Consider the following 57,269-nt stretch of genomic DNA (forward strand, 5'->3'; position numbering starts at 1 on the left):
AATACAGTGTCTACCATAGTCCGCATTTTAGAAAGCAAAGGCTTCGTGGATCATAAAAAGGCGGGCAAGGGTTATATTTATTATCCGATCGTTGAAAAGGAGACCTACACCAGCCAGAGCATGAACAAATTGATAGATAGGTACTTCAACGGCTCCTTCAAAAGCATGGTGTCGTTCTTTATGAAGAAGAACAATATGACGACAGACGAATTGGAAAGCATCCTTAAGGAGATCAATAAAGAAGAGAAATAATGCTACAGTATATTCTGCATACCATCGCTTTTCAGCTCATTTTTCTCCTGGTGTACGAGCTGTTCCTAAAGAAAGAGACCTTCTTTAGCTATAACCGCGCCTACTTACTGCTCACCCCGGTCGTGTCTTTTTTGTTGCCGTTGATCAAGATCCCTGTGTTGCAGGAAGCTGTTCCTGCGGAAGCTTTTGTGATGTTGCCTGAAGTTCTTCTTACGGGAGGGAAAACTGCTGCACAAAATGAGATCCCCGCTACAGCTGCGCCTGAAACTATTGAGGTAAGCTGGTGGTTGCTGGTATATGGTGCAGGTCTGCTATTTAGTCTTGGTATCTTCTTTCAGAAATATAAGGTCCTGAAGGAGCTTTTCGCTAACCAAACGGTACTGCTGAGGAAGGAAAATATAAAGATCGTGGAGGTGCCGAAATCGAAGATCGCCTTTACCTTTTATGAAACTATCTTCCTGGGAAGTGATTTATCAGAAAAAGAGCGGAAGCAGATACTCTCTCATGAAATGGTGCATGTGCGACAGCGGCACACGTTAGACCTGTTGCTATTTGAATTCCTGAGAATTGTTTTCTGGTTCAATCCGTTGATCTATATCTACCAGTCGAGAATTTCAACACTTCACGAATACCTTGCCGATGCCGGAGTGGTGAAAAACGTGAAGAAGCAGGAATATTTTCAGCAGCTTCTCAACTCGGCTTTCAATACAGAAGACATTTCATTCATCAATCAATTTTTCAATCATTCAATCATCAAAAAACGAATAGTTATGTTGCAAAAAACAAGATCAAGATCAATTTCAAAATTCAAGTTTTTGATCATCCTGCCATTAATGATGGCGATGCTTACCTATGTTTCTTGTTCTGAAGATCAGGTAAGAAGTGAGGAAGAAAAGGAGCTCACGGCCCAGGAGAAAATAGAGAGAATTGAGGCCATTTTTGGAGATGGAACAAACCTCACATCAGAAGAAAGGAAAGAAATTCAAGAAATTCTAAAGACCGTTAGTTCACAAGACCTGGAAAAGTATTCCAAGAGAGGTCAAAAAATGCAGGTTCAAAATTCACCTTCAGGAACAGGCGATGTCCCTTTCGCTGTTATAGAGGAAGTGCCAATTTTTCCAGGTTGTGAAGCTTTGGATACAAATGAAGCCAGGAAAAAGTGCATGTCTGACAAAATAAATGCCTTTGTGAATCAAAACTTTGACGTGTCTTTGGGGAAAGCCAATGACCTTAATGGCATTAACAGAGTTTATGTTCAGTTTAAAATAACGAAAAATGGCACTGTTGAAATTCTGGGTGCCAGGGCACCTCATCCTGCACTGAAGGAAGAAGCAGTACGCGTGATAAATTTACTTCCGGAAATGCAACCGGGCAAACAGGGCGGGGAGAACGTGAATGTTTTATATACCTTACCCATAACTCTTAAAATAGGTGAATAAAACTTTATTATACTTCATCTTTATCATAGTTGCCAAAGCCGGAGCGCAAACCTCGGCTTTGGCTGAGGCCGACAGCCTCTATGCGGTGGGAAATTATTCCGAAGCTATCGAGAAACTGGAACAAATAGAGCCGCAATCTCCCAAGGTGCTTGGCAGGCTGGCGAAGGCTCAAAAGGCTTATGGAGATCCTGCTGCTGCAATGGAAGCTTATCAAACAGTTTTACAAGAGGATCCGGACCAGGTACTTTCTGCTGTAGAATACGCAAAATTGCTTTCTGCTGCGGGAAAGCTAAAAGCAGCCGATAGCATCTTCAAGAACCTGATAAAGAAATACCCTAATAATCCTGATTTTTATTATCAGCTGGGGCTGGTAAGGGAAAAGCAGAAAGATTCCAGCGCCATGAGCCTCTTCAATGTTACATTATATATTCAAAAAACTCACCAGCCGGCATTAATAAAGGTCTCGAAAAAAGCCCTTGTTGAGGGGCATCTTGCAAAGGCAGAGCGGCTGGCAAAACAGGGATTGGAGGTGAATCCAAACCAGGTTACTTTGCTTTCAATCCTTGCCCAGGCTTATTATTATGGGAAAGATTATGAAAACGCTGTTGTTGAGTTCGAAAAATTAGTAGCTCTAGGTCAGGGCAGTGAATTCATCCATAGCAAATTGGGAACAGCGTATTTTCAGCTTAGTAAGCTTGAGAAAGCCATTGAAAATTTTAATAAGGCACTTGATTATAATGAGAAGAACTATGCCAGCCATTATAGCCTGGGGAAACTTTATGCACTTAATGGAGAATATGAAAATTCCGAAGGGCATTTGCTGCAGTCCATACTTCTAAAGGCGGTGACTCTTGATGAAGAGTATACCAGCCTGGGCCTCACCTATAAGAGCATGAAAAAGCCTAAGCAGGCATTGACCTATTTTAACAAGGCCATTGAAGAGAATCCCATAAATGAACGGGCTATGCTGGAGCGTGCCTTAGCTGCCGATTCTTACTACAAAGACCTGCGGACCAGGTTGAATTACTACCAGGAATATCTCGACAAATTCAGCGAACTGGGAAGTCCTAATTTCATGTTGCTGGCAATGCGCAGAGTGAAAGATATTCGGGAAGAAATGCATATGAAAGGCATGCTGCGGGAGGCACAGTAGAAATTTTTCGGCAAAATCTTCTTTTTCACTATTTTTGAAGCTCACTGTGAGTTTACTGAATGAAGAAAACTTTACTCATCCTTTTTTTGACGGCCCTAACTTCCTGTGAGTACTTTGAAAAGCAAAAAGTCTCTTCAGAAGAGATCCTATCCGAAGAAACTCGCGAGCTCAACTGGCAGGAAGTGGATCAGTACCCGGCCTTTGAGGAATGTCGGGAGTTAATGGAGTCTGACGCGGCCAAAACCTGCTTCGGAAATAAGGTGGCAAATTATTTCTATGCGCGACTGGAAGCTAAACACCCGGTAGTGACCGAATCTATTGACGACACTCTTTACCTGTATCTGCGGATATCTGAAAAAGGCATTCCGGCCATAGATTCTATGGAAGTGGATTCTCTCGTGGTGGCACAATTGCCCGAGATCAAAAACTGGCTTAAGCAAAGCGTAGATTCGCTGCCAAAGATCTACCCGGCCAGCAAACGCGGCATTCCCGTGGTGACCAAGTTCAAAATGCCCATCGTCATACAGGCGGAATGATCAAAGGCTGAATTTGTAGCCCACCGTAAAATCCAGCGGAAAGTTCCCGTTCCCGTCAAGAACAAGCGAAACAATGTCATTATAGCTCAGGGTGATGTAACTTACATCGGTCACCCTAATGTCTGTGCCCACCCCAAAACTAAAAGGCGCGGTAAATGAAAACCCGCGATCGTCTTCAACAGCGATCACCTCTCCCGCCTCATCGATGATGTTCACCCTGTCTTCGGAATAGAGCAGGGTAGCGAGTTCGGTGTCAATGTGCAGGTCAAATCCCGAAAAGTACAATACCTTGAACCGGTAGTTCACCGAAAGCTGTGTAGAGCTGTACCGGTATTGATCCCTTTTGAATGAATGCCTGAGTTGGAGAAATGCCACGTGTCTCGGGGCCAGATTGGGGTCAAAGAACTCGAATTCCACTCCCAGCACTGGAGCCATGACATTATCGGGGTTGGTGGTGTACTTGTTGTTTGACAGTCCTGTGAATAATCCCAGCCGGTGCTGAATGTTTGGAGTGGAAGTATTGTAAGTATAATCTTCCTGGACCAGCGCGTTATACTGGTTTGTGAAATGCTTCAAGCTGTAGAGAAGGAACTTCACTTCATCTGTTTTAATGTCGGCATCGGCGGTAAGTTTTTCAAGTGTGTTCCTGTATTCACCATTGGCATTGGTGAGTTCGCGCAGGGTCTTGTTCTTCTGAACAAAATACCTGTAGGTGGTGCCTTCGAGGTTCCAGTATAAACTCAGCGGCCCTTTCACTTCCCGCTGTAACTGCAGGGTGTCTCCTTCTATGATGAATATGTTCTGGGCCGCCAAACTGCCTGTGATCAGAAACATAATAATAGCCAGTATTCTTCTTGATCTTCGCATTTTTTTAAGTGTAGGAAATTAAAGATAGCAAAAAATATCCGGTGTTTTTCCTACTTTCTGAATCTCCTGCCTTTCCAGTTGTAGCCACAAAAAAGAGAAATAGCTGTTACATAACTGCTGAAAAAAGGATAGATAAGGCTGCTGAAGAAATAAGTCTTCATAGCTTTTTCCCTGTCAAAGAACCGGGCGCCCTGATAGATCAGAATGAAGTCGGCATTAAATTTTAAAAGGAAAGGCAAACCAAACGCCTGTAGAGGTAGCAGTCCGGTCACAAAGCCCAAAAATGCCATTATTAGGCCCAGGTTCATCAGGAGAACGGTGAGCCCGACAATTTTCGCAAAGAAACTTTTGTAAGCTGAGGTTTTTGCCGCCCAGCGAACGCGTTGGGAAATAAGGCTTTCCAGGTCTGGCTGCAAGGTTGTTTGAACAATGGCAGCCCGGCTTTTTAAAAATGCGGTTTTGAGCCCGGCTTTTTGAAACTTTTCAAGCAGGAAGATGTCATCGCCGCTGGCAATGCCTTCATTTCCGCTATAGCCGTTAACTTTTAAAAATGCTTCTTTGCTGAAACAAAGGTTGGCGCCGTTGCACATTATGGGCAGGTCCACTCCAAAGCTGCCCATGGTTGCTGCCTGTAAACTGAAGATGTCCAGCTCCTGAAAGCCGTTCCAAAATCCCTTTTTTGGGATCACAGTCACCGGCCCTGCGACGAATTCTGCTTCATCGTTTTGAATTACTGCATCAAGTTCCTGCAGCCAGGTTTCAGGCAAACGGCAATCGGCATCGGTGGTGGCGATAAAGTCATTTTTCGCTGCTTCTATCCCGGTGGTGAGGGCATCTTTTTTTGGGCTTCCAGATTTTCTTTGATTCTGAAGGAAGCTGACATTCAGCTGTGGATTTTCAGAAATAAAACTCGTGCATATGGCTTCGGAAGCATCTTCAGAAGCATCATTGATCAGAATAATTTCGAAAAATTCTTTCGGGTAATTGAGCTGCTTCAGGCTGTACAGCAGCTCCGGAAGGGATTCGGCTTCATTTCGAAAGGGAATAAGTATCGAAAAAGTTGTTTTTGGGACGCTATTTTTTCCGCAGAAATCCGGCAACTTCCGAAGGCCATAAAGCAGAAAAAGCAGTAGAAAAACGTAGAGAAAGCTTATGACCGCCAGAAAGATGATCATGGCCTGGCAGGGGTGGTTTTCTTGTATTTAAGCACAAAATAGCTGCCCAGCACTCCGGGTACGGCGAAATTGAGGATCCAAACCGTGAGCACTATGGTCAAAACCACGATCTGCGGTACCTGCAGTAGCCCGAAAACCCACACCGCGAAACCGCCTTTTATTAGGGCATCAAAGATGATCATGGTGGGAATGATGGAAGCCAGGATATAGGTGCTGAAAACTGCCGAAATGAGCAGCGGATACGACACGTCTACCTTGAAGACCAGCAGCAAAAAGTAGAACTGGTGAGTGAAGATGAGGAAACGTGCGGTGGCGTAGATCATGGTCTTCCACCTGATTTCTTCGGGCACATTGTAAAATGAATCTTCAAGTCTTTGGATGGAATATCCTTTAAGCCTTAATCTGAACTTTTTCATGATCCAGTAGATCACGAATGGCGAAACCAGTAACCCTGCGACCAGCAAAGCATTGAAGAAGGGCAGGGGCAGGTCCAGGGTGGTGATGAGAAAAAGCAGACCGGCGATCCCGAAAAAATAGGTAGCGAACAGCTGGGCCATATTGCCCATAAAGTTTAGGAAAATGACCTTTCTCCAGGCGTTGCGGGCATAGTAAAGGCATTTTGCGCCATATTCTCCAATTCTACTGGGGGTAAAAATAGCGGCGGTGAAAGAAGCCAGACTTTCTTTGATTGCCTTTTTAAAAGAGTTTTTCCTCACATGGGCGCTAAGGTTCTGCCATTTGAGGATCTCGAAATACCAGTTGAAAAACGTGAGAAACAGCAACACAAGGATATTTGTGAAAGAGAATACCCGATACTTCAGCAGAATATTAAGGAACTGCTCCAGGTTCATTTGCTCGTCTGAGGTGAGCTTGTACCAGATAAAATAAACTGCGGCCGAAACCACGAGGATCTTAAGAGCGAATGATAAGAATTGATTAGCTTTGTGCGAGGTGATCCTCATATGTTCAGTGAGAGGTGGTTACAGCTTTTTCCTGATCAAAAATCAGATATATAAAGGTTTACCCTGCAATAATACGAAGCTTTTGAATACCGAAAAAATCATTTTAGGCATTGACCCGGGTACTACCATTATGGGGTTTGGCCTGATTAAAGTCGTCAACAGGAAAATGTCCTTTTTGCAGCTCAATGAGCTGCAGCTTCAAAAATATGATGACCCGTATGTCAAACTGAAGCTTATTTTTGAGCGCACCATAGAATTGATCGATACCTGGCATCCTGATGAGATAGCCATTGAAGCCCCTTTTTTCGGAAAGAACGTGCAGTCGATGCTCAAACTCGGCCGGGCACAGGGAGTGGCCATGGCAGCCGGTTTGAGCCGGGAAGTGCCGGTTACCGAATATTCTCCAAAAAAGATCAAAATGGCCATTACCGGAAACGGGAACGCCAGTAAGGAACAAGTGGCAAAAATGCTTCAAAGCCTCCTGGCTCTTAAAAAGCTGCCCAAGAATCTCGATGCCACAGACGGACTCGCGGCTGCGGTTTGTCATCATTACAATTCCGGGAAAGTGGTGGCCGGGAAAAGTTATTCCGGGTGGGAGGCTTTTGTGAAGCAAAATCCTTCGAAAATAAAATGATTTGAAAATGTGCTAATTTGAAGATTTGAAAAATGATCTTCAAATTTTCAAATCAACTAATCTTCAAATTGAATAAATGGCAGGAATTTATATACATATCCCCTTTTGCAAACAAACCTGTCACTACTGTGACTTTCATTTCTCGACGTCTGTGAAGAAGAAGCCGGCAATGGTCGAGGCACTGTGTCGGGAACTGGAATTGCGAAAAGAGGAGATTCCCGGAGAGGTGGAAACCATCTATTTTGGTGGTGGAACTCCGTCACTGCTGGAAAAAGAGGAACTTGAGAAGATCTTTAAGGTGATCTACGAGAATTATTCGGTTGGGGCAGACCCTGAGATCACCCTTGAAGCCAATCCCGATGATCTTTCTGAGGAAAAGATAAAAATGCTGGCCGATTCTCCCGTAAACCGTTTGAGCATTGGGGTGCAGTCTTTTTTTGAAGAAGATCTGAAGCTGATGAACCGGGCGCACAACGAGAAGGAGGCGCTAAGATCCATACAGGCTGCAAAAAAATATTTCGACAATATTTCTATTGATCTTATCTACGGGATCCCGGGGATGAGCAATGACCGCTGGAGGGAAAATCTTCAGATCGCCTTAGATCTCGACGTGCCGCATATTTCCAGCTACGCCCTCACGGTAGAACCCCGAACGGCTCTAAAAAGCATGATCGAAAAGGGGAAGATCGCTCCCGTAGAAGAAGGGCCGGCCAGGGAGCAGTACGAGATCATGATTGAGGTTCTGGAAAAAGTCGGATTTGAGAACTATGAATTTTCCAATTTTGGAAAGCTTGGGTATTTCTCGCGCAATAACACTGCATATTGGTTTGGGAAAACTTACCTGGGGATTGGGCCTTCTGCGCACTCTTTTGATGGTTTAAGAAGGAAGTGGAATGTGAGCAATAACTCGCTTTACATTAAAGCCCTTGAAAAAGGCGAAATTCCTGTAGAAATAGAAGAACTCTCTGCAAAAGACCGATATAACGAACTGGTGATGACCCGGCTGCGGACCAAATGGGGAGTTTCTGTTGATGAAGTGGAAAGAAGTTTTGGAAGAGATTATAAAGAGTACCTGCTTCGGGAAGCTGCAAGATTGATCAAGGATGGAATGCTGGAGTGGAAAGAGGGCAGACTTCACGTCTCAAAAAAAGGGAAATTTTTGAGTGACGGTATCGCCGCGGAATTGTTCAGGGTGGAGGAAGAGTAACGATTGGAAGTTTTACCCTGTCAGGGTTCCAATCCCCTGACAGGGTTGTAGATTTACTAGGTATATTGATTAAAAGAATATCTGAATTTCTTTTTGAGATCTAAAGACTTACTTTTACATCTACCATTGATCAATAATTAATGAAGGCAAATATTCACCACAAATCCGGAAGTTTCACCATCGATCTCTCCAAACCCATCGACATTTCCCTCAGCCTTAGAGGCGACGAAAAAAATCCCATCGCCTGGTATTTGGGTACACCCCGGATCGAGCCGGTGAGGTACGGCGATTTTATAGGAAAGGTAAGCCTGGGAGCTTCAACCAATTTCAATGATATCTCCTTTAATCCGCACGGGCATGCTACTCACACCGAATGTGTGGGTCATATTACCCCCGAATTCCACAGCATCAATGATAACCTCAAGAAATTTTTCTTTTTAGCCAAGCTCATTTCCGTCGAACCCGAAGTCAGAGGAGAGGATAAGGTCATCACCAGAGCACAGCTCGAGAAACTTATTGATAAGGGCGAGGCAGAGGCACTGGTGATACGGACTTTGCCTAACACCATCGCAAAACGCAGTAAGCACTACTCACATACTAACTGGCCTTATCTGGAAGAAGCGGCGGCCAGGTACATCAGGGAATGCGGCGTGGAGCATTTGCTGGTAGACCTGCCTTCTGTAGACAGGGAAAAGGATGAAGGGAAACTGCTGGCACATAAGGCGTTCTGGAATTATCCTAAAAACACCCGGTTTGAGGCCACTATTACAGAGCTGGTGTATGTTCCGGTTAAGGTAGAAGACGGCGGGTATTTCTTGAATTTACAGCCGGCTTCTTTTGAGAACGACGCCGCTCCCTGTAAACCGGTGCTTTACAAGATCGAAAAATGATGAAAACTACTTTAAAACTGGAAGAACTGGGCATGCTGCTCCTGGGACTATTTCTTTTCACCTCGCTTGAATATAGCTGGTGGCTGTTCGCGGCGCTCTTCTTTGTACCTGATGTGGGCATGCTTGGCTATCTTTTTGGGAACAAGGCAGGAGCCATAGGTTACAATGTATTTCATCATAAAGGGATAGCGATCCTTTTATACCTTTCCGGATTATACCTGCAATCTACTGGACTACAGCTTGCCGGACTTGTGCTTTTCTCCCACGCCTCCTTTGATCGGCTGCTGGGGTACGGCCTCAAGTATGAAAATGGTTTCAGGTTTACACACCTGGGCGAAATAGGAGCTGCAGGGAATAAGAACAGGCAGGCCGGTTAAGCTCCAAAACTTCTTTCTATCTTTGGAGAAATCCTTCCGCAGTAACTCTTAGGAAAAAATGGTACAGCAATGAACGTGGAAAGTTTCAGGGAATATTGCCTTCAGAAAAAAGGTGTGACCGAAGAATTTCCTTTTGATGAACATACTCTTGTCTTCAAGGTCTGCGGAAAAATGTTTGCCCTTTGCGGACTGGAGCGCATGCCTTTCCAGGTAAACCTGAAATGCGATCCGGAAAAGGCCATTAGACTGCGTGAGGAGTTTGACGGTAAGATCACCGGAGCGTATCATATGAGCAAAACGCACTGGAATACCGTTTTCGCCGAATCCCTTCCGCCGAAACTGGTCAGGGAAATGATAGACCACTCCTATGACCTTGTGGTGAAAGGATTAACTAAAAAACAACAACAGGAACTTCAATGAATACCCCCCATACTTTTTACAATTCACAGATCGAAAACTACAAGTCTCACCTAAGCAAAGCCTCACAAAAATTGGCTTTTTCGAGCCTCCTGCGGCTGGCAGTTTTTTTGGCTACCGCTTACCTGGTTTACTATTTCTTTGGAAACGCGACTGTCATCATTGGAGTGCTGGTAGTGGGAATCGCCTTGTTCCTTTTCCTGGTTTCCCGCCATTCAGACCTCAAGTATGAAAGGGACAAATTTCGAGAACTTATCAGGATCAATGAGACCGAACTGCAGGTGCTGGACAGTAAATTTCAGGAGCTGCCAGATGGTTCAGAATTTGAAGATCCGCAGCATCCTTTCAGCCAGGATATCGACCTCTTTGGGAGGGCCTCCTTTTTTCAGTATCTCAACCGTACCGCACTGGTAGAGGGGAAGCAGGAACTGGCCAGCCTCTTGCTTTCAAATGATATTCAGGGTATTGAACAAAAACAGGAGGCGGTAAAGGAACTTTCAGAAAAGGCCGACTGGCGGCAGAATTTTTCCGCCCTCGCCACCCTGGTCAAGACCGAAACCCGAACCCAGACCATTTTGAAGTGGCTAAAGACCTACAAGAGCTTTGTTCCGAAAATGATGCGATGGCTGCCATCTGTCTTTTCAGGACTGTCTGTAATAGTATTAGCAGCTTTTTTCTTTGATTTCATCGGTGGGATCGAGCTCCTGCTATGGTTCTTTACAGGGCTGTTCATTACCGGCATTTATCTGAAAAGGATCAACCTGCTCTCTGGCAGCGTTAGCAAGGTGCAGGATACCTTTCACCAGTATTACCAATTGCTCGCTTTAATTGAAAACACCGAATTCTCTTCTGAATTGCTTAAGGCCAGGAAAGAGTTGATCGCTTCTGAAAAAGAAAAGGCCTCAAAGATCCTGAAGAAGTTCTCAAAGGCTATAGATGCACTTGACCAGCGTAACAACATGATCTTTGGGATCTTTGGGAATGGATTTTTACTATGGGACCTAAGACAATCTTATAAACTTGAAAAGTGGATATTGAAGAACCAATCCAAGGTGAAACAGTGGTTTACGGTCATAGAATTTATGGATGCCTATAACTCGCTCGGGAATTTCTCCTTTAACCATCCGGGATATGTATTTCCCGAAATAAAGGATTTTGATGGCCATCTAACGAAATCTGAGCAACTGGCGCACCCATTGCTGGATCCTGAAAAGAGAGTTGCGAATGATTTCAGTATTGAGAAGGAACAGTTTTTCATCATTACCGGCGCAAATATGGCCGGGAAAAGTACCTTTTTGAGAACCGTGAGCCTGCAGATCCTCATGGCAAATGTGGGATTGCCTGTTTGTGCAAAGACTTGTATTTACTCTCCTATAAAACTCATCACCAGCATGCGTACTACCGATTCGCTGACCGATGATGAATCCTATTTCTTTTCTGAACTGAAGCGCTTGAAATATATCGTGGACGAGATCAAAAATGACAAATATTTCATCATTCTCGACGAGATCCTGAAGGGCACCAACAGTACTGACAAGGCCATCGGCTCTCGAAAATTCATCGAAAAACTGGTGCGTTCAAAATCAACGGGAATAATCGCCACTCATGATCTGAGCCTTTGCGAGGTGTCCAATGAACTACCGCAGGTCAAAAATTACTATTTTGACGCCGAGATCATCAACAATGAACTTAATTTTGATTACCGCTTTAAAAAAGGCGTTTGTCAGAATATGAACGCCTCCTTCCTGCTGAAGAAAATGGAGATTGTGGACTAGTGGACTAGTGGACAGTGGTCAGAGGATGGAGGTCAGAAAATTTTGGAATTTGGAATTTGAAAAAATTGGAATTTTAAGCAGGCATGGATAGTTTAACTCAAATAGTACTTGGTGCAGCTGTAGGAGAAGCCGTTCTTGGCAGGAAGGTCGGGAACAAGGCCATGCTGTATGGTGCTATTGCCGGTACTATTCCAGACCTTGATGCTTTTGCCGGCAACTTTACCGACACCATTACCGCGATCGAGATACACCGGGGTTTCAGCCATTCGATAATATTTTCAGTTTTAGCTGCGCCTGTGTTCGGGTACCTCATTTCGAAGATCGAAAGAAAGTCCGGTGTAGGTTGGAAAGATTGGTCCTGGCTTATGTTCTGGGGTTTGTTCACCCATCCTGTTCTTGATTCCTTTACCACCTGGGGCACGCAGTTGTTCTGGCCGCTGGACATCAGGCTGGCCTTCAAGAATATTTTTGTGATCGATCCGCTGTACACGATTCCCTTTCTGGTCTTCCTCATCCTGGCCATGCGCAGGAAAAGGACAGATCCAAAACGTAAAAAATATAATAAGCTTGGTTTGCTGATAAGCAGCGGATATTTGGTGCTGACACTTATCTTTAAAGGCATCGCCTACAATAATTTTAAGCACAGCCTGGAGCGGCAGGGGATCTTTTACGAACGTATGGATACCCGACCCACTCCGTTCAATACGATCCTGTGGACAGCGAATGTAGAGGCCGAAGATGCTTACCTCATTGGATACTACTCGTTTTTTGACAATGATGGCCTCATTCGGTTCAAAGCCGTGCCCAAAAACCATCATTACCTCGGCATGCATAAAAATGACAAAAACGTGCAGCGGCTTATCAAGATATCAAAGGGCTGGTACACCATTTCTGAAACAGACGGTGACCTGTACTTCAATGATCTTCGCTTCGGAAAACTGAATCCTTCAGATCCCGATTCAGATTTCGTGTTCAGTTATAAACTCGTTCCGGAAAACGGTACGTTCACGGCCGAAGAGGTCGAGAAAGTACCCGATGAAGGCCGCGAGATCGTGATCGATCTTTGGGAAAGGATCAAAGGAAATTAACTTTAAAAGATAACTTATGAAACTACGTCTCCCAATCATCCTCATCGCGCTCCTGTTAGGTTTACAGTCAATGGCGCAGAAGGCTTCGGCACAGCTGGACTCGGTCATTCAAAAGGTGCAGGAGCACAAGGGATATCACCGGGAAGAGTTTCCGCTGGGAAATTATTCCGAAGAATACTATAAAGAAGAAGCAGATTTTGCCAGGGAGCAGTTAAAAGAGCTTGAAAAAGTAAATTCTGACGCCCTTTCTGAAACCGAGCAGATCTCAAAAGAACTGCTGAAATATAAGCTGCGGGAAACCATCGATTTTTATGAATACGGCGCTTACCTGAATCCGTTGCTTTCTGATGCCGGTTTTCATGTTAGCCTGCCTTACCACGTGCGCGACCTGAGCACCTATGAGCAGGTGAGAAAATACCTTAACAAGCTCAATGCCGTGCCCCAATATGTAGATCAACACCTGAAATTGCTGCGGAAGGGGATCGAAAAAGGCAATGTGCAGCCGCGGGTGATCTTTGAAGGTTATGACGCTACATATAATGATCAGTTGGTCGCTGACCCGCTGAAAAGTTATTATTACACCCCATTTCTGGATCTTCCGAAAACGCTGACCCAGGCACAGAAAGATTCGGTTTTGAAGGCAGCCGAAAAGGCCATTTCAGAGAATGTCATTCCGCAGTTCAAAAGGATCAAGGAGTTTTTCGAATCTGAATACCTTCCGGCAGCGCGCCAATCACTGGGAGTTTCAGAAATTCCGGGAGGTAAGGAATACTATCAGAACAGACTGAACTATTACACCACCCTTGAACTTTCCGCAGAAGAGATCCATCAAAAAGGCCTTAAAGAAGTAGCCAGGATAAAGGCAGAAATGCAGAAGATCATTGAAGAAGTGGGTTTTGAAGGCAGTTTTGCCGACTTCATCCATTTCCTGCGGACCGATGAACAATTTTATGCCGAAACAGGCGAGGAACTTCTCAAAGAAGCCCGGGATATTTCCAAAAGAATTGACGCGCAGCTTCCGAAGTACTTTAAAAAATTGCCCAGGCAGCCTTATGGGGTGGCGCCGGTGCCCGATGCCATTGCACCAAAATATACAACTGGCCGATATGTGGGCTCTGCTGAAGATACCGAGCCAGGATATTACTGGGTGAACACTTACAACCTTTCCAACCGGCCGCTGTACGTTCTACCGGCTTTGACTGCCCATGAAGCCGTACCGGGCCATCACCTGCAGATCGCCCTTAACCGGGAATTGGGCGATAGCATTCCTGAATTCAGAAGAAGCTTTTATTTATCGGCTTTTGGAGAAGGCTGGGGGCTTTACTCTGAAACCTTAGCCCAGGAAATGGGTATTTACACCACTCCTTATGAACGCTTCGGGAAACTTACTTATGAACAATGGCGTGCCGGAAGGCTGGTGGTGGACACTGGAATTCACGCGCTGGGCTGGACCCGCGAGCAGGCAGTGATTTTCTTAAAAGAAAATACCGCGCTTTCATTGCACAACATCAACACCGAAGTTGACCGCTACATCTCCTGGCCGGGGCAGGCGGTCTCTTATAAGATAGGGGAGATGAAGATCAGGGAACTTCGCGAAAAAGCGGAAAAGGCACTAGGACCAAATTTCAATATCAGGGATTTTCATGAGGTGATCCTCGAACAGGGAACAGTGACCCTGCCCATAATGGAAAAAAGGGTTGAGGCTTATATTGAGAGGAATTTGAAATAGGGAAACAATTCAGCACGGATTATAAATCCGCGCTATCTGTTTGGAAGTTCAAAGCTGGCGCGGATCTGCAATCCGTGCCGTGGATTTCAAAAATGGCCAGATTAACTATTTTACATTTGATTAGAGAATTGTTTTGGAACTCAGCACGGATTATAAATCCGCGCTATCGGTTTGGAAGTTCAAAGCTGGCGCGGATCTGCGATCCGTGAAGAGAAAAACTATATTTCCTCATGTCAACAAAATATAAAGCGACACAACCAAATACAGGATATTATGTGACACTGACTACCGTAGGTTGGGTGGATGTATTCACACGGCCTCAACAGAAGGACATGTTGATCAAAAATCTTCAATTTTGTCAAAAAGAAAAAGGCTTGGAAATTTATGCTTATTGTATCATGTCTAATCATTTGGAAGTTCAAAGCTGGCGCGGATCTGCGATCCGTGACGACCTCAAACAACACCACAAATCTGGCGCAGATCTGCGATTCATGACGTGGATTTCACAAATGATCAGATCAACTATTTTACATTTGATTAGAGAATTATTTTGAAACTCAGCACGGATTACAAATCCGTGCTATCTTTTTGGAAGTTCTAAGCTGGCGCGGATCTGCGATCCGTGGCTACCAAATAAAAACCTAAATTTGCCCCAAACAAAAATCTCTCATGAGCCTCGAGCAAGAACTATTTCAACGCAGCGGATCCCAGTGTGAACTTTGCGCATCAAAAGAAGACCTTCATATATTTGAAGTGCCTGATTCTCCTGCAGATGCAGATAAACATATTTTGATCTGCGGTACCTGCAAGGAACAGATAGAAGATCCTGAAAAAGTGGAGCCTAATCACTGGAGATGCCTCAACGACAGCATGTGGAGTACGGTTCCTGCGGTACAGGTGATGGCCTGGCGTATGCTGAACAGGCTCAAAGCCGAAGGCTGGCCGCAGGACCTGCTGGAAATGATGTACATGGAAGAACAGCAGCTGGAGTGGGCCAAAGCCGGTCAAAACGCTGGAGAAAGTACAGGCGGAGTGGTGCACAAAGACAGCAATGGCGCAACCATTGAAGCCGGTGATACCGTGGTGTTGATCAAGGACCTCCCTGTAAAAGGTTCAAGTCTGGTAGCTAAAAGAGGCACTGCCATAAGAAGAGTGTCCCTGGTTCACGATAATCCCGAACAAATTGAAGGAAAGGTAGAAGGGCAGCAGATCGTGATCCTTACAAAATTTGTGAAGAAGGTGTAAGCTAAAAAAAACCTAACAGGTCTCCGAGACCGGTTAGGTTTGATATATTCAAAAGAGATTTCTCTTATTTCTCTGCCTGCTTCAGCTTTGTGAAGTGCTTGTAGAAAAGTGGAATGGTCTCAATGCCTTTCAGGTAATTCCAGATCCCGAAATGTTCGTTAGGAGAATGAATGGCATCTGTATCCAGTCCGAAGCCCATTAAAATAGTCTTGCTCTTAAGCTCCTCTTCAAATAAAGCTACAATGGGAATGCTTCCCCCGCTGTGCTGTGGAATCGGATCTTTTCCGAAGGCTTCGGCATAAGCGTCATTGGCGGCCTGGTATTCCAAAGTATCGATAGGCGTTACGTAAGCTTGTCCGCCATGATGGGTGTTCACATTCACCTTGACGCTTTTGGGAGCGATCTTTTCAAAATGGTCCTTGAACAGGGCGCTGATCTCTTTCCAATCCTGGTCAGAAACCAGGCGCATGGAAATTTTAGCATAGGCCTTAGAAGGAAGAACCGTTTTAGCGCCTTCTCCTGTGTATCCTCCCCAAATTCCGTTCACATCTAAAGTAGGCCTGATGGAAGCGCGTTCCAAAGTGGAATAGCCTTCTTCGCCATGTACCTCATCAATATTTAGTTTTTCTCGGTATTCTTTAAGATCAAAAGGAGCCTCGGCCATTTTCGCTCTTTCTTCCTGAGAATATTCCTTTACCCTATCGTAGAATCCGGGAATAGTGATGTGATTGTTCTCATCCTGTAAGGATGCAATCATCTTGCAAAGAATGTTGATGGGGTTGGCCACAGCACCGCCGTAAAGTCCGCTGTGCAGGTCGCGGTTAGGACCGGTCACCTCCACTTCCATATAGCTCAATCCTCTTAAACCTGTAGTTATAGAAGGAGTGTCCTTAGCTATCATTCCGGTGTCGCTGATAAGGATCACATCGTTCTTTAGTTTTTCCTTGTTGTGCTCAATAAACCAGCCCAGGTGTTCGCTTCCCACTTCTTCTTCGCCTTCTATCATGAACTTGATGTTGCAGGGCAGCTTATCATTTTTGGTCATGTACTCCAGGGCTTTCACGTGCATGTACATCTGTCCTTTGTCATCACAGGCACCCCTGGCAAAAATGGCGCCTTCAGGGTGGATCCTGGTTTCCTTGATCACCGGCTCAAAAGGCGGGTTCTCCCACAGGTCAAGCGGATCTGGCGGCTGCACGTCGTAGTGCCCGTACACCAGTACTGTGGGAAGATCTGGATCAATGATCTTTTCTCCGTAGACCACGGGATGTCCGGGGGTCTCGTTGATCTCGGCCACGTCACAACCCGCTTCAAGCAGGCTCTTCTTTACCGCCTCAGCCGTCTTGAGCATGTCGTCCTTGTAGTTGGAATTCGCGCTGATAGAAGGTATTTTCAGCAGTTCAATAAGCTCGTCAATAAAACGTTGCTTATTCTCTTCTACGTATGTTTTGGTGTCTTTCATATTGGTCGTTTTGTAGTTGAGTAAAGGTAAGAAAATTAGAGGTGAGATATTAGATGTGAGTAGTTAGATATGAGAATTGAGATGTACGTCCCTGATATAGGTTGACCACTAAAATCAACTTATATGAAACCCAATGTTCGATTATTGCGAAAATCCCGTCAGTATTCTGAGGAATTTAAAAAACAAGTTGTTGCTGACTTTGAAAGTGGAGAACTTAGTGTCCGGCAGCTTTCTAAGCTACATGGAATTGCTAACCCAGTCATTTACCGATGGATCTATAAATTTTCTAACTTTAACGAGAAAGGTTTTAGAGTCGTAGAAATGGAAGATAGTAGCGGTAAAAAAATGAAAGAAATGGAAGCCCGGATCAAAGAACTTGAAGCGGCCTTGGGCCGTAAACAGATCCAGGTAGAGTATTTTGAGAAAATGATCGAACTGGCTAAGACTGAGCTTGATATCGATATTAAAAAAAACTACAGCACCCCACAATCAACTGGTTCAGAGAAAATAAAAAAGAAATAAGTTTTTCTATGAACCAGCTCTACGAAAGTATCGGGATCAGCAAACAAGCTGTACATCAATATGCGCAAAGACAAACTGTTTTTGACAATAGGCTAATGCAGTTAATGGAAGAAGCTGATGATCTTCGCAAAGAGCATCCTGGTTGTGGGGTGGAGAAAATGTATAGTATTCTAAAACCAGATTTTATTGGAAGAGATCGTTTTGTAGATACTTTTATGCAACTGGGCTATCGGCTAAAAAGAAAAAAGAATTACAAGCGAACTACTATAGCGGGAAAGATCTACTATCCCAATGCCATTAAAGGAATGGAAATTAATGCTCCTTCAGTGGTATGGCAATCTGATATCACTTATTATAGGGTGGGAGATAGATTTTATTATGCGGTCTTTATTATTGATGTTTACACCAAAAAAATAGTGGGTTATCATGTATCGGACAACATGAGAGGAACAGCTAACATAAAGGCTCTGAAAATGGCTCTCAAAGATAATAAAGCTCCAAAGATCCATCACTCAGACAGAGGAAGCCAGTACACTTATAAATCATATACTGATCTCTTAAAAGCTAATACAACTACTATTAGTGTGGCTCTCAGTGCTCAGGATAATGCCTATGCTGAAAGGATCAATAGAACAATAAAAGAAGAATTTCTGGACCACTGGAAGCCACAAACCTTTAGCCAACTCCAGAGTCAGTTAAACAAGGCAGTGAAGAACTATAACAACAAAAGATCGCATGATCATTTAGAAAAAAGGAATCCTGAAGAGTTTATAAATTATTGGTCAACTCTCAAGCCAGAAGAACGACCTGTAATTACTATTTTTGATAATGAAAATTAATACATAAAACCGGTCAACACTAATTAGGGAAGTGCAAGACGGGGGATTGTACTATTCCCCAAGGGTCAAAATTAGGGATGAAAGAAAAAAATTGGGAACAGGAGAAATTTTTTCAATTTCCTGTTTGCAAATTGAAACTTATAATTATATTTGCATCCGCTTACAACAAGTAAGTGACTTATTGAAAAGCAAGCGGGCGTGGTGGAATTGGTAGACACGCTAGACTTAGGATCTAGTGCCTTACGGTGTGGGAGTTCGAGTCTCCCCGCCCGCACAGACTGAGAAAGCCGACTTTAACGAGTCGGCTTTTTTATTTGGGGTAACACCGGGGTAACACTTTGAAGGGGGGTCAAGAATTTTTCTGCTGAGGTAAAGGATAGTCCTCAGATTATTTCTATTCTGTTGTTCAACAAGTCAGACTTAGAGAATTTTCTAGTAGTAGTTTAAAATTAGCTGCTAAATGTACTACTGAGAATATTTAATACCCCAAAGAGCACAACCGCAATATAAACCAGCAGAACACTTCCAAGGGTAACGACCTGCCACCGTTTAAAACCATGTCCGCTTTTCCTGCTGCCCATATGAATGAAAGCAGCATAAAGAATACCAACCAATCCTACAAAGCTCAAGACGGTCACGAATAAGGGGAAGTTGCTTACAGGCAGGCCAACTAAGGCCAAAGGGAAAAATGCTACTGTCAGGGTAACGGCATGATCTCCTATGACGCTGGTGACACCGGAAGTTATCTGACCACTTTTAGCTACACTCCAGGTAGCAAAAACTTCGGGCAATGCAGCCATTGGAGCTGTAATAAATAAACCACCCACTATTTGTGATAATCCAAAGGAGGAAACCAGGTTTTCTGTAGCACGAACTGTGAAAAAGGCGCCTAAACCTAAAGCAACCAGACCTGCTACCGCCAACCAGATCTCCTTTTTCTTCCATTCCACTTTTTCGCTTTCTTTTTTTCCTCTAAGGAGGGCCTGAGCAAGAAAAATGATATACATTCCCAACATTATCCAGCCATCCACGGGCTGTAACCCTCTCCAGGCAGAAGGAACAGTTAGTATAGCTACTACTGCTACAATTACCAAGTACGGTAAAGCCTGGACCGTTACGGCCGTGGGATCTACTTTTAGCAGGTGCTCCTTCTTGTGCTCCTGGTGTCCTTCATCTTTGTTCTTATTTTTTAGATGCCTGGTCGCAATGTAAGCTGTTATGACCATTAAAGGAATAGCAATAACATTAGATCCAAACATGGTCCCCAGACCAATATCTCCCACGCCGGTTACTGCACTGGTGATATTAATTCCTATTTCAGGACTCGCTGCTGCCAAACCAATTAAGGCACCACCGGCAGCTACCGAAAAACCCCATTGTTTTCTTAACTTTTTCAAAGGTTTTGACAAGTGCTCCGCACCCCAGTGAGCTGCCCAGACAGCTGCAATCAGAACCAAAGCCCATAACCAGGTATTCATAATTTATTCTTTTTTAGCCTTCTAAATAAACGGTTAGCAATGCGAACAGGGAAAAACCGGCGGTTAAAAGAACGGAAGCATAGACAGGATCGGGTTTGCCATGAGCTTCTGTTAAAATTTCTTCGATGGCGACGCTGAGCAGGATACCGGCGGTAAATGCCAGCAGACTGAATTTGATCAAATCACCACTGTTGCGCATTGTCCAAAAACCAATTGTAGCGCCGAGGAGAATAGGAATTGTAAAACCGGCTGCAAGTAAGTAGCGCATTTTTTTAGGCACTCCCTTGCTCTTGAAGGTGGCAATTGTGGCAAAACCTTCCGGGATATCTGCAGGAACTTGTCCCAGGGCGAGAAGGAGCCCTAAAGACACTGATACAGTAGAGCCTGTGCCTATCATAATGCCATCGCTAAAAAGATCAATGGCGACTCCCAAATAAATTCCCCAGGCAGATCCGGTTGCCTTGCCTTCACCTCCGAACCGATCTTTAATGAAATGAACCGCTTTTTCCAAAAGAAGAAAAGTGAAGCCTCCTCCCATAAAAGCTGCAATGGGGATCCAAGGTTGCTCTACTTCAAGAGCAGTAGGCATTAATTCCAAACCTACAACAGCGAGTATTATACCTGCAGCGAAGTGAAGCGCCAAATTCAAGGTTTTATCGGAAACATTGATCCACTCTGCCAACAAACCGCCTGAAAAGTTCCCCAAAGCAGGCATAGCAGCAAGTAATAAAACCATTAAGAATTCGCTCATTTTCAGTACAAAAAGAGGGTTTCGTACTCTAAATTAATCATTTACATCCTGCTCCCTCTTAAACTTCTGTTATAATGCTCCTCTGATTCCTGAACCAAATCACTCTACTTTGACAGGTTCAAAATTCTAAGAGCGCCTCGCATTACAAACGAAAAAACAATACCTCCAATTATCAGGTCGGGCCATTTGCTGTCGAGGAAATATACAAGAACTCCGGCCAGTATTACTCCGCCGTTAACAATGATGTCATTGGAAGTGAAAATGGCACTGGCTTGCATGTGAGCTTCATCGCTTTTGGCTTTGTTAATGAGCCAAAGGGAGATCAGATTTCCGGCGAGGGCAAAAATGGAAACAAATATCATCCACTCGAACAGAGGCATATCGGTACTTGAAAAAAATCTTCTCAATACCTCTGCAAATCCCACCAAAGCCAGTCCCATTTGTAGATAACCACTTATTCCTGCTATTCTCTTTTTTCTTCCTATAGATGTTCCCACAGCGAACAGACTTAGCGCATAAACAAAGGCGTCTGCAAGCATGTCCAGAGAATCGGCAATAAGACCCATCGAGTTTGAAATTAATCCGGTGGTCATTTCCAGAAGAAAGAACCCGAAGTTGATTCCGAGTACCCACCACAAAATTTTCTTTTGATGCGAATCATCTGAGGGCAAAGGCAAGACAGCTTCAGTTGTTTCCTCAAGTCTGTCATTTAAACCTAATTGGCTAATGGCGCGGTGGATTTCATCCCCATTCCCTGTATGATATACTTCGAGTTTTCTCCGATTAATATCGAATTCCAGATGCTTTACCTGATCAACCGGGTCAAGTTTCATTCTTATCATCTGTTCCTCGGAAGGACAGTCCATCTTCTGGATAGTGAAAATACTTTTGTTCATACTTACGTCAAGCTTTAGTAAATTAGTTTTAGTGACTCTTCAGCATCGGGCATTTTTCCTTATCGAGTTCTAACTGAAACGTATGATGGCTGAAATCCCACTCTTCCACAGATTCTATAGCCCTCTGCCGCACGTCATCTATTTGATCGAAGTGGCTGATCTTTTCCAGGACCAGGTGAGCCGTTAGCACATGGTGTTCCCCGTCCAGGGACCAGACGTGCATATGATGAATAGAACTAACGTGATTAACCTGCTGTAGCTGCCGTTTAACTTCCTGCATATCTAATCCTGCCGGAACTCCCTGGAGGAGCAAATGAAGAGTGTCTTTGAGTCTTCCGCCGACTCCCCATAGGATGTAAAGCGTAATGCCCAGAGAAAGGATTGGGTCCAGAATGTACCAGTCTTTAAACTGCAGAATGATCGCCACAATAAGAACAGCGACCCATCCCAATACATCTTCCAGAAGATGCCAGCTCACAACCTTATCATTTAAAGATTTTCCTCCACTTACGCGCCAGGCGGCATAACCATTTGCCAAAACTCCAAGAATTGCGAAACCGATCATGTACTTTGAGTCAACAGCTTCCGGGTCTTGAAACCGGGAGATCGCTTCGTAAATAATATAAATGGAACCTGCTACAAGAACTACAGAATTAATTAAAGCACCCAAAAGTCTGAAGCGGGCATACCCGAAGCTGAATTCGTCTGTAGCCCCCTTTTTATTAGCCTTACCTTCTATGTACCACGCGAGCCCGAGTGACAAACTATCGCCCAGGTCATGCAAGGCATCAGAAATGATCGCGACGCTATTGGTAAGAAATCCTCCAATGATCTCTATAATGGTAAACCCAACATTTATAAAAAATGCCAGCTTAAGATTCTTTCCAGAACTTTCGTGAGAATGATCGTGACCCATATCTGTTGTTTCTTCTAAATTACTTAAAATTAATGGCTGTGTCCACCTTCGCCTTTCTGCATCTCCGCCATTAGATAGTAGGCATTGTTATAGGCAAATCTGGTATCTTCCGGCAGGTCTTTTAATAGCTTTACTTCAACCCATTCACCTCCATTTGTACCGGTAATAACCTCTATAGGTCTAAAGCTCCATGCATCTCCTTCCTCTTCTGCCGTAAAAGCATAAAATTTACCCCCTTCTCTAACTATGGCAGATTCGGGTAGTGCTGTTGTTCGTTGATTATCAACCGCAATTCGCCCTCTCACGTACATTCCCGGCACAAGATTTTCGGGCCTGTCGATAATTTCCGCATGTACATGAACGGCTTTAGGGTCCTGTTCAAAATTCTTGCTTACAGAAATGATTTCCGCAGTTAGTTCAGTTCCCGGTAATGATTCGATCGTGAAATATACTTTTTGTCCTTTTTCTACTTTGGCAACATCTTTCTCAAAGACCATGAGATCCACGTGAACATCTTTCGTATTGATGAGCTCGAACATTTCAGACTGCGCCTGTACAAATTGACCTGTTTTGATATTGACCGATTGTACAGCGCCATCTATAGGGCTTCTTACCGGAATCCTTTGCTGAATATTTCCATTTCGAATAGTTTCAGGATTAATATTTAGTTGTTGCAGTTGAGCTTTAAGCCCTGCAACCTGTCCTTTAAGACTTTCCAGTTCTGCCTCGGCACGCTGAAAGATTTGCCCGGAACCCACTCCGGCTTCGTACAATTTTTTTTGTCTTTGGAACTCTTTTTCCTGATAATTCAGACTGTTTAAGGCATTCATATATTGCGTTTGTACTTCGATGATCTCCGGGTGTTCGATATATGCCAATACATCTCCACGCTGCACTTCATCTCCTTCGATCACTACTATTGACGATACGTTACCTCCAATAACGGGAGTAACTGTAGCTTCACTTTGAGGAGGGACTTCCAGCTCTCCATTTGCCTGGACATAGCCGCTCATTAACCTGGTTGTAAGGCTGTCAATTTTCATATCAAGTACATCGAACTGCTGCTGTGAAAGCATAGCTTCCTTGACGGCTTCTGTTTTAGCAGGTTCACCGGCTTCTTCTTTCTGATTCCCCTCTTTTTTGCCATTTTCCCCGCAAGACAATAGAAGGAGAAACGGAAGCATATATATTGTTTGAAATTTCATTTTTTTAGTTTTTTCCTGTTAGGTAAAATTGTAATTCTGCAAGGGCTATTTGGTAATTCTCAAAAGCTTCGAGCGCTTTAATTTCTGACTCCATTGCATTGTCTAAATTTTGGATAAAGGCCACATATTCAATGGCACCTTCGTTAAAGGCGAGTAATGATCCCTCCCGTTGTTCTTCCAATAACGGCAAAACTTCATCCTTGTAAAAAAGCCAGGAAGATTTCCATCGTTTATAGTTGCTCAAGGCAATTTCAAAATCTGTTCTTACCTGGTCTTTCTGAAAGTCGGCAGCTCTTTGTGCAATTTCCTTTTCTATTTTTGCCGCTTTAGCTTCACCGTGGGCAGCTCCGGAAAGAATTGGAATAGATATTCCGGCCTGATAATTATAAAAACCGGTTGCTCCATTCACTTTTTGAAGTCCGTACTGAACACTGAAATCCGGAAGAAAATTAGCCTTTTCTGCGGAATAAGCAGCTTCTGCCACCGCGACCTTCTTTTCAGAAACTTCCAGAAGAGGATGATCCTCAGGTAATTCTCCGGTAAAGAAAATTTCATCCTCCCGAATACCTTGAAAATCATCCGGTACATCATAGACTTCCTCATCTCCCAGCCAAAGATTCAGTTTTTGAACGGCTGTTAGGTAGTCCATCTCGGCCTGTTGTAAATCAATCGAAATTTGGCTGATCTTATTTTTGGCTGTCAGCATTTCCAATCTCGAAATGGCCTCGACCTCGTACCTCAGACTAACTGCCAGTTCTAATTTTTGGTACAGGGAATCCAGTTCCTGAAATAACAGATACTGTTGTTTTGCGGAAAAGGCACGACTCCATGCTATTTTCACCTCCTGTGCCACCTGAAGTTGAGACAGATCATAAGCTTCTTCGGCAAGTGCGATCCTTTTATTATAGAGTTTGTTTTTAGAAGGTATTCCTAACAAGTCAATCCCTTTCTGTTGAACACCAACAGTCGTGTATATTCCACCTGCTTCTCCAAGCTCTTCTCCACCCGTAAATACTTCGGTTTCCCCAAGATCCCATGCAGATCTTTTCATTGCCTGCTCCTGGTGAATTCTCAACTTTTCATTTTTCAGAAGTGGGTAATTCTGAAGAGCCAAGGCAACGGCTTCCTCCTGAGTTACCTGCGGAGACAATTCAGTTGTCTGAGCATTCAAACCGGCAGGTAAAAGGATTAGAGCAAGAATCACCGCAAAAGATCCACCTGTTGCAGGTTTGAATTTCATTCTGCCCGACCTCGATTCGACCCATTTATACAGAATAGGCAGAATGAATAAAGTGAGCAGGGTAGAAGTAATCAAGCCCCCTATAACTACGGTTGCCAGAGGCCGTTGCACTTCTGCTCCTGCCGAGCTCGATATAGCCATAGGCAGGAATCCAAGAACGTCGGTAAGAGCTGTTAACAAAATGGGACGGATTCTGCTTCTTGTCCCAAGACTGATCCTTTCATTTAGATTTTTCACACCTTCTTCTTTTAATTCATTGAAACTGCTAATAAGTACAAGACCATTTAAAACCGCCACTCCAAACAAGACAATGAAGCCAACCCCGGCAGAAATGCTGAAGGGCATATCCCGCAGCCATAAAGAAAATATCCCACCAATAGCGGCAAGTGGAATGGCTATGTAGATCATGGTGGTTTGCTTAAAGGATTTGAGGGCAAAATAGATCAGGATAAAAATTAAGAGCAGGGCAATGGGAACTACAATTTGTAATCTCTTACTTGCTCTTTCAAAATTTTCAAAAGCTCCGCCGTAGCGAATGTAGTAGCCGGGCGGTAGGTCAAATTCAGCATCCAGTTTGGTCTGTATATCTTCCACCACAGACTTTACGTCACGATTCCTGATGTTTACTCCCACATAGGTACGACGGTTGGTATTATCTCTACTGATCTGCATCGGGCCGGGCTGATAACTTATATCAGCTACTTCTTTCAGCGGGATCTGGCTACCTGAAGGCAGGGTTACGTATAGATTCCTGATATTCTCAATACTTGTTCTTTCTTCTTCCTGTAATCGCACCACCAGGTCGAACCGTCTTTCTCCTTCAAAAATAACTCCTGCATCTCCGCCTGCAAAAGCCGATTGGATTAGGGAATTCAGCTCCTTGATCTGTAAACCATATTGGGCAGTTTTATTCCTGTTATAGTTGACCGTGATTTGCGGTAATCCTGCCGTGGCCTCTACTTTCATATCGGCAACCCCTTCTACAGTAGAAATGATATTGCCCATCTCCTGCGCCTTGCTTGCCAGAACCTCCAGATCTTCACCATAAAGTTTGACTGCAACATCTTCTCGAACACCTGTAAGAAGTTCATTGAACCGCATTTCTACTGGCTGGGTAAATTCATAGCTAACGCCGGGAATAATGCCGATGGTTTCTTTAATTTTTGAAATAAGTTCATCCTTAGAATCGGCAGAAGTCCATTCATCTTTATCCTTTAAAATAATAAAGCTGTCTCCAATGTCCATAGGCATAGGATCTGTTGGGACATCAGAAACCCCAAAACGGGTGACGATCTGTTCTATTTCCGGATACTCGTCCAGAAGAAGCTGTTCTATTGTTGTGGAGGTTGCAATTCCCTCGTCAAGCGAACTTCCCGGTTTCAGGATAATATGAAAAGCTATGTCCCCTTCGTCGAGCTGCGGAATAAATTCCCCTCCCATTTTGGTAAACATGAAAGCTGCCAAAGCGAATAGAGCTATAGCGGAGCCGAGTACAATTTTTCCTCTTTTTAAGGATTTGTTTAATAGAGGCTCATATTTATTCTGAACCCAACCTACAAATTTATCACCATAGGATCTCTTCCGCTTTTTACTTTCCTTAAGAAAGAGAGCAGAGATCATAGGCACGTATGTCAAGCACAAGATCATTGCACCCAGCATGGCGAAAATGAAGGTAAGTGCCATTGGCTTGAACATTTTTCCTTCAACCCCTTCCAGGGCAAGAATGGGAAGAAAAACGATGAGAATTATAAGCTGCCCAAAAAAGGCAGAATTCATCATCTTTTTTGCTGAAGAGGAGGCTATGCTATTTCTCTCAGTCTTGTTTAATTCTCCTCGTTTCTTCATGCGTTGATGAATAGTAAAAACGGTACTTTCCACAATAATAACGGCTCCGTCTACTATGATCCCAAAATCAATTGCTCCGAGACTCATCAGGTTTGCCCAGACGTCGAAAAGGTTCATAAGAATGAAAGCAAACAGGAGGGAGAGCGGAATGGTGGAGGCGACTATTAATCCTCCCCGCCAGTTCCCCAGGAGCAGCACCAGGACAAAGATCACGATCAGTCCTCCTTCGAGCAGGTTTTTTGTAACTGTGGAAGTGGTGTCACTAATAAGTTCACTTCTATCCAAAAATGGCTTTATGGAAACACCTTCAGGAAGGGATTTCTGAATCTGTTCGATCCTGTCTTTTACATTGTCGATTACTTCATTGGAATTGGCTCCTTTCAGCATCATGACCATTCCACCAACGGCTTCTCCCTGTCCATTTTTTGTCAGTGCTCCATAACGTACGGCACTTCCTATTCGAACATCAGCAACATCGGCAACTGTTATAGGTACTCCGCCGGAAGTGGTGACGACAATCTTTTCCAGATCCTCCACACTTCGTGCAAGTCCTTCGCCCCGTATGAAGTTTGCCTGATGGTTCTTTTCGATATAAGCCCCACCGGTATTCTGATTGTTATTTTCAAGGGCGGTAAAAACATCAGAAATGGAAAGTCCAATGGCTTTTAGTTCGTCCGGATCTACAGCAACTTCATATTGCTTGATCATTCCGCCAACACCGTTCACTTCTACAACTCCCGGTACCATTGCCATTTGTCGGCGAACAATCCAATCCTGAATTGTTCTCAGCTCAGTAGGGGAGTAGTCATCCTTGAATTCCTCTTCTACTTCGAGGGTGTATTGATAAATTTCCCCGAGACCGGTAGAAATAGGTCCCATAGAAGGTTGTCCGAAACCTTCGGGAATTTCATCTTTTACGGCATTCAGTTTTTCACCTACCAACTGCCTGGGGAGGTAAGTACCCATATCGTCTTCAAAGACAATAGTTACTACGGAAAGTCCGAACCTGGATACCGAGCGAATCTCTGTAACACCGGGCAAATTGCTCATGGCAATTTCCACGGGGTAGGTGACGAACTGCTCGATGTCTTCAGTTCCTAAATTGGGTGCCTGGGTGATCACCTGCACCTGGTTATTCGTGATGTCCGGTTGGGCATCTACCGGCACCTGGAAAACGCTCCAGATCCCTGCACCAATGAGCACCACTGTTAAGAGACCAATAATAAATTTATTATTGATCGAAAAATCAATGATCTTATTAATCATACATGATAATTTAATTCAGTTTGTAATAAAATACCTGGCCGCGGCCAGTGACAACAGGATATAGCTATCCTAAAACTGAATTAAACACGGGGAGGCTGGAAGTGAGAAAAGGCAATTTCTTTGCCCGGGCTCTCGCCAAATAAAGGTGTCAAAAAAGGCATTTTTGGCTCAAATGCTTCGAAGCTACTTGTTTCAAATCTCACCACATGCACATGGCAGCAGTGACACTGACAAAAAGGAGGACAGTCATCTGAAGTTCCATTCTGGTCCCCTTGCTGATCCTGATCTACTTCCAAACTCACAGAGATAGTATCCTGATTTTCGGACACAGCTGTGTCATCACAGGGAATAAAGTTTAACCCCAGGAAATAGATAGATAGTATGACTGCGATGAATTTCACTTTGCAAAGGTAAAAAAAGAACTTAGAAGGAAAGCTTATAGAATTTCTAATTGGTTATAATTTTCATTTGCCACAACATGACTGCGCCTGTTGAATTGGTGGACACGGTACAGAGCCGTAACTGCAAAAAACACAGCAATCACCTTCCAATGGCTTTACTACGGTTCCACAGCTGGCGCATTCGTGAAAAAATTGGCATGCATCTGTAGGCATGGTTTCTTCCTTGGATACATTGCAGTTCGGGCAAGTGAGAATAGACTTTAAAATTGTCTCCATATCGGATTTTTTATAACATTGATGTGATATCCGAACCCATTGTGGGGTACGCATAAATCATTTTCTTTAAATCTTGTACTGGTATCGATTTGTAAATAGCAAGAGAGAAAAAATTAATTGTTTCCTCAACTCCCGGACCAATTAAATGTGCACCTACTAAAGTTCCACTCTCGGTGTCTATGATGGTCTTAAATGCATATTCTTCGGTGTTTAATCGCTTCGCATTAAACCATTCCGGGACCGCTTTGCTATTTACTTTTACATTCATTCCGGTCTTTTTGGCGTTCTCTTCTGTTAATCCTACTGAAGCCATAGGCGGTAAGGTGAAGACCACTGAGGGCATAGGTGGATACTTTGCCTTTCTGCTATTTCCTTTTATAATATTGGAAGCAATAATATGACCTTCATAAACGGCTACTGGTGTTAACGGAAGTCCATTGCTGTCGGCAGCGTCTCCGGCAGCATACACGTTGGGATTTGCAGTGCTCTGTAAAAACTCATTGACCTCAATACCCCTTTTGTTTGAAGCAACAGATCCAGCCTTAAGATCCAGATCATTGATATGGGGTACTCTTCCAGCACTGTTAAAAACCGCTGCAGCCGTAAATTCTACTTCAGAACCATTTTTTTCACCAACAACAGTAAAACCTTTTGTTCCTTTTTTGATTCCAGTTACGTTTGTTTCGAGCACTAATCGTATGCCCAGCTTCTGTGTTGCTTCGGACAAATGCTGAACTATATCCTTGTCAAAATTTTCTAAAGGTCTGGTTCCCCGGTGTATTATGGTAACTTCAGCCCCACATCTCCTGGCGATATGTGCAAATTCAAAGGCAATATAACCGCCGCCTATAAATATCATGGACTTTGGCAGCTCCTTCAGGTTGAGAAAATCTGTACTGGTTAAGGCGTAATTACCTCCTTCAAAAGTTAATTTACGTGGTCTGGCTCCTGTGGCAATAACAATTTTATCTCCTTTTAAAACTTGCGATTTAATTTCAACGGAATCATTGCTAATAAAGCGAGCAGCACCGTGATAAGTGTCGATATCATTGTGTTTGTATCCCTTTTCGATTTTCCCAGGCATGGCATCTACGAATTCTTGCTTAAAAGCCATGACGTCTTTCCAGTTTACTTCAGGAACAGTATCAATACCTTTTCCCGCCAATCGTTGAGCGAAGTCTCTCACTTCGGTAGCACCAATGATTATTTTTTTTGGGTCACATCCTCGAAGCGCACAAGTTCCTCCATAGGGTAGTTCATCTGTTACAGCGACTTTTAATCCTTTGGATGCACATTTATTAGCAACTGTCATACCGGACATGCCCGAACCTATTACTATAAGGTCATAATGCTTCATTCCTCTCGATTTTCTGATACTTTATATCCTGTACGCTCAATAGCTGTTTTTACTTCTTCAACGTTTGTGCGTGTACTATCGAATTCAACAACCGTATTACCTTCTTCGTAAGAAACCTTGCAGGAGACAATACCGTTTAGCTTGTTAACTTCAGATTTTACATGACCCTCACAGCCTGCGCAGGTCATACCACTCACAGAGAATTCCACCGTTTGAATATTTTTTTCCTGAACAAAAACCACTTCTTTTTCATCAGAAGGATAAAAAGCTTCAGCATAATAAGGAAAAGCCAGGCTCAGAATAACAAAAACAGTCACTCCACTCAAGAATTTACGGGATTGGAAAAAGGAAGATCGGGAATTGCTTTCACAGCCGCAGTCATCATCTGTAGTCTTCAGGTTCAAATACCAGGCGAATCCCAAAGCAACTATTGAAACTGCTACAAGTGGCCATCTAAAAGGCTCCAGCCATGCAAAAGCTCCTGCCATGCTTCCTGTTCCTGCTGCTATAGCAAGTATGGGAGCAATACAACAAAGGGAACTGGCAATACCAGTTAAAATACCTACTCCAAGAAAGCCGTTTTTTGTCTTCATATAGCTTCAGGTTGATGTTTTATTAAATTGAAAAAGGGAGCAAGGAGTTCCCGATGGTCATTCCGAAGAGAATAAAAGATGGTCTGACCTTCTTTTTCCGATTTCACAAAATCTCTATCCTTCAATTTACGCAAGTGTTGCGAAACTGCCGGAATGGTCATGTTCAGGATGTCACTTAGGTCACACACACATAATCTTTCTTCTGTCTGCAGGACAAAAAGAATCTTCAATCTGGTGGCGTTACTAACTAATGAGAGCTTATCGGTTAAGGTATCCACTGCCTCTTCGACTTCTGATATTCGCGTTATACATCTCCTTATTTGATCTACGTCGGCCTCTTTACGTATACAGTTCGTTTCTTTCATAATCAAATATAAATAAATTATTTAAGCAAAGACTTAAATTAATGTAGAAAATGACCCACCAGCTGGGAGAAGCGAAACAAAAATTCCATTCCTGGGGATTTTTGAATTATTCAATCGCCCCAAATCTACCATAACTTACCTTGCGCCGGATCCTGTGCTGTTTTTATAGCGTACGGGAAGTTAAGCGTAAAATAAAAACAGCATAGGGCGCATCATGGTGAGTTCTGGTTATGGAGCCATTTTTCATAATCAGCTTTTATTTTAGGTTTTTCCTCAAGATAATTGTTGAAAATACCACTCTCTCCTTTTGTGATTGAATAGCTACTATCTTCTCCCTTTTCCGATTCTACAACTAGAAAGGTGAGATACCCGATCAAAGTCACTAGCAGGATTAGTAAACTTCCAAACAGAATTCCCAGGCTCTTGGGGAGTAGGTAAGCCTTCTTTAATTTCTGGTCAATGGTCTTAAATGCTTCTGCAGTCAGGGCCTCTCGTTTCTCTTGCTTCTGAAAGAAAAAATTCAATTGTTTCTCCAGTACTTCAGTAGTAATAGGAATACTTCTATTGTGAAGCTCATTCGACAACTTCTGCAACTGTAGTAGACCTTTTTTGAACTCATCCATTTCATCTGTCATGAGCTCCATGATTTCATCTAGCTTCTTCATATTAATATGTTTTAAAATCCTGCCCCCATTCCGGTGTCCAGGGCTCTTCTAATAGTTTGTTTTATAATGTCTTTAGCTATTTTGTTTATGATCCCGGTAGAAAGTTGTACCGTGTGATCCAGTACCTTTATATTTTGTGGCGCCTCCTTTAATCTGGTGTATTTGTTGTTTTGAGAGAGGGCTAAAATGATCTTGTTACTACTCATCGAACGATGGATCTGGCTTCCTTTAAGATTAAATCCTTTGTATTCAAAACGGAAACCCTGTAATTGATTTGCCTTGTTGATACTGGGCAGGACCTTCACCTGCTGCTCTTTCATTTTCTTCATGTATTCATCTAAGGACTTTGGTTTTGTCTGAAGAACCTTCTCATGGATATGTTGTACCTCCTTGCGTAAGTGCTTTAATTGCGCCAGCTTTTCCTGTTGGACCTCCCTTGCTCTTGACATCTTCATCTGTTGGGCTACTTTGTCTGCAGCCGCCTGGCTCCGTTTTCCAATAAAACTGTCTTTGTAGAGTTCCCCGTTTAAAGCGATGCGGTTAGTGTAGAGATGAATATGCAGGTGTTGCTTATCTCGATGAACAAACCCTATTGACTGATGGTTTTGCAGGTTCATTTCCTTAATAAATCTGGACGTTATTTCATATAGCTTTTTGCCACTTAGATCCTGCCCATCTTTTATAGTGGGACTCAACACAAAACTCAGGGTATTATTCTTACAGCGTTCGTTCTGAGATTGAATGATCCTGAACTCCTCAGTGATCTCACCAGGAGTATCTCCTGCCAAATGTTCTTTAAAGATTACTTCAGCCTGCTTCTCCTGATTCCATCCATAATTCATGGAGGCCAGGGTATGGGAGATGGATTTACCTTTGCCGATCATTTCTGAAAGTTTTGAAGGTGAGTTCTAATTTTTTCTGCAAGAGCCATAACCTCCTGAGCTAATTTGGGATCTCTTTTGTTGAACATATTCCCAATGCGAACAAAGTTGTTCTTGTATTGGACCAGCATTTTGTAGTAGTCCAGTTGTTCAGGTGTCAATCTTTCGGTCACTCCTTTTCCAAAGGCAGTAGATCTGATGTACTCTGAAAGGGAAATTCCTGCCCTGGCCGCTCTTTTTTTGAGTAGCTTTTTCTCGTAGATCGAGCATCGGATCTGGATGAATTCTCGTTTCATAAAAGTTTTGCGACCATCGGGAGTAAAAGCAAGATGTCATGACAATGACACATCTTGAATTGCTCCTCAAAAAATTAAAATACTTCCATCTCAATATTTGCTTTTTCAGCAGTTAAATAGTTTTTATTTCAGGATAAGAGCTGTCAGTTGTTCATCTGGATCAGCTTCTTATTAAGGTCTTTGTAGCCTTTGTAAAAGTCACTTCCATCTCTGCAATTGGAATAGTTCGACAAAAGTCTTTCAGTGGCCTCTCTTCCTGAAGGATCGTGGTCCAGGTACAAAGTGACAGTCTTGTACTCTTTAAAAAGTGCTGAAACTTCAGATAAGAAGGAAAGAGAATTCAGAATCACCAGGTCTGAAGTTTGTACTTCTTCCGGAGATATAGTGGCCAGGGATAAAAGGTCGAACATTCCTTCCAGAACAATCAGTCTTTCTTTTCCACTTTTGATCAGGGAGTAACTCTTGGGAGCTGTAGAGGTTTTACAATACAAATTCCGAAGCTCCCATCCCCCAAGGTCATTTTGAAGGCCCAAAGCATAGTACTCTTTTCCGTTGCATTCATACCAGACTTCCCTACAGTAGGATCTTGCCACCTCGATTGGAATGCACCTGGATTTCAGGTATTTTTCCAAAGAAGGATTTAGAATGGAATGGACCTCCAGGACTTTGTTTTTTGATCTCCGCTTTTGTTTCTGATTATTTGGTTCTGATTGAGGCGAACTAATAATCGGTAAACCATCTGATAAATAAGCTAAAGCTTCAGATACGGAACATTCCAGTATCAGGCATACCAGGTCAACTACATTGCCTCCTTTTCCAATTCCGAAGTCATACCACCTGTTGAGTTTGGAAGAGACTTTAAAAGAGACCTGCGTTTCTGACCGCAGGGGACTCAGAAACCAGGCTTCTTTTTCCGATTTTCGACTGGGAAAGTACCCTAGCTTTGCCAGCGTGCTAACGATGCAAATGCTACGGGCTCTTTCACAGTTCATTCTTTTTGTTTTCATCAGCATTTTATTTACTTCACTTTGTGGTTATTTAGCAACTGTCCTTTTCTACCCTTTTCTGTCATCATTTTTATTTTTGATGACCTTTTGATGACAAAATGATGACAGCCGGAACCCTTGCTATTACTGGTCTTATCTTATTCTGTCATCAATTCATCAAAAAATAGAAGTATTTCAAAGTTTTTCCTTCAAAAGCAGCCTTCATTTTGATGAAACGATGACAGCGCATGGGAACCCTCGTGAATACTGGGCTCACCTTGTCATCGTTTTGTCATCGTTTCATCGTTTTTCCTTCAGAAGCCGAAAATCAGCTTAAATTCAGGTCCTCAAAATTCTCCATCAGGAAATTTTTATTTATAGTGAAATAGCGTCCTTTAGCATCTGTGAGAGTAGTGCTGCCATCACTCCAGATCACGAACTTTCTGTAGTGATTTGAATTCGGCTGATTCTCCAGTTTCCAGTCCTTCTTCAGGATCTTCCTGATCTGGGTAAGATCAGTTCGAAGCCTGGTCTTACTGATGGCATTGAGAGCATCCATCGGACAAAGATCCAGTTGTTCCAGGTCGTGGTTCTCCATAACCATGATTAAAATGCCGGCCAATTCTCTTTCCACCCGGTTGAGGTTGTTCTGCATGAGCTTCTTCAGAGCCGGTGTTTCTATTTGCTCAGCAGAAAACCACATCCTGGTTTGGTGCCAGGTAGAGAGTTTTCGGTTCTTTAAGTAAGACAGAAAAGCCGGTACTTCAGCAGCCAGTGCCCCGAGAAATTGGGTCTTTTCTTTTTTAATGGAAGGCACCTGGAGCACCCAGAAACGGGTTTCATGATGGTCGATCTTAATGAAGTTCTCTTCATTATTGCTGCAAAGGATGAATTTTCCGAAGAATTCCACCTCCCGCTTATCCTTTCCTTTTGCTTCAAGTTTGTTGATGTTGGTGGTGCTCAGGTATTTGATCCTTTCAGTTAGTTCTTCCTTGTTGAACAAGACTTCGTCGATACAGATCAGTAGCTTATTGGCCCAGTCCGAATTAAACTGGCTGGTAAAGCTGTCGTTGGTAAGATAGGTAAGGTTGTTCTCAAAGATCAGCTTCAACCATTTTAGAAATGTACTCTTACCGGTGGAACGTTTCCTGGAAACCAGGCAAAGAATTGGAAGGATCTGAGTGGGTTTTACAAATAGTAATTGCAGGTAATCCAGACCAAGTTTATAATGGTCTCCAAATATATGCCTCACGAAATCTAAAGATGTACTGCAATCTCCTTCTTTTAGCTTATGGCTGAGTGGGGAATAGGTGTTATAAAAATTGTGATAAGAAGATTTGAAATTCAGGTGGTCAGGAATACAGGTAAAGCCATCAAATTTTGGAATGCCAGCCAAATAAGTTTTGCCGTGATCTTGCCGAATAGTTTCAATATTCCAGGGCATGAGTGTCTGATTCACATGACCCGAAATGCTCGGTGCTTTGACCAGTTTAAAATATTGAGTTCCTACTCGTATGTAGGTCTGTTTTTCCATTACTTAAATCCTTGTAATGACAAAACAAAAGAGGTAAAATAACTGTATCCAAATTTTTAAGAGAGATTAAGAATATCTCTTAGGCAATTTTATTGATTTTTTATCGAACGAGCCTTTTTCATGAAGAAATTTCAATCCGTTTTATCAAGAGGGCAATTTTTGAATTTCCTCAAGATTTTCTGTTTTCTTGGGCCGAAAACTTTAATATTTCCTCTAAGGCATTATCCGAATTAGTATGTATAAAATTCCCCTGATAACCTATGGTTGTAGATAAATGACTATGTCTATATAACTTCTGTAACATTTGTGGGGATACCTTATCTCCTGCAATATTTCCAAATGAATGTCTGGCGATGTGGCTGGTAACTTTTTTATCTACTCCTGCTTTGCTTGAAAGCTCCTTCAGATATTTATTGATTTTTTTTATGGAACTTTTGGTGGTATTATATTCAATTTTTGAACTACTTCTCTGGATACCTTTTAAATATGGAAAAATAAGATCAGATGAGAATTTTTGATCATGACGGTACATTTCAAGAATTCCGTATGCCTTCTCTGGAATTTTAATAGAATTAAGTTTATTATTCTTTCTCATCTTGTAATTCAACCTCTGATCTACAATGCTATTCCATCGGAGATTAAGAACATCTGAGATTCTCATTCCCGCCAAATAAAAAGAAAAAAGAAAAACATTTCTACTATGCCAAAGTTGCGTTTCAGGTTGTAATTCTAATTCCTCTAGCTTAAGTATTTCTTCTTCATTTAGGCCAATCTTTAGAGTAGGTGGATATTTAATTTGGATTTTTCCTTTTCCAAACGGGTATAATTTATAATCGACCAAACCTCTTCTTATGGCTTCATTAAAAATTAACCTCACAAAAACAAAGATGTTCATAACAGTTCGTTCTGAAACTTGTCTCTTAGTCAGTAAGTAAATTTTTAATCGTCTGAGAAAGAGTTCATCCACTTCTTGAAAGTGCAAAGTTTTCTTTTTAGAATACTCCTTAATTCTATTCAATTTACTTCTGTCTGATATAGCTCTGTTTAATTTCTTTGCTTGTTTAAGATCCTCTATATGTTCTTCGGCTAGGGCATAAAATGTAGTATTATCAAGTTTATTGCGAACTTTATCTAATATTTGATTGGCAGTAATTTTTTCGTTTTTACTGGCTGCCTCAAAAATGATATCATCAATTTGATCATACTTTTTTCTAATGAGGCGATTTAAATGCTGATGCTTTGGGTGCGTTTTTCGAACCTTCTCAAATTCCTCATTCCAATCTTTTGGATCAATGTTATATCCCAAATAGAGGTAACTTCTTCTTCGGTAAGCTGTGACCCGAAAAGCTAATCGATATTGTTTTTTTCCCTTTCTATCAATTTTTGGATGAAGTACTACTTTTAATTTTGCCATTCCGAGTCAAATTTATATCTGTAATTTAACCAAAAAAAATATCTGGGGTAACACATGGGTAACACTTTTTTTGATTTTAACAGAAATTAAATGGAGTTAAATTCTCTTGTAATACGTTGTGTTATAATTGATTGACGTTTTTTGGTATTTTATGAAGGCATCCAGAAAGGAACTTAGGATCTAGTGCCTTACGGTGTGAGAGTTCGAGTCTCTCCGCCCGCACAGAAAGCCTCTCAGAAATGAGGGGCTTTTTTTCTTCCCGTTAATCAAAGCGATTCACACCCGGTAGAGAAGGAATCTATTCCGGGCATAGGATGGGAAAGCATCTACTTTCACACAGAAAGCTTCTCAGGAATAAGAAGCTTTTCTGCAATCAATAGGTGAAATCATAGATCTTTACACACATGCTACCGTCACATTATGACTGTGCCCGCTATCAGTAGTAGAGACCTTTGTAATAGATTGGTTTGGGCTGTCCTTGAGTGCCTGGAAATCATTCGCCTCCAGTGTAACCTGATGTATGTGATCTGCTGACTGGCTTAGGTCATAAGTCTTAGTAGTCCCAGCAGAAACGTCCTCTTTAGATACAGATAAACTATGAGTATGGTTCTGTACTGAGCTTACTGAAGTGCTGGTGCCGTTCTCCACACAATTCTTTGCAGTGGGTGTGGGGTCTGGATCTGGCGATGAATTTCCGTTGTCATCAGATCCTGAGCAACCCAGCATGCTGACTGCCGGAATGCTTAAAAGTATCCCCATCGTAGTTTTCTGAATAAAGGTTTTTCTGTCCATAATCCCAAAAATTTAATTATTACTCCATTCTTCTTGTTCATTGCCGAGATTAAATTTAAGTGATTGAGGCTGGTTTATTCTGAAAATAAGTTAAGCTTATGACGGGATAAGCATTAGGAATTAAATATCTACTTAAATTTAAATAAAATATCAACACATGATAATTTTTTAACATTTTGAGGATATTATCAAAATTGATTCATTTATATATGGTAATATTTTAATAATGTATGCCTTTTAATCTTGCATATATGGAAGTTAAGGATGATTGGTAGCTGTGTGCCGTGTTAAAGTTGTAAGGATACTTCTACAAAAATTCTCGAATAAGAACAGATAGTGGTAAATTTAAAGTGCCTCCCTGTGATCGGTTAATCCTAAAACATTTGCTATGGAAAATTCTACTAAACATCTTGGAGGTGCCGGGGGAAAATTGGTCCATTCGGTGAAATATATTTTAATTTTTCTGCTTCTATGGGTAGTAGGTTGTTCAGATGATGATGATAACGTACCTCCTCCTGTGGAGCCAACCCAATCTATTGATCTTGTGTTGGTGGCAGAAAATATGGTGTCTCCCATAGGACTTATGCCCTCACCAGATGATACCGGCAACTTGTATGTGATTGACCAGATCGGGAAGGTTTGGGTGATTGATGATTCGGGAAACTTACTGGAAGAGCCTTTTTTAGATGTGGGACCGATGATGGTAACTTTGGATCCAGGTTATGACGAAAGAGGTTTATTGGGTCTTGCTTTCCATCCTGACTACAGCTCAAATGGCCGGCTATTTGTTTATTATACAGCCCCGCCAATTGCTGGAGGTCCCGAGGAAGGAGAAATGTGGGATAATACCAGCAGGATCTCAGAATTTACTGTGTCAGGTTCGAACCCAAACCAGGTTCAAGCAGGTTCAGAAAAAATAATTCTCGACATTAATCAACCGCAGTTCAATCACGAAGGGGGAACCATAGCTTTTGGACCTGATGGTTACCTCTATATATCCATAGGAGATGGAGGGGCGTCGAATGATGTCGCCCCCGGCCATGTAGAAGACTGGTATGATGTTAATGCAGGAGGTAACGGTCAGGATGTGGAGTCCAATCTCCTGGGAAATATTTTAAGAATAGATGTTGACGGCGGCGATCCTTACGGGATACCCGGTGATAACCCCTTTGTAGATTCGGACGGACGTGATGAAATATATGCTTATGGCTTCAGGAACCCCTTCAGGTTCTCCTTTGACATGGGAGGAGATCACAGGTTATTTGTAGGGGACGCCGGCCAGAACTTGTGGGAGGAAATAAGTGTTGTAGAAAATGGTGGTAATTACGGCTGGAATGTCAAAGAAGGGACTCACTGCTTTGATGCTTCCAATAATGAAAATGTACTGGAATCCTGCCCTGATGTAGATGTACTGGGGAATGAATTGATCGATCCCGTAATAGAGATGAGTAATGCCAATAATCCTGCCGGAGGTTCTACTGTGACCATCATAGGCGGCTATGTCTATAGGGGTACTGCCATCCCTGAATTAAGTGGTCAGTATTTATTTGGATCATTCTCCCAAGACTTTGAGCCTACAGGGGAAGTATTCTTTGCCAATCCTTCCGGTGCAGGTCTATGGGATTTTGAGGAATTGGAATTCAAAAGCACCTCAGGTGACATAGGATATTACCTGAAAGGCTTCGGACAAGATCTGGACGGAGAGATCTATATAGCTGTTTCCAGCATGTTGGGACCCGATGGAAATACTGGTAAAATATTCAAGATCAGTTTGGTTGATGATTAGAAGATGAACTTCTTAGAGACTTAAAAAATCGAATTTAAACCTTTAGGTGATGAGGTCCATTTATTACGGGAGTATCCGATAAATAGCCTCTCACAAATGAGAGGCTATTTATCTGTGCTACAATTTCCCTGATTTTATCTTTAAGAATTTGGAGTATATCGGTAGATCATGAAAATTGCCGGGTTTGTCTTACAGGTACTTAAGAGTTTTCCTGCTGTTGTTCACCAGTTTCCTTGTTTAATTCTTTTTTCCTGATGTCTTCATATCTTTTTTGCATTTGGTCGTGTTCCTCCCGCATTGTGCCGTGTTCCTCCATCATGGTATTGTGGACATCTTTCATCTTTGCGATCTGGGCTTTCATTTCTTTGCTGCTCAGGTTTCCGAAATCATTTCTCAGCTCCTGATGCCCTTTGATCATTTCGGCGTGGCCTGCTATTATTCCGTCGTGCTTTTTCATGATTACTTCGTTCTCAGCCAACTTTTCTAAGGAAGTTGAATCTGAAATCTCAGCTGTTTCCAGTTCTTGGGCAATACCTTGATGTTCCTGCTTTAAACTGTCATGCGTTTGTTTAAAATCCTGATGAACCTGCTGAAGACTGTCATTTTGTTTCATCAAGTCATCGAATTCTTTTGATAAATTTTCTTTTTCGTCATCACCGCAGGAAATTAGGAATGCGGCAGAAAAAAACAGAACAATGATTTTTTTCATCTCTTTGCAATTTTAAAGTTATCACTGTTTAAATTACAAAAGATTAGAGGGAATTCTGATAATAATCTGTTAAATGGGAAAATGGCTTTTTCTTTAGGATTTAGAGAGTAGCTTCCTCTGAATGATCTGGAAAAAAGGTTTCGCAATAGGTGTTCGGTATTCCTTTTTTGGGAGACGGACTGAAATTCTTCTTCCAGTGTTTCCTTTGTTTTAAAAGATAAATAACATTAAAGCAGGAAATACTTCTTAACTTTAGAGTAGAAAATAAGAAGATGAACGATCAAAGATTAGCGATAATACTTTTAGCGGTAGTAGGCATAGCCACGACCTTTATGCCCTGGGTCAAAATTCCGGTTATTGGATATGAGATGGGAACACAGTACGGCGGGTGGATCACTCTTGGATTGTTTCTGGTTATATTCATCCTGGGATTTATAGGAGACAGGGGAAATGTTCTCAGCGGCATGAGACTCTATGGAATCATTTTTTTAAGCCTGGTAGCCGCAGTAATGGGCATATGGAATATCGTTGATCTTGACGGTCTGGTTGTAACTGTGGAATATGGCCTGTACCTGATGACCCTCACGGCAGTTGTCATTCCGCTGGTGGCTTTTATTGTCGGAAAAGGTAAGACCGCAGGAGTTTCTAAAAGATCTGACGACTACTCATACGACGCAGAAGTCGAAAAGCAGGGTTCTCCCGATTAATTCCACTTTAAGGATCCGACTCTTATTTAATGAAAAACCAACGAACATGAAAGAGAAAATAGATAAGCTTGAAGACATAAGGAGCCGGAGTGAAGATCTGGATCCAAGGCAAAAAAAATTCCCGAAAGACCTGAAAGACCTCGCGCAGGAAGCTCTGGGTTATTGCGAAGAGGCTGATGATCAACAGGAGATCAACTGGCTGAAAAAGGCCATACATAAAGCCGAATCTTTGGAGCATGATGCCGAGGTTTCACAGGAAGCTTTGGAAGACAGGGATCTGGGATTGGGCTACTTGAAGGAAGCTGTCGATTCCATTCTTATACGAGAAAGAAGATATGAGTGATTTTGGTGCCTGAAAAGAAGAGCAGAGTACCTCTTTGCAGGTCTCGACTCTTCGTTTACAGGACTTATAGGTAGGGGATTTTTTTAACTCTTATTAAAAAACGCATTTTTACTCCCAATATTGTAGGAATAAAAAAATTCCCTTGAACCTTTCTTTTTTCAACTGGGCTGTGGTGACCGCGGTCATATAATGTTTCAACGAGATATGCTTACTTTTGCTTTCTGAAAAGCAGAAAAATGGGAAAGACCAGGAACCGCTGGCTTATTGCGGCATCGGCGATAGGAATTCATCTTTGTATTGGCTCGGTATATGCCTGGAGCGTTTACACCAAACCTTTGACAGATCAATTGGGTTGGGAACTGGAGGAAACCCAGTTCACATTTAGTCTCGCCGTTTTTATTCTGGGAATTTCAGCTGCTTTTCTGGGGCATTTTCTGGAAAAGAGAGGACCCAAAATTTCTGGAGTGCTGGCTGCTGTTTTCTTCGGAATTGGCATCCTTGGTTCCGGAGTGGCCGTAATCCTGGAGTCGGTGGTTGCCCTGTATCTTTTTTACGGACTTTTCGGCGGAATAGGATTGGGGCTGGGATACATCGCACCTGTCTCTACCCTAATCAAATGGTTTCCCGATAAACCCGGACTAGCCACAGGTTTGGCGGTAATGGGTTTTGGTTTCGCCGCGCTCATCAGCAGTCCCGTAATCGTTTATCTCATTTCAAAAGTTGGGATCGCCAACACTTTTTTGATCACCGGAAGCTTCTACTTCGTTATCATGCTGCTTTCCTCGCTGTATCTTGCTCTTCCGCCTGAAGCTTCAGCAAAAAAAGACACTTCAGAAGCAAAAAATAGCGATCACCAGTTGATAGAAATGACTGCGGGAGAAGCTGTAAAGACCAGGAGATTCTGGTTTCTCTGGTCTATGTTCTTTATTAATATCTGTTGTGGGATCGCCATAATTTCCGCAGCTTCACCTATGGCACAGGAATATACCGGAATGACCGCTGTGGCTGCTGCGACCATGGTCGGTATCATGGGACTCTTTAACGGAGCAGGGCGCATTGGCTGGGCCAGCCTTTCAGACAGAATAGGCAGGCCTGCGGTGTTTGCCGCATTCTTTTTTATTCAGATCGTCGCCTTTCTGTTGCTGCCGAACATCACCAACGATCTGCTGTTCCAGGTCCTAATCTTTTTGATCCTCTCCTGTTATGGTGGAGGCTTTGCTACCATGCCGGCTTTTGTAAAAGACCTTTTTGGCACCCGACAGCTGGGGATCATCTTTGGGTATGTTTTGACAGCCTGGGCTGCCGCCGGGATGGTCGGTCCGCTTTTTGCCGCCTGGACCCGCAGCGTAACCTCCAGTTATAACGGTACGCTATATATCTTCGCGGGGCTTCTGGCAGTAGCTGTTTTTCTTTCTATCCTGATGAAGCGGGAGCTGAAGTCTGTAAAAGGGGAAAAAGTAACTGCTCTTAAGAAAAAAGAAGAGCCTGTGGTATAGGTTTTTTACTTCAGAAAAAGTTAGGGTTCTGTCAAAATTTAAGGCTGAAGCCTTAGCTTGTTTTCTAAAATAGTATCTTCAGGCTTCAACTTTAATCAACCATAATATGGAAATGTTTCTGCAGGTAGATACCTGGGTCGCATTGCTCACGCTTACTTTCATGGAGATCGTTTTAGGGATAGATAACATCATCTTCATCTCCATAGTTGCCGGAAAACTGCCTGAAGATCAACAGAAAAAAGCCCGTATCGGAGGACTTGCTCTCGCTCTAATCTTCAGAATTCTGTTGCTTTTTAGCATAACCTGGCTTATAGGGCTCACCCAACCGGTTTTCACTTTATTCGGAATTGACTTTAGCTGGAGGGATATCATCCTGGCCGCGGGAGGAATTTTCCTCATTGTGAAATCGGTGCTTGAGATACATGAAAAAGTGGAAGTGCACGACATTCATAAAGAAGTGACTGCCGCAAAATCCTTCACTTTTGCCATTTTGCAGATCGTCATGCTGGACGTGATCTTTTCTTTCGACTCCATTTTGACTGCAGTGGGGCTTACAGAAGAAATTACGCTCATGATCATTGCAGTTACAGTGTCTATAATCATCATGATGATCTTTGCTCGGGCTGTGGGAGATTTTGTTAATAAATACCCTACAGTTCAGATCCTGGCCCTGTCATTCCTTATATTGATAGGTTTCATGCTGGTGATGGAAGGTCTGGAATATCACGTGCCAAAGGGTTATATATATTTTGCCGTTTTCTTCTCGCTGGTTATCGAAATGCTGAACATCCGCTTCAGAAAGAAACAGCAGACTCAGCAGAAAGAAGCTTAACAATGACTTATGGAGAACGTTTAAAAAATAAAATTCCGGAGCCAACCGCTCCGGAATTTTATTTTTAACCTCTGCTAATTAAGGATTCATCACAACTTTGATGCACTTATCTTCCTTCTTTTTGAAGATATCATAAGCTTTGGGCGCATCTTCCAGGTTCATTCTGTGGGTAATGACAAAAGAGGGATCTATCTCTCCGGCCTCTATCTTTGCCATTAAAGGCTGGAGATATCTTTGAACATGGGTTTGCCCCATGTTGAATTTTAGAGCTTTATTCATGGCAGCCCCAAACGGCAGTTCATTGACCATACCAATATAAACTCCCGGAATGGATACGGTACCGGCTTTTTTACAGCTCATCATGATCTGTTGCAGTACATAAGGCCTGGACATTGGCGCATGCAGCACCTCTTTGGTCTTATCTACTACCTTCCCAAACATCGTGTCCCCGTGGCATTCTGCTCCTACTGCATCAATACAGGAATCAGGGCCTTTTCCGTTGGTCATTTCCATCAATTTTTCATAGACATCCTTTCTTCCTACAGTCCTAATGGTTTCGGCCTTTCCTTCTCTTTCGGCCAGATCCAATCTTTCTGGAACATCATCAATAGCGATCACTCTTCTTGCTCCTAACATCCACGCGCTTTTTATGGCGAACTGTCCTACAGGACCGCAGCCCCAGATAGCGACCGTGTCACCCGGTTGAATGTTGGCGTTTTCCGCAGCCATATAACCGGTAGGGAAAATGTCTGACAGGAAAAGGCTTTGCTCATCGCTGAGGCTTTCAGGAACTTTTATGGGGCCAACATCAGCATAAGGAACCCGAACATATTCAGCCTGTCCCCCGGAAAAGCCGCCCAGGGCATGCGAATAGCCATAGACCCCGGAAATACTGTGACCCAGATTAGCTTTTGCGATTTCTGCATTGGGATTGGAATTATCACACAAAGAATATAGCTCATCATCGCAGTAGTCGCAATGTCCGCAAGCGATGGTAAAGGGAACAACTACGCGATCTCCTTTCTTGAATTTGGTAACGTCAGCACCTACTTCTACGACCTCTCCCATGAATTCATGTCCCAGGATATCCCCTTCTTTCATGGTTGGCATCATTCCATCCAGCAGGTGCAGGTCTGAACCACAAATGGCCGTGCTGGAAACTTTGACGATAACATCTCCCGGTTCCTCTATTTTTGGGTCAGGAACGTTATCTACTCTTACATCATTTCTTCCGTGATAAACTAGTGCTTTCATAATATATTTTTAAGGTTGAAAATAAATTTTCTCCTTTTTAAAATATAAAAAGCAAAAGGCAGTCTGACTCACAAATCGTTAATTGTGAGCTATTTATGGGTGTTTAACGAAAAACAACAGGATTTTTCCTATAATTTATATTAATCCAGGATCTGGTAATGAATGGGCTTGAAGCTTCCATTATTACTGTCTTCGGCAGAGCAGGCGGTGAGGGCAACGAAAAGGTCCATTTTTGCCTCAAAAAGCACATGATCTCCGGCCTTTGATAAAGGCGGGTCCACGCTCAGTTTTCCGTTTTGATCGAACTGGACGTTCATGAAAATGTTGAAGGCGGTTGGTACATCATCCGGTTCGATCCCGAATTTGGCGAGGTTCGTATGCAGATTCTCAAAGCAACTGGGATGGTATTCGTGATTGTTGTACATGATCTGGAAGGTTTCGGGACTGCAGGGAGCCAGCAAAAAGTCGTTCCTGCCATTAGTGTCTTCCAGGATCTCCATCATCTTGCGGCTGCGGTTGCTCCACAGAAAGTCCCCTTTGGTGATGAGAATGGACTCCTCAAAATCAAGGGTCTTGCCCGAAGAGATTTTCTCTCGCGGATCTTCGGCATTGAAAAGTACCATGTCGCTCACCTGCTCTCCCTGCGGATCGATAACTTTTAATTTTTGTCCTTTTTTTAGTTTGAAAGCTGTTCCTGTTTGCTTCTCAATTACCTGTACCATGTTCTTTTTTGATGTTTTTGCTTAATTCTGAAGATAAGGCATCCCCACGTTCTTCAAGATGCCGGGTTACCGATTGTATGTCGTCTTTTTCAAAACCCTGGTGCAGTTTTGCGATCGCCTGTACTTTAATGGGTTCACACCAGAAGCCGGTGATCAGCGGCAGGTGATCGTCTATCATTTCCTGCGGAAGGTCTTCATAATAAATAGGATCTTTCTGCTCTTTTTCAAAATGCCACACCAGTTCTTTTAAAGATTGTACCAGCTCCTCGCGTGACTGAAGTTTCAGCTTCACATTCACATGTACTGCCGAATAATCCCAGGTGCTGATGTTGACTTCCTTGTACCAGGAAGAAGAAACGTAGGCCTGTGCCCCATGGAAGATGAGGATACCCTCCAGGCCATCCTCGAGGTGTGGGTATTGCTCGTTTGCCTGGGCAATATGCCCATAAAGCATGAACTTGTGTGGATCTCCCTTGATCAGGATCGGGATATGGGTGGCTAGCAATTCTTTCCCTTTTATGACGAAAGTAGCGAAAGGATGCGCCTTTATAAAATCGAAGATATACTGCCTGTCTTTTTTCTTGTACTTGTCAGGTTGAAACATTTGCTATTTCTTTTGGTGAAAAGGACATTTCCATTCCTCTCCAACTTTTCTTCCGCTGTACTGCCGGGCCTCCGAATTTTCTCCAAAGTCTTCTAACATGGGATTGATGCTTCCCTGTAATTCTATATCTCGCTCGCGTATCTTGTCTCTCACGGTGTGGTACGTGTTCATTTCACGGAGCTTCTCGAACTGCCAGTGCAGGTTGAAGGTCATGGTGGGAAAAGGTGCCTGTCGTGCCTTTCTGGAGCTGTTTGGATGCATGCCTACAATATAAAAAGCCTTGCCTCCTAAACTAAAGCTGAAATTAGGGTCTTCCGGGTCGGGTTTTACGGCTTTATCCCATGGCGAGTCATCGGCCTCGTGCAGGTGTTGCAGTTGCTGCCATAAAAGCTGTTCAAATTCTTCTTCCGAAAAATTTTTTTCGCCTTTGAAAACAGCCATAAAGGTGAAAAAGTCATTGGACTCAAAATCATATTTTCCAACGTAATCCTTAAGCTCCTTTAGCATGAGTTCTGCGGTCTCTCTTGAACCAAAATTTTCATATTCATGAAGGTCTACCTGGTCCATGCTAAAGACCGTTTTGGCCATTAGGCAGGGATGATCCTTCTCCAGGATGAACTCGTCATATTGCTTTTTGGTGGATTGGGCTCTTTTTTTATTTGTGACAGTCTGCGACATTTTTTGCTTTTCGCTAAATATAACTGCTGAATGGCCTCAAGCCAATTGGTTTAAGACTCTGTTAGTTGAAATTTATGGAAGATTAACAGCTAATGCCTGTATCTGAAGATGAGGTAGAGCATGAACAGGTTCAGCAGCAGGGCGGTTCCGTTTGTGACCATGATGGGAATGTCGTTCTCAATGATGCCGTAGATCAGCCAAAGCGCAAGTCCTGTGATGAGCACCAGGTACATGCCAACCGATACATCTTCCACCTCCTTGGTCTTCCAGGCTTTCCAGATCTGCGGAGTCACCGCAGCGGTGGTGCACGCGCCCGCTACCAGTCCTAAAACTTCTGTCCAGCTTATCATTTTATGCTCCTACTACTTCTCCGCCGTTCACGTGAATGATCTGTCCCGTCACGTAGCTGCTGTCATCACAGGCGAGATAGACATATGCAGGCCCAACCTCGCTGGGTTGTCCCGCGCGTCCAAGCGGCACTTTTTTTCCGAATTCTGAAATGTGCTTCTCGTCAAAGGTCGCGGGTATGAGCGGCGTCCAGATAGGCCCCGGCGCTACACCGTTTACCCGAATATTCCTGTCGGCCAGCATTTTTGACAGGGAACGGGTAAAAGAAGTTATGGCGCCTTTGGTGCTGGAATAATCCAGGAGATGTTCGCTGCCGCGGTAAGCGGTCACCGAGGTGGTGTTGATGATAGTATCTCCCTCTTTTAAATGCTTCAGCGCTTCGTTCACTGTAAAGAAATAGGGAAAAATATTGGTCTCAAAGGTTTTTCGCACCTGCCCGGCACTCACCTCCTCGGGTTCTTCTTTGGGGAACTGCATGGCGGCGTTGTTCACCAGTATGTTGAGTTTTCCGAATTCTTTCACCGTGTCCTGCACCACTTTTTTGCAGAATTTTTCATCCTTCAGGTCTCCTTCCAAAAGAAGGCATTCAGAACCGGCTTTTTCAACCATCTTTTTGGTTTCGAGCGCATCTTCGTCTTCGTTGAGGTAGACGATGGCTACTTTGGCGCCTTCCGTGGCAAAATGTACGGCCACACTGCGACCAATTCCGCTGTCGCCGCCGGTGATGAGAGCCACTTTTCCTTTAAGCTTTTCACTTCCCTTATAGCCGTCGCGGATGATCTCTGGTTCGGGGTGCATTTTTTGCTCCTCTCCGGGTTGTTTCTTCTGTTCCTGCTTCGGAAGGTCCTTTGGTTTGCTCATGATCTCTGGTTTTATACCTAAAGTTATTGAAGTGTTTTCTGCTGAATTACCTGTTTAAGAAGATTTTAGCGTACCCTTTACAAAGATTAAGGAGACGGGCCGCTTTCTTAATTTTAAATACCTTTGACACCGAATTCAAATCTTTCAGTTTGCAGACCATAGAACAGGATATCATTATTGTGGGAGGCGGTGCCGCCGGTTTTTTTACGGCCATCAATGCTGCGGAAAACGATCCTTACGCCAGGATCACTATTCTGGAGAGGGGGAAAGAGGTGCTCAACAAGGTGAGAATTTCAGGCGGGGGCAGGTGTAATGTGACCCATGCCGAATTCCTTCCGAAGGAATTGACACGCAACTATCCGCGGGGCGAAAAAGAACTGCGGGGTCCCTTTCATTCTTTCATGACGGGAGATACCATCGAATGGTTTGAGAAGCGGGGAGTGCCGCTGAAGATCGAGGAAGACGGCAGGATGTTCCCGGAATCAAATTCTTCTCAAAGCATCATCGATCTTTTTCTGAATGAAACCCGCAGACTGGGAATAAAAATACTGACCAAACGAGCCGTTCAGGACATTCAAAAAGGGGAAAAGTGGCAGGTGTTTACTTCCCAGGAAGCCTTCACCGCTGAAAAAATTCTGATTGCCACCGGAAGCAATCCGAAAATGTGGAAGATGCTGGAAGATCTGGGACATACTATAGTTCCCGGCGTTCCTTCTCTCTTTACCTTCAATATCACCGATAAAAGAATCAAGGATTTGCCGGGAGTGGCGACTCCTGCTATGGTAAAGATAAAAGGTGGGAAACTTGAGACCGAAGGTCCGCTGTTGATAACCCATTGGGGGATGAGTGGGCCGGCAATTCTAAAACTTTCTGCCTGGGGCGCAAGGGAGCTTAGCGATAGGAAGAATTTTGAGATAGAGGTGAACTGGGTGCACGGACTTGAAAAAGATGAAATTTTCGATCAGCTTCAGGAGTTGAAGATGAACCATGGCAAGCAGCAGCCATATAAAAATGCTCAGTTCGAACTTCCAAAGAGGTTGTGGCAAAGCCTGGTGGCGGCTGCAAATATTTCCGAAGAAGATAAGTGGGCCGACCTCAACAAGAAGCAGATGGAAGAGCTGGCGGGGCAGCTCAGTTCGGGCATTTTTCAGGTACACGGAAAAAGCACTTTTAAGGAAGAATTTGTGACTGCCGGCGGTGTGGAACTAAAAGAAGTGAACTTTAAAAGGTTTGAAAGTAAGATCCATAAGAACCTGTTTTTGGCGGGGGAAGTGCTCAACATCGACGCCGTTACCGGCGGTTTTAATTTTCAGAATGCCTGGACAGGCGGATTTCTTGCTGCCAAAGCCATGACAGAATAGGGCAGAAAATCTATCTTTGCTGAAACTTTTAGGATGACCGAACAAGATTTTATTCCGGCAGAATATTCCGCAGAGATCAATGATGGGAAAGTGACCTGGCAAAGCCCCAGCAATATCGCGTTGGTGAAGTACTGGGGAAAGAAGGAAAACCAGATCCCGGCGAATCCTTCCATAAGTTTTACCCTCGATTCCTGCCGTACCACAACTACGCTGAGCTTTCAAAAAAAGAAAAATGCGGAGGGATTTGATTTTGAACTCTTTTTTGAAGGAGAGAAGAAGGAATCCTTCAGGCCCAAGATCAGAAAGTTCTTTGAAAGGATCGATGCCTACTTACCATTTTTGAAGGATTATCGGTTTAAGATCGAAACTTCCAATTCTTTTCCGCACAGCAGCGGGATCGCCTCTTCGGCCAGCGGGATGAGCGCTCTGGCGCTTTGTCTTATGAGCCTGGAAAAACAACTGAACCCTCAGATAACTTCAGAATATTATAATCGGAAAGCCTCCTTTTTGGCCAGGTTAGGATCAGGAAGCGCCTGCCGCAGCATAGAAGGCGGACTAGTGAACTGGGGAGAACATAAAAATATTCCTGGAACGAGTGATCTGTATGGGGTGAAATATCCGCATGAGGTTCATAAGAACTTCAAAAATTACCAGGATACCATTCTGCTTGTGGATAAAGGAGAGAAACAGGTGAGCAGTACCCTGGGGCATGATCTCATGAATGGGCATCCTTACGCTGAAAGACGTTTTCAGCAGGCACATGAAAATCTCGATCTTCTTAAAGATGTTTTTAAAAGCGGGGATCTTTCTAAGTTCATAAAGGTAGTGGAAAGCGAAGCCCTTACCCTTCACGCCATGATGATGACCAGTCAGCCTTATTTCCTGTTGATGAAACCCAAAACTCTGGAGATCATTAACAAGATTTTCGAATTCAGGGAACGTACCGGGATGCATTTATGCTTTACGCTTGACGCGGGAGCGAACGTACACCTGCTGTACCCCGAAAACGAGAAAAAAGAGACGCTGGAATTTATCAAATCTGAGTTGCTTCAATATTGTCAAAACAACCAGTATATAGCCGATCACGTGGGAGAAGGAGCTGTTAAATTGGCTTAAAATTTGATTTAATAATTACTGGTAATAAGGAAGTTGTATATTTGCAATTCCATGCAGAATTCAAGGTGAAGAAAAATTCTTATCTTTACTAAGCCTAATGCAAATCGCTATGAAAGGACCTTTATTTTATTCTAAGATTTTGCTCTTCGGAGAGTACGGAATCATCAAGGATTCCAAAGGCTTGTCCATTCCGTATAATTTTTACAACGGGGCTTTGAAAGTGGATGAAGATCCTTCCGAAGAAGCCAAGAAATCGAACAGGAGCCTGAAGCGCTTTGCAGATTACCTGAAGAACCTGCAGGAAGAAAAGCCTGCTTTGGTGCAGTTCGATCTTAAAGAGCTGTATGAGGATATCGAAAAAGGGATGTATTTTGATTCCAGTATTCCGCAGGGATACGGAGTTGGAAGTAGCGGGGCACTGGTAGCGGCCATCTATGACGAGTATGCTGTCAATAAGATCACCGTTCTTGAAAACCTTACCCGCGAAAAACTGCTTAAGCTGAAGGAGATCTTCGGGGAAATGGAATCCTTCTTCCATGGAAAATCTTCCGGACTTGATCCTTTGAACTCTTATTTGAGTATTCCTATCCTTATCAATTCAAAAGACAATATCGAGCCGGCGGGAATTCCTAGTCAGACCCGAAACGGAAAAGGAGCTGTATTTTTACTCGATAGTGGATCTGTAGGAGAAACCGCGCCAATGGTGAACATTTTCATGGAAAATATGAAGCAGGAGCCTTTCAGAAAAATGCTGAAAGATCAGTTCGTGAAACATACCGATGCATGTGTTGACGACTTCCTGAAGGGTGACGTAAAATCGCTTTTTGGGAATATCAAGAAACTTTCTCACGTAGTGCTCGATAATTTCAAACCAATGATCCCGGCCCAGTTCCATAAGCTGTGGCAAAAAGGTATCGAGACAAATGAATATTATCTCAAGCTTTGCGGTTCAGGCGGCGGCGGGTACATTTTAGGTTTCACAGAAGACATTGAAAAGGCAAGGAAAGCGTTGAAGGATTACCGTCTGGAAGTGGTCTACAACTTCTAGGAAAAAGATGGCCACCCTGTCAAAAAAGCGACTTCTTCTCAAAATTTTAAGTTTCATTTCAGTCATAAGGGGTTATAACATCCTGGTGCTTGTTATTGCTCAATATTTGACCTCCATGTTCATTTTGTCACCGGACCATCCTTTAGGTCAGGTGCTTTTTGATCCGAATCTATTCTTCCTGGTGCTTTCTACTGCATCAATAGTGGCGGCGGGATATATCATCAATAACTTCTACGACAGCGAAAAGGACCTTATCAACCGGCCGCAGAAGACCATGCTGGACCGTTTCGTGAGTCAGCGTACCAAGCTTTCGGTCTATTTTGTTCTGAACCTTGCCGGAATTTTCTTTGCCAGTTACGTTTCTTTCAGGGCCGTAGTGTTCTTTTCGATCTACATTTTCGTGATCTGGTTCTATTCGCACCGGCTCAAAAAGATACTATTTGTCAATAACCTTGTGGCTTCGGTGCTCACTATTACCCCTTTTTTCGCGGTCTTCGTCTACTACAAGAACTTTGAGACAGTCATTTTTGTTCATGCCACTTTTCTTTATCTCATGATTGTGATGCGTGAACTGGTCAAGGATCTTGAGAACATGAAAGGCGACCTGGTGCTGGGTTACCGCACCATTCCCATAGTTTACGGGGAGAGGTTAAGCAAAAGCCTTCTTACGGGTCTTTCGGTGATCTCTTTGATCCCGGTCTACCTGCTTATTACTTATTTTGAAATAGGGGAAATGGACATCTTCTTTTACGGCGTGTTCTTTTTGCTTTTTATCTTTCTGTTGATCCTTTACTTCAGCAAGGCCAAATGGCAATACCTGCTGCTGCACAACCTGTTGAAGTTCATAATTGTGGCAGGAGTTTTCAGCATTCTACTTATCGATATTCAGGCTTTATTGAGCCGGGTTTTTTAGATCTTTTTGTAAGGAGTCGCCACTAAAATTGCTTTTTTCAGCTTTTGTATAACAAAGCTGTATCTTTGTACAAAATTTTATTTATGAGTAGAAACGACAGGTCATCTGGGAGCAGAGGAGATAGAGCAGGCGGAAGGGCCAAAAGTGGCCGCCAGGGCGGTAAAGAGCGCAACAAATCGCACGCCCGCGGAAATGCCCCGGTGAACCGAAATGAAAAGGATCCAAAAAGATCAATGTCCCGCGGCAACGCGCCGGTGAAGAAGAAACAAGCCGGCAGTGAGCTTATGCGGCTTAACAAATACGTGGCCAATGCCGGGATTTGTTCCAGAAGGGATGCCGATATCTATATAGCCGCCGGAAATGTTACCGTTAACGGCAAAGTAGTAACCGAAATGGGTTACAAAGTGCAGCTTAACGATGAGGTTAAATTCGACGGCCGCCGCATCAATCCTGAAAAGCCGGAATACGTTCTTTTGAACAAGCCCAAAGGCTTCTATGTTACCGGCAGCCTTGAAAAGAAGAACCGCACAGTTATGGATCTTATTGCCAACGCATCAAAATCAAAACTTGATCCCGTTGGGAAACTCGACACCCAGGCTACAGGATTGTTATTGTTCACGAACGATGGTGCCATGGCGAAAAAACTGGCCAATCCTACGAACGGCATCAGGCAAATCTACCACCTTGAACTGGATAAGGAATTGGCATACGATGACCTTCAAAAGATCAAAACAGGTGTGAACCTGGAAGACGGTACGGTTAAGGTTACCGATATCAGCTATGTGGAGAACAAACCTAAAAGGGAGGTAGGGCTTGAAATAAGGAGCACCAAAAATCACATTGTGCAGCGACTTTTCAAAAGTTTGAACTACGAGATAGTAAAATTGGATCGGGTAGTTTATGGAGGTCTGACCAAAAAAGACCTGCCAAGGGGTCACTGGAGAGTATTATCTAAACAGGAGATCATCAACCTGGGGAACATGTAAATAAAAATTACAATTTGCTGCCTAAAAACGAGTCCTTTTAAGGCTGTTAATCAGGTGTTTATTGTTACTGCCGGAAAGTTGTTGCTTTGGTGAAAAAAAACCTGCAACTTTCCGGCTTTTTAATACATTTGCTTCAGCTAAGCTAAAATAATGAAATACCTAATGCCGGGAGAATCAGCCCGGTCTCTGTGTTTATCCTTTCCCGGCTTCGGTTCCTCCGGCAGCCTTAACAAACTTTTATCACCTTATTTTTTTAGCATTGGCTGAGAATTTCTACTTTTTTACCTTTAATATATACTACTTAAAAATTGAATACTAAGTACAGCGATTTAATAGACCAGACTTATTATTTCCCCCAGGAAGAATTTAAAGTTGAAGGGAGTGAATTGCAGTTCCATGGTATCGACTTAATGGAGTTGGTCAAGGAATATGGAGCCCCTTTAAAATTCACTTATCTCCCAAAGATCTCCGAAAACATCAATAAGGCCAAAAAATGGTTCGCAGATGCGCTCGAAAAGAGTAATTACCAGGGCAGTTACAATTACTGTTATTGTACAAAAAGTTCTCATTTTGAGCATGTACTCAATGAGGCCTTGAAGAACGACATTCATATCGAAACCTCTTCGGCCGTAGATATCGACATTGTTCAGTCTCTAAAAGAATCTGGTAAGATTACAAATGATACTTTTGTGATCTGTAACGGGTTCAAAAGAGACAAGTATATTTCTAACATTGCGAATCTTGTAAATAACGGGCACAACAACTGTATTCCCATTATTGATAACTATGAGGAGATCGATCTTCTTACAGAGGCTATTGATGACAAGTTCAAGATTGGGATCAGGATCGCTTCGGAAGAAGAGCCCAAATTCGAATTTTACACCTCCAGACTTGGGATAGGATACAAAAACATTGTGCCGTTCTACAACAAGCAGATCAAAGACAACGACCAGGTGGAGCTGAAGATGTTGCATTTCTTCATCAATACCGGTATCAGGGATACTGCTTATTACTGGAACGAACTTCTGAAATGTCTCAAGGTATACATAAATCTTAAAAGGATCTGTCCTACGCTGGACAGCCTCAACATTGGAGGCGGTTTCCCGGTGAAGAATTCTCTGCATTTTGAATACGACTACAAGTATATGGTCGAGGAGATAGTGAACCAGATCAAGATCGCCTGTGATGAAGCCGAAGTTGACGTGCCGCACATCTTTACAGAATTTGGTTCATTCACCGTAGGCGAAAGCGGCGGAGCTATCTATGAGATCCTTTACCAAAAACAGCAGAACGACAGGGAGAAGTGGAATATGATCAACTCTTCTTTTATCACCACGCTACCGGATACCTGGGCGATCAGTAAGAAATTCGTTATGCTCGCGGTCAATCGGTGGAACGATGAATATGAAAGAGTGCTTTTGGGAGGGCTTACCTGCGACAGTGATGATTATTACAACAGTGAGCAGCACACCAACGCCATTTACCTTCCGAAGTATAAAAAAGACAAACCGCTGTACATCGGGTTTTTCAATACCGGGGCATACCAGGATACCATTGGAGGGTATGGAGGTTTACAGCATTGCCTTATTCCGCAACCAAAGCAGCTGCTTATCAACAGGGACGAGAATGGGGAGCTGGAGATCAGCCTTTATCGCGAACAACAGGAGCCTGAGGATTTTCTGAAAATCCTGGGTTACAAATAATCAGGTAAATTTTTTTGTTATTTTTAATACGTGAAGCAATCAATTTTTAAAAGAATAATTACTGCCAACCATGAGTAAAAAGAATTACGCCGGCATTCCGGACAAGTATGCACGCTTAGATGACGCAAAAGTAGTTTTGATCCCGGTGCCGTATGATGGGACCAGTACCTGGCAAAAAGGAGCCGACAAGGGTCCTGATGCTTTCCTGGAAGCTTCGGAAAATATGGAGCTTTTTGACATTGAAACCCGTACCGAGGTGTACAAAAAAGGAGTTTATCTGGCTCCCCCGGTCACCGAAGATTCTTCGCCAGAAAAAATGGTGGAAGCTGTATACAAGACCACCAAAAATTACCTGAAACAGGAAAAATTCGTAACCCTATTTGGAGGCGAACATTCTATTTCTATTGGTTCCATTAGAGCGTTCAACGAAACTTTTGAAGACCTTACCGTGGTACAGATAGATGCGCATGCAGATCTTCGGCCCGAATACGAGGGCTCTACCTGTAACCATGCCTGTGCAGTTTACGAAGCCAGCAAGAAGACCAACCTTATCCAGGTGGGAATCCGTTCCATGGATATTTCTGAAATGGATCATATGGATGAGAACCAGGTGTACTGGGCGCATGACCTTTATGAGGACTGGATGGATGACGCCATAGGCCAAATGACGCCGAACGTTTTTATCACCATAGACCTTGATGCCTTTGACCCGTCTATACTGCCGTCAACTGGAACGCCAGAACCGGGAGGAATGTTCTGGTATGAAACTTTGGAATTTTTGAAGCTCATGTTCAAGAAAAAGAACGTGGTTGGTTTTGACATCGTGGAACTTAACCCTAACGAAAAGGAGAAATCTTCAGATTTCCTTGCAGCCAAGCTCTACTACAAGATGCTGAGCTACAAATTCAAATATTTAAACTACAACGAAGAAGACGAAGAAGATGAGTAAAGGAGCTATCACCGAATTCATAGAAAAATATTATAAACACTTTAATGCTGCAGCTCTTGTAGACGCAGCCCAAGCTTATCGCGACCAGCTGGACAAAGGCAACAAGATGATGGTCACTTTGGCCGGAGCCATGAGTACCGCAGAGATCGGGAAGATCTTTGCCGAAATGATCCGTCAGGACAAGGTGCAGTTCATTTCCTGTACCGGAGCCAACCTGGAAGAGGACATCATGAACCTGGTAGCTCATACGCATTATGAAAGGGTTCCTCATTACCGGGATCTTACCCCGCAGGACGAGTGGGACCTGCTTGAGCGTGGACTGAACAGGGTAACCGATACCTGTATTCCCGAAGAAGAAGCTTTCCGCAGAATTCAGAAGCATATCGTAAAGATCTGGAAAGATGCTGAAGCAAAGGGAGAAAGATATTTTCCGCATGAGTTCATGTACAAGCTGTTGCTGTCTGGTGTGATGGAGGAGTACTACGAGATCGACCTGAAGGACTCCTGGATGTATGCCGCAGCCGAAAAGAACCTGCCGATTGTCGTTCCGGGATGGGAAGACAGCACCATGGGGAACATTTTTGCTTCTTATGTAATGAAAGGCGAGCTTAAGGCCAGTACCATGAAATCAGGGATCGAATATATGGGTTACCTGGCCGACTGGTACACAAAGAATACGGATAAAGGAGTTGGTTTCTTCCAGATTGGGGGAGGAATAGCCGGAGATTTCCCTATTTGTGTCGTGCCGATGTTATATCAGGATATGGAAATGCATGACATTCCTTTCTGGAGCTATTTCTGCCAGATCTCTGATTCCACCACCAGTTACGGATCGTATTCAGGAGCCGTGCCCAACGAAAAGATCACCTGGGGTAAACTGGACAAGGACACTCCAAAGTTTGTTATTGAAAGCGATGCCACCATTGTGGCGCCGTTGGTCTTTGCCCATATTCTCGGGATGTAGATCAGAAAAAATATAATTTTAGAAAATCCGGTTTCTGCAAAGTCTCCGGATTTTTTTGTTCCCGGTTTTTTGCCACGAATGCACGAATCATTTTACTCTTTTTGATCAGTGGGTACCTTGATTTCTTCTGCGGAGTTCTGCGTTATCTGCGGGAAGCTGTTAG

General features: G+C 43.2%; 57 protein-coding genes and 1 tRNA gene (1 of these 58 cut by a window edge). 29 read left to right on the forward strand and 29 right to left on the reverse strand.

The features are described from left to right. The 4 genes in view from BLS64_RS03985 to BLS64_RS04000 are tightly spaced (at most 59 nt apart) and all read left to right on the forward strand, a layout consistent with a single transcriptional unit that may run on beyond the window. On the forward strand, positions 1-252 hold the 3' portion of the coding sequence (locus BLS64_RS03985) for a BlaI/MecI/CopY family transcriptional regulator (RefSeq protein ID WP_093111953.1). The gene continues 111 nt to the left of window position 1, outside the view; only the last 252 of its 363 coding nucleotides appear in the window; the start codon falls outside the window, past its left edge; the stop codon is at positions 250-252. Then, positions 252-1,691 (forward strand): M56 family metallopeptidase, encoded by a 1,440-nt coding sequence (locus BLS64_RS03990; protein ID WP_093111955.1) that lies wholly within the window; start codon positions 252-254, stop codon positions 1,689-1,691. The genes BLS64_RS03985 and BLS64_RS03990 overlap by 1 nt, the downstream gene beginning before the upstream one ends. Next, on the forward strand, positions 1,684-2,844 hold the full coding sequence (locus BLS64_RS03995; RefSeq protein ID WP_245693368.1) for a tetratricopeptide repeat protein: 1,161 nt from the start codon (positions 1,684-1,686) through the stop codon (positions 2,842-2,844). The genes BLS64_RS03990 and BLS64_RS03995 overlap by 8 nt, the downstream gene beginning before the upstream one ends. 59 nt (positions 2,845-2,903) lie before the next feature. Next, complete coding sequence (locus BLS64_RS04000; RefSeq protein ID WP_093111957.1) at positions 2,904-3,380, forward strand: hypothetical protein; 477 nt, start codon at positions 2,904-2,906, stop codon at positions 3,378-3,380. Here BLS64_RS04000 and BLS64_RS04005 read toward each other — a convergent pair whose 3' ends face one another. The 3 genes from BLS64_RS04005 to BLS64_RS04015 are packed head-to-tail and all read right to left on the reverse strand — an operon-like array spanning position 3,381 to position 6,384. Beyond that, positions 3,381-4,247 (reverse strand): hypothetical protein, encoded by an 867-nt coding sequence (locus tag BLS64_RS04005; RefSeq protein WP_093111959.1) that lies wholly within the window; start codon positions 4,245-4,247, stop codon positions 3,381-3,383. It lies immediately after the preceding gene. 50 nt (positions 4,248-4,297) lie between these two features. Further along, entirely contained in the window at positions 4,298-5,422 is a 1,125-nt protein-coding gene (locus BLS64_RS04010; RefSeq protein ID WP_093111961.1) for a glycosyltransferase family 2 protein, read from the reverse strand. After that, positions 5,419-6,384: a lysylphosphatidylglycerol synthase transmembrane domain-containing protein gene (locus BLS64_RS04015; RefSeq protein WP_143019270.1), complete on the reverse strand. Its 966-nt coding sequence runs from the start codon at positions 6,382-6,384 to the stop codon at positions 5,419-5,421. The genes BLS64_RS04010 and BLS64_RS04015 overlap by 4 nt, the downstream gene beginning before the upstream one ends. A gap of 82 nt (positions 6,385-6,466) precedes the next feature. Here BLS64_RS04015 and ruvC point away from each other — a divergent pair, with 82 nt between their 5' ends. From ruvC to BLS64_RS04065, 9 genes are all read left to right on the forward strand, one after another. Continuing rightward, positions 6,467-7,018 (forward strand): crossover junction endodeoxyribonuclease RuvC, encoded by a 552-nt coding sequence (gene ruvC, locus BLS64_RS04020; RefSeq protein WP_093112317.1) that lies wholly within the window; start codon positions 6,467-6,469, stop codon positions 7,016-7,018. 76 nt (positions 7,019-7,094) lie between these two features. After that, positions 7,095-8,225, forward strand: coding sequence for a radical SAM family heme chaperone HemW (gene hemW / locus BLS64_RS04025; protein WP_093111965.1), 1,131 nt, complete (start codon positions 7,095-7,097; stop codon positions 8,223-8,225). Positions 8,226-8,365: 140 nt separating this feature from the next. Beyond that, positions 8,366-9,115, forward strand: a complete 750-nt coding sequence (locus tag BLS64_RS04030) for a cyclase family protein (RefSeq protein ID WP_093111967.1) — start codon at positions 8,366-8,368, stop codon at positions 9,113-9,115. Next, positions 9,115-9,492, forward strand: coding sequence for a DUF4260 domain-containing protein (locus tag BLS64_RS04035; RefSeq protein ID WP_093112319.1), 378 nt, complete (start codon positions 9,115-9,117; stop codon positions 9,490-9,492). The genes BLS64_RS04030 and BLS64_RS04035 overlap by 1 nt, the downstream gene beginning before the upstream one ends. A 69-nt stretch (positions 9,493-9,561) precedes the next feature. Beyond that, entirely contained in the window at positions 9,562-9,912 is a 351-nt protein-coding gene (locus tag BLS64_RS04040) for an MmcQ/YjbR family DNA-binding protein (RefSeq protein WP_093111970.1), read from the forward strand. After that, positions 9,909-11,684, forward strand: a complete 1,776-nt coding sequence (locus tag BLS64_RS04045) for a MutS-related protein (protein WP_093111972.1) — start codon at positions 9,909-9,911, stop codon at positions 11,682-11,684. Before BLS64_RS04040 ends, BLS64_RS04045 begins: the two co-directional genes overlap by 4 nt. 83 nt (positions 11,685-11,767) lie before the next feature. Next, positions 11,768-12,772: a metal-dependent hydrolase gene (locus BLS64_RS04050; protein ID WP_093111974.1), complete on the forward strand. Its 1,005-nt coding sequence runs from the start codon at positions 11,768-11,770 to the stop codon at positions 12,770-12,772. 16 nt (positions 12,773-12,788) lie between these two features. Further along, positions 12,789-14,501 carry a DUF885 domain-containing protein gene (locus BLS64_RS04055; protein WP_093111976.1) on the forward strand — a complete coding sequence of 571 codons (1,713 nt, stop codon included), beginning with the start codon at positions 12,789-12,791 and terminating at the stop codon, positions 14,499-14,501. A 669-nt stretch (positions 14,502-15,170) separates the two neighbouring features. After that, the gene (locus tag BLS64_RS04065) at positions 15,171-15,746 is read left to right on the forward strand and encodes a PhnA domain-containing protein (RefSeq protein WP_093111980.1); all 576 of its coding nucleotides are present in this window, start codon (positions 15,171-15,173) and stop codon (positions 15,744-15,746) included. Between the two features lie 64 nt (positions 15,747-15,810). Here BLS64_RS04065 and BLS64_RS04070 read toward each other — a convergent pair whose 3' ends face one another. Then, positions 15,811-17,208 (reverse strand): dipeptidase, encoded by a 1,398-nt coding sequence (locus tag BLS64_RS04070; RefSeq protein WP_093111982.1) that lies wholly within the window; start codon positions 17,206-17,208, stop codon positions 15,811-15,813. Between the two features lie 123 nt (positions 17,209-17,331). On the opposite strand from BLS64_RS04070, the gene BLS64_RS04075 reads away from it, so the two are divergent. The 3 genes from BLS64_RS04075 (at position 17,332) to BLS64_RS04085 (ending at position 18,843) form a co-directional block, all read left to right on the forward strand. Further along, the gene (locus BLS64_RS04075) at positions 17,332-17,730 is read left to right on the forward strand and encodes a transposase (protein ID WP_093111984.1); all 399 of its coding nucleotides are present in this window, start codon (positions 17,332-17,334) and stop codon (positions 17,728-17,730) included. A gap of 8 nt (positions 17,731-17,738) precedes the next feature. Further along, positions 17,739-18,569: an IS3 family transposase gene (locus BLS64_RS04080; protein ID WP_093111986.1), complete on the forward strand. Its 831-nt coding sequence runs from the start codon at positions 17,739-17,741 to the stop codon at positions 18,567-18,569. A gap of 192 nt (positions 18,570-18,761) precedes the next feature. Further along, positions 18,762-18,843, forward strand: a tRNA-Leu gene (locus BLS64_RS04085). Between the two features lie 175 nt (positions 18,844-19,018). Here the strand turns inward: BLS64_RS04085 and BLS64_RS04090 are convergent. The 18 genes from BLS64_RS04090 to BLS64_RS04175 form a co-directional block, all read right to left on the reverse strand. Beyond that, positions 19,019-20,047 (reverse strand): sodium:calcium antiporter, encoded by a 1,029-nt coding sequence (locus BLS64_RS04090; RefSeq protein ID WP_093111988.1) that lies wholly within the window; start codon positions 20,045-20,047, stop codon positions 19,019-19,021. 13 nt (positions 20,048-20,060) lie between these two features. Then, complete coding sequence (locus BLS64_RS04095; protein ID WP_093111990.1) at positions 20,061-20,798, reverse strand: ZIP family metal transporter; 738 nt, start codon at positions 20,796-20,798, stop codon at positions 20,061-20,063. A gap of 104 nt (positions 20,799-20,902) precedes the next feature. Beyond that, positions 20,903-21,694 carry a cation transporter gene (locus BLS64_RS04100; protein ID WP_093111992.1) on the reverse strand — a complete coding sequence of 264 codons (792 nt, stop codon included), beginning with the start codon at positions 21,692-21,694 and terminating at the stop codon, positions 20,903-20,905. A 28-nt stretch (positions 21,695-21,722) separates the two neighbouring features. Next, positions 21,723-22,610 carry a cation diffusion facilitator family transporter gene (locus BLS64_RS04105; RefSeq protein ID WP_093111994.1) on the reverse strand — a complete coding sequence of 296 codons (888 nt, stop codon included), beginning with the start codon at positions 22,608-22,610 and terminating at the stop codon, positions 21,723-21,725. A gap of 29 nt (positions 22,611-22,639) precedes the next feature. Then, positions 22,640-23,815 carry an efflux RND transporter periplasmic adaptor subunit gene (locus BLS64_RS04110; protein WP_245693369.1) on the reverse strand — a complete coding sequence of 392 codons (1,176 nt, stop codon included), beginning with the start codon at positions 23,813-23,815 and terminating at the stop codon, positions 22,640-22,642. A gap of 4 nt (positions 23,816-23,819) precedes the next feature. Then, the gene (locus BLS64_RS04115) at positions 23,820-28,166 is read right to left on the reverse strand and encodes a CusA/CzcA family heavy metal efflux RND transporter (RefSeq protein ID WP_093111996.1); all 4,347 of its coding nucleotides are present in this window, start codon (positions 28,164-28,166) and stop codon (positions 23,820-23,822) included. 80 nt (positions 28,167-28,246) lie between these two features. Beyond that, positions 28,247-28,567, reverse strand: coding sequence for a DUF6660 family protein (locus BLS64_RS15450; RefSeq protein WP_093111998.1), 321 nt, complete (start codon positions 28,565-28,567; stop codon positions 28,247-28,249). Positions 28,568-28,630: 63 nt separating this feature from the next. Beyond that, a complete protein-coding gene (locus tag BLS64_RS15305; protein WP_456153880.1) occupies positions 28,631-28,897 on the reverse strand; it encodes a GDCCVxC domain-containing (seleno)protein in 267 nt (88 codons plus the stop codon). After that, on the reverse strand, positions 28,854-30,200 hold the full coding sequence (locus tag BLS64_RS04130; protein ID WP_093112003.1) for a dihydrolipoyl dehydrogenase family protein: 1,347 nt from the start codon (positions 30,198-30,200) through the stop codon (positions 28,854-28,856). The genes BLS64_RS15305 and BLS64_RS04130 overlap by 44 nt, the downstream gene beginning before the upstream one ends. Continuing rightward, positions 30,197-30,793: a mercuric transport protein MerTP gene (merTP, locus tag BLS64_RS04135; RefSeq protein WP_093112005.1), complete on the reverse strand. Its 597-nt coding sequence runs from the start codon at positions 30,791-30,793 to the stop codon at positions 30,197-30,199. Before merTP ends, BLS64_RS04130 begins: the two co-directional genes overlap by 4 nt. Next, on the reverse strand, positions 30,790-31,158 hold the full coding sequence (locus tag BLS64_RS04140) for an ArsR/SmtB family transcription factor (RefSeq protein ID WP_093112007.1): 369 nt from the start codon (positions 31,156-31,158) through the stop codon (positions 30,790-30,792). Before BLS64_RS04140 ends, merTP begins: the two co-directional genes overlap by 4 nt. A gap of 212 nt (positions 31,159-31,370) precedes the next feature. Next, positions 31,371-31,823, reverse strand: coding sequence for a DUF6730 family protein (locus BLS64_RS04145; RefSeq protein ID WP_093112009.1), 453 nt, complete (start codon positions 31,821-31,823; stop codon positions 31,371-31,373). Positions 31,824-31,834: 11 nt separating this feature from the next. Further along, positions 31,835-32,707: a relaxase/mobilization nuclease domain-containing protein gene (locus BLS64_RS04150; RefSeq protein WP_093112011.1), complete on the reverse strand. Its 873-nt coding sequence runs from the start codon at positions 32,705-32,707 to the stop codon at positions 31,835-31,837. Then, positions 32,704-33,000, reverse strand: coding sequence for a mobilization protein MbpA (gene mbpA / locus BLS64_RS04155; RefSeq protein WP_093112013.1), 297 nt, complete (start codon positions 32,998-33,000; stop codon positions 32,704-32,706). The genes BLS64_RS04150 and mbpA overlap by 4 nt, the downstream gene beginning before the upstream one ends. Before the next feature lie 143 nt (positions 33,001-33,143). Then, complete coding sequence (locus BLS64_RS04160) at positions 33,144-34,007, reverse strand: toprim domain-containing protein (protein ID WP_093112323.1); 864 nt, start codon at positions 34,005-34,007, stop codon at positions 33,144-33,146. Positions 34,008-34,314: 307 nt separating this feature from the next. Continuing rightward, positions 34,315-35,520, reverse strand: a complete 1,206-nt coding sequence (locus BLS64_RS04165) for a primase-helicase family protein (RefSeq protein ID WP_093112015.1) — start codon at positions 35,518-35,520, stop codon at positions 34,315-34,317. 169 nt (positions 35,521-35,689) lie between these two features. Beyond that, complete coding sequence (locus BLS64_RS04170; protein WP_093112017.1) at positions 35,690-36,934, reverse strand: site-specific integrase; 1,245 nt, start codon at positions 36,932-36,934, stop codon at positions 35,690-35,692. Between the two features lie 396 nt (positions 36,935-37,330). Beyond that, positions 37,331-37,660, reverse strand: coding sequence for a hypothetical protein (locus BLS64_RS04175; RefSeq protein ID WP_143019271.1), 330 nt, complete (start codon positions 37,658-37,660; stop codon positions 37,331-37,333). 454 nt (positions 37,661-38,114) lie between these two features. On the opposite strand from BLS64_RS04175, the gene BLS64_RS04180 reads away from it, so the two are divergent. After that, positions 38,115-39,512 carry a PQQ-dependent sugar dehydrogenase gene (locus BLS64_RS04180; RefSeq protein ID WP_218124593.1) on the forward strand — a complete coding sequence of 466 codons (1,398 nt, stop codon included), beginning with the start codon at positions 38,115-38,117 and terminating at the stop codon, positions 39,510-39,512. Positions 39,513-39,711: 199 nt separating this feature from the next. Here the strand turns inward: BLS64_RS04180 and BLS64_RS04185 are convergent, their stop codons facing one another. After that, complete coding sequence (locus tag BLS64_RS04185) at positions 39,712-40,221, reverse strand: hypothetical protein (RefSeq protein WP_093112021.1); 510 nt, start codon at positions 40,219-40,221, stop codon at positions 39,712-39,714. Between the two features lie 332 nt (positions 40,222-40,553). Between BLS64_RS04185 and BLS64_RS04190 the strand changes: the two genes are divergently transcribed. The 4 genes from BLS64_RS04190 to BLS64_RS04205 all read left to right on the forward strand — a co-directional run bounded on the left by BLS64_RS04190 (position 40,554) and on the right by BLS64_RS04205 (position 43,599). Continuing rightward, positions 40,554-40,928 (forward strand): hypothetical protein, encoded by a 375-nt coding sequence (locus BLS64_RS04190; RefSeq protein WP_093112023.1) that lies wholly within the window; start codon positions 40,554-40,556, stop codon positions 40,926-40,928. A gap of 46 nt (positions 40,929-40,974) precedes the next feature. Further along, entirely contained in the window at positions 40,975-41,271 is a 297-nt protein-coding gene (locus BLS64_RS04195) for a hypothetical protein (protein ID WP_093112025.1), read from the forward strand. Positions 41,272-41,507: 236 nt separating this feature from the next. Beyond that, the gene (locus BLS64_RS04200; protein ID WP_093112027.1) at positions 41,508-42,767 is read left to right on the forward strand and encodes an L-lactate MFS transporter; all 1,260 of its coding nucleotides are present in this window, start codon (positions 41,508-41,510) and stop codon (positions 42,765-42,767) included. Positions 42,768-42,873: 106 nt separating this feature from the next. Continuing rightward, on the forward strand, positions 42,874-43,599 hold the full coding sequence (locus tag BLS64_RS04205; RefSeq protein ID WP_093112029.1) for a TerC family protein: 726 nt from the start codon (positions 42,874-42,876) through the stop codon (positions 43,597-43,599). Between the two features lie 78 nt (positions 43,600-43,677). Here the strand turns inward: BLS64_RS04205 and BLS64_RS04210 are convergent, their stop codons facing one another. From BLS64_RS04210 to BLS64_RS04235, 6 genes are all read right to left on the reverse strand, one after another. Next, the gene (locus tag BLS64_RS04210; RefSeq protein WP_093112031.1) at positions 43,678-44,853 is read right to left on the reverse strand and encodes a zinc-dependent alcohol dehydrogenase; all 1,176 of its coding nucleotides are present in this window, start codon (positions 44,851-44,853) and stop codon (positions 43,678-43,680) included. 140 nt (positions 44,854-44,993) lie between these two features. After that, positions 44,994-45,575 (reverse strand): DUF1989 domain-containing protein, encoded by a 582-nt coding sequence (locus BLS64_RS04215; protein ID WP_093112033.1) that lies wholly within the window; start codon positions 45,573-45,575, stop codon positions 44,994-44,996. Then, complete coding sequence (locus BLS64_RS04220; RefSeq protein ID WP_093112035.1) at positions 45,559-46,179, reverse strand: FMN-binding negative transcriptional regulator; 621 nt, start codon at positions 46,177-46,179, stop codon at positions 45,559-45,561. The genes BLS64_RS04215 and BLS64_RS04220 overlap by 17 nt, the downstream gene beginning before the upstream one ends. Positions 46,180-46,182: 3 nt before the next feature. Next, on the reverse strand, positions 46,183-46,857 hold the full coding sequence (gntA, locus tag BLS64_RS04225) for a guanitoxin biosynthesis heme-dependent pre-guanitoxin N-hydroxylase GntA (protein ID WP_093112037.1): 675 nt from the start codon (positions 46,855-46,857) through the stop codon (positions 46,183-46,185). Positions 46,858-46,946: 89 nt separating this feature from the next. After that, a complete protein-coding gene (locus BLS64_RS04230) occupies positions 46,947-47,207 on the reverse strand; it encodes a SemiSWEET family sugar transporter (RefSeq protein ID WP_176763420.1) in 261 nt (86 codons plus the stop codon). A 1-nt stretch (position 47,208) separates the two neighbouring features. Further along, positions 47,209-48,066 carry an SDR family oxidoreductase gene (locus BLS64_RS04235; RefSeq protein WP_093112039.1) on the reverse strand — a complete coding sequence of 286 codons (858 nt, stop codon included), beginning with the start codon at positions 48,064-48,066 and terminating at the stop codon, positions 47,209-47,211. 158 nt (positions 48,067-48,224) lie between these two features. Here BLS64_RS04235 and BLS64_RS04240 point away from each other — a divergent pair, with 158 nt between their 5' ends. From BLS64_RS04240 to BLS64_RS04275, 8 genes are all read left to right on the forward strand, one after another. After that, positions 48,225-49,427, forward strand: coding sequence for a BaiN/RdsA family NAD(P)/FAD-dependent oxidoreductase (locus tag BLS64_RS04240; protein ID WP_093112329.1), 1,203 nt, complete (start codon positions 48,225-48,227; stop codon positions 49,425-49,427). A 33-nt stretch (positions 49,428-49,460) separates the two neighbouring features. Continuing rightward, positions 49,461-50,543 (forward strand): diphosphomevalonate/mevalonate 3,5-bisphosphate decarboxylase family protein, encoded by a 1,083-nt coding sequence (locus BLS64_RS04245; RefSeq protein WP_093112041.1) that lies wholly within the window; start codon positions 49,461-49,463, stop codon positions 50,541-50,543. Positions 50,544-50,652: 109 nt separating this feature from the next. After that, positions 50,653-51,591 carry a mevalonate kinase family protein gene (locus BLS64_RS04250; protein ID WP_093112043.1) on the forward strand — a complete coding sequence of 313 codons (939 nt, stop codon included), beginning with the start codon at positions 50,653-50,655 and terminating at the stop codon, positions 51,589-51,591. 7 nt (positions 51,592-51,598) lie between these two features. Further along, positions 51,599-52,504, forward strand: coding sequence for a geranylgeranylglycerol-phosphate geranylgeranyltransferase (locus BLS64_RS04255; RefSeq protein ID WP_093112045.1), 906 nt, complete (start codon positions 51,599-51,601; stop codon positions 52,502-52,504). An 83-nt stretch (positions 52,505-52,587) separates the two neighbouring features. Beyond that, complete coding sequence (locus tag BLS64_RS04260; protein ID WP_093112047.1) at positions 52,588-53,490, forward strand: pseudouridine synthase; 903 nt, start codon at positions 52,588-52,590, stop codon at positions 53,488-53,490. A gap of 308 nt (positions 53,491-53,798) precedes the next feature. Next, on the forward strand, positions 53,799-55,193 hold the full coding sequence (locus BLS64_RS04265) for an arginine decarboxylase (protein WP_093112049.1): 1,395 nt from the start codon (positions 53,799-53,801) through the stop codon (positions 55,191-55,193). Between the two features lie 70 nt (positions 55,194-55,263). Next, positions 55,264-56,142, forward strand: coding sequence for an agmatinase (gene speB, locus BLS64_RS04270; RefSeq protein WP_093112051.1), 879 nt, complete (start codon positions 55,264-55,266; stop codon positions 56,140-56,142). After that, on the forward strand, positions 56,135-57,106 hold the full coding sequence (locus tag BLS64_RS04275; protein ID WP_093112053.1) for a deoxyhypusine synthase family protein: 972 nt from the start codon (positions 56,135-56,137) through the stop codon (positions 57,104-57,106). Before speB ends, BLS64_RS04275 begins: the two co-directional genes overlap by 8 nt. The last annotated feature ends 163 nt before the right edge of the window (positions 57,107-57,269 follow it).

The organism is Salinimicrobium catena (assembly GCF_900102915.1).
Lineage (GTDB): Bacteria > Bacteroidota > Bacteroidia > Flavobacteriales > Flavobacteriaceae > Salinimicrobium > Salinimicrobium catena.

What these genes read in the sequence shown, in the direction of transcription:
- BLS64_RS04165 (WP_093112015.1), bottom strand. Translation starts at nt 35,520, where the DNA reads ATGGAAAAACAGACCTACATACGAGTAGGAACTCAATATTTTAAACTG.
- BLS64_RS04030 (WP_093111967.1), top strand. Translation starts at nt 8,366, where the DNA reads ATGAAGGCAAATATTCACCACAAATCCGGAAGTTTCACCATCGATCTC.
- BLS64_RS04190 (WP_093112023.1), top strand. Translation starts at nt 40,554, where the DNA reads ATGCCCTGGGTCAAAATTCCGGTTATTGGATATGAGATGGGAACACAG.
- merTP (WP_093112005.1), bottom strand. Translation starts at nt 30,793, where the DNA reads ATGAAGACAAAAAACGGCTTTCTTGGAGTAGGTATTTTAACTGGTATT.
- BLS64_RS04195 (WP_093112025.1), top strand. Translation starts at nt 40,975, where the DNA reads ATGAAAGAGAAAATAGATAAGCTTGAAGACATAAGGAGCCGGAGTGAA.
- BLS64_RS04005 (WP_093111959.1), bottom strand. Translation starts at nt 4,247, where the DNA reads ATGCGAAGATCAAGAAGAATACTGGCTATTATTATGTTTCTGATCACA.
- BLS64_RS04150 (WP_093112011.1), bottom strand. Translation starts at nt 32,707, where the DNA reads ATGATCGGCAAAGGTAAATCCATCTCCCATACCCTGGCCTCCATGAAT.
- BLS64_RS04180 (WP_218124593.1), top strand. Translation starts at nt 38,115, where the DNA reads ATGGAAAATTCTACTAAACATCTTGGAGGTGCCGGGGGAAAATTGGTC.
- BLS64_RS04100 (WP_093111992.1), bottom strand. Translation starts at nt 21,694, where the DNA reads ATGAACAAAAGTATTTTCACTATCCAGAAGATGGACTGTCCTTCCGAG.
- BLS64_RS04210 (WP_093112031.1), bottom strand. Translation starts at nt 44,853, where the DNA reads ATGAAAGCACTAGTTTATCACGGAAGAAATGATGTAAGAGTAGATAAC.
- BLS64_RS04220 (WP_093112035.1), bottom strand. Translation starts at nt 46,179, where the DNA reads ATGTTTCAACCTGACAAGTACAAGAAAAAAGACAGGCAGTATATCTTC.
- BLS64_RS15305 (WP_456153880.1), bottom strand. Translation starts at nt 28,897, where the DNA reads ATGCGTACCCCACAATGGGTTCGGATATCACATCAATGTTATAAAAAA.
- BLS64_RS04050 (WP_093111974.1), top strand. Translation starts at nt 11,768, where the DNA reads ATGGATAGTTTAACTCAAATAGTACTTGGTGCAGCTGTAGGAGAAGCC.
- BLS64_RS04235 (WP_093112039.1), bottom strand. Translation starts at nt 48,066, where the DNA reads ATGAGCAAACCAAAGGACCTTCCGAAGCAGGAACAGAAGAAACAACCC.
- BLS64_RS03990 (WP_093111955.1), top strand. Translation starts at nt 252, where the DNA reads ATGCTACAGTATATTCTGCATACCATCGCTTTTCAGCTCATTTTTCTC.
- BLS64_RS04075 (WP_093111984.1), top strand. Translation starts at nt 17,332, where the DNA reads ATGAAACCCAATGTTCGATTATTGCGAAAATCCCGTCAGTATTCTGAG.
- BLS64_RS04015 (WP_143019270.1), bottom strand. Translation starts at nt 6,384, where the DNA reads ATGAGGATCACCTCGCACAAAGCTAATCAATTCTTATCATTCGCTCTT.
- gntA (WP_093112037.1), bottom strand. Translation starts at nt 46,857, where the DNA reads ATGTCGCAGACTGTCACAAATAAAAAAAGAGCCCAATCCACCAAAAAG.
- BLS64_RS04275 (WP_093112053.1), top strand. Translation starts at nt 56,135, where the DNA reads ATGAGTAAAGGAGCTATCACCGAATTCATAGAAAAATATTATAAACAC.
- BLS64_RS04010 (WP_093111961.1), bottom strand. Translation starts at nt 5,422, where the DNA reads ATGATCATCTTTCTGGCGGTCATAAGCTTTCTCTACGTTTTTCTACTG.
- BLS64_RS04215 (WP_093112033.1), bottom strand. Translation starts at nt 45,575, where the DNA reads ATGGTACAGGTAATTGAGAAGCAAACAGGAACAGCTTTCAAACTAAAA.
- BLS64_RS04090 (WP_093111988.1), bottom strand. Translation starts at nt 20,047, where the DNA reads ATGAATACCTGGTTATGGGCTTTGGTTCTGATTGCAGCTGTCTGGGCA.
- BLS64_RS04130 (WP_093112003.1), bottom strand. Translation starts at nt 30,200, where the DNA reads ATGAAGCATTATGACCTTATAGTAATAGGTTCGGGCATGTCCGGTATG.
- BLS64_RS04095 (WP_093111990.1), bottom strand. Translation starts at nt 20,798, where the DNA reads ATGAGCGAATTCTTAATGGTTTTATTACTTGCTGCTATGCCTGCTTTG.
- BLS64_RS04255 (WP_093112045.1), top strand. Translation starts at nt 51,599, where the DNA reads ATGGCCACCCTGTCAAAAAAGCGACTTCTTCTCAAAATTTTAAGTTTC.
- BLS64_RS04000 (WP_093111957.1), top strand. Translation starts at nt 2,904, where the DNA reads ATGAAGAAAACTTTACTCATCCTTTTTTTGACGGCCCTAACTTCCTGT.
- hemW (WP_093111965.1), top strand. Translation starts at nt 7,095, where the DNA reads ATGGCAGGAATTTATATACATATCCCCTTTTGCAAACAAACCTGTCAC.
- BLS64_RS04140 (WP_093112007.1), bottom strand. Translation starts at nt 31,158, where the DNA reads ATGAAAGAAACGAACTGTATACGTAAAGAGGCCGACGTAGATCAAATA.
- BLS64_RS04160 (WP_093112323.1), bottom strand. Translation starts at nt 34,007, where the DNA reads ATGAAAACAAAAAGAATGAACTGTGAAAGAGCCCGTAGCATTTGCATC.
- BLS64_RS04080 (WP_093111986.1), top strand. Translation starts at nt 17,739, where the DNA reads ATGAACCAGCTCTACGAAAGTATCGGGATCAGCAAACAAGCTGTACAT.
- BLS64_RS04105 (WP_093111994.1), bottom strand. Translation starts at nt 22,610, where the DNA reads ATGGGTCACGATCATTCTCACGAAAGTTCTGGAAAGAATCTTAAGCTG.
- BLS64_RS04035 (WP_093112319.1), top strand. Translation starts at nt 9,115, where the DNA reads ATGAAAACTACTTTAAAACTGGAAGAACTGGGCATGCTGCTCCTGGGA.
- BLS64_RS04260 (WP_093112047.1), top strand. Translation starts at nt 52,588, where the DNA reads ATGAGTAGAAACGACAGGTCATCTGGGAGCAGAGGAGATAGAGCAGGC.
- BLS64_RS04040 (WP_093111970.1), top strand. Translation starts at nt 9,562, where the DNA reads ATGAACGTGGAAAGTTTCAGGGAATATTGCCTTCAGAAAAAAGGTGTG.
- BLS64_RS04115 (WP_093111996.1), bottom strand. Translation starts at nt 28,166, where the DNA reads ATGATTAATAAGATCATTGATTTTTCGATCAATAATAAATTTATTATT.
- BLS64_RS04070 (WP_093111982.1), bottom strand. Translation starts at nt 17,208, where the DNA reads ATGAAAGACACCAAAACATACGTAGAAGAGAATAAGCAACGTTTTATT.
- BLS64_RS04110 (WP_245693369.1), bottom strand. Translation starts at nt 23,815, where the DNA reads ATGAAATTTCAAACAATATATATGCTTCCGTTTCTCCTTCTATTGTCT.
- speB (WP_093112051.1), top strand. Translation starts at nt 55,264, where the DNA reads ATGAGTAAAAAGAATTACGCCGGCATTCCGGACAAGTATGCACGCTTA.
- BLS64_RS04250 (WP_093112043.1), top strand. Translation starts at nt 50,653, where the DNA reads ATGAAAGGACCTTTATTTTATTCTAAGATTTTGCTCTTCGGAGAGTAC.
- BLS64_RS04065 (WP_093111980.1), top strand. Translation starts at nt 15,171, where the DNA reads ATGAGCCTCGAGCAAGAACTATTTCAACGCAGCGGATCCCAGTGTGAA.
- BLS64_RS04245 (WP_093112041.1), top strand. Translation starts at nt 49,461, where the DNA reads ATGACCGAACAAGATTTTATTCCGGCAGAATATTCCGCAGAGATCAAT.
- BLS64_RS04200 (WP_093112027.1), top strand. Translation starts at nt 41,508, where the DNA reads ATGGGAAAGACCAGGAACCGCTGGCTTATTGCGGCATCGGCGATAGGA.
- mbpA (WP_093112013.1), bottom strand. Translation starts at nt 33,000, where the DNA reads ATGAAACGAGAATTCATCCAGATCCGATGCTCGATCTACGAGAAAAAG.
- BLS64_RS04170 (WP_093112017.1), bottom strand. Translation starts at nt 36,934, where the DNA reads ATGGCAAAATTAAAAGTAGTACTTCATCCAAAAATTGATAGAAAGGGA.
- BLS64_RS04185 (WP_093112021.1), bottom strand. Translation starts at nt 40,221, where the DNA reads ATGAAAAAAATCATTGTTCTGTTTTTTTCTGCCGCATTCCTAATTTCC.
- BLS64_RS04230 (WP_176763420.1), bottom strand. Translation starts at nt 47,207, where the DNA reads ATGATAAGCTGGACAGAAGTTTTAGGACTGGTAGCGGGCGCGTGCACC.
- BLS64_RS04175 (WP_143019271.1), bottom strand. Translation starts at nt 37,660, where the DNA reads ATGCTGGGTTGCTCAGGATCTGATGACAACGGAAATTCATCGCCAGAT.
- BLS64_RS04055 (WP_093111976.1), top strand. Translation starts at nt 12,789, where the DNA reads ATGAAACTACGTCTCCCAATCATCCTCATCGCGCTCCTGTTAGGTTTA.
- BLS64_RS04205 (WP_093112029.1), top strand. Translation starts at nt 42,874, where the DNA reads ATGGAAATGTTTCTGCAGGTAGATACCTGGGTCGCATTGCTCACGCTT.
- BLS64_RS04045 (WP_093111972.1), top strand. Translation starts at nt 9,909, where the DNA reads ATGAATACCCCCCATACTTTTTACAATTCACAGATCGAAAACTACAAG.
- BLS64_RS04145 (WP_093112009.1), bottom strand. Translation starts at nt 31,823, where the DNA reads ATGAAGAAGCTAGATGAAATCATGGAGCTCATGACAGATGAAATGGAT.